Origin of the sequence: Halostagnicola kamekurae (assembly GCF_900116205.1) — an archaeon.
Taxonomy (GTDB): domain Archaea; phylum Halobacteriota; class Halobacteria; order Halobacteriales; family Natrialbaceae; genus Halostagnicola; species Halostagnicola kamekurae.
The window spans coordinates 1-57,671 of sequence record NZ_FOZS01000006.1 but is presented as its reverse complement, the minus strand read 5'-3'; the positions used below and the strand labels follow the sequence as shown (position 1 = coordinate 57,671).

At 50.3% G+C, this 57,671-nt stretch carries 44 protein-coding genes and 7 pseudogenes (1 of these 51 running past the window's edge); 19 read left to right on the top strand and 32 right to left on the bottom strand.

From position 1 onward, the window contains the following. The 3 genes from BM348_RS21555 to BM348_RS19035 form a co-directional block, all read right to left on the bottom strand. Positions 1-640, bottom strand: partial view of a CRISPR-associated endonuclease Cas1 gene (locus tag BM348_RS21555; RefSeq protein ID WP_175507262.1) — the 5' end (the start) only. It extends 2,843 nt beyond the left edge of the window; only the first 640 of its 3,483 coding nucleotides appear in the window; it begins with the start codon at positions 638-640; its stop codon lies beyond the left edge, outside the window. Next, a complete protein-coding gene (locus BM348_RS19040; protein WP_175507261.1) occupies positions 637-1,833 on the bottom strand; it encodes a DNA repair exonuclease in 1,197 nt (398 codons plus the stop codon). The genes BM348_RS21555 and BM348_RS19040 overlap by 4 nt, the downstream gene beginning before the upstream one ends. 344 nt (positions 1,834-2,177) lie before the next feature. Continuing rightward, on the bottom strand, positions 2,178-2,453 hold the full coding sequence (locus BM348_RS19035) for a hypothetical protein (protein WP_092907481.1): 276 nt from the start codon (positions 2,451-2,453) through the stop codon (positions 2,178-2,180). A 132-nt stretch (positions 2,454-2,585) separates the two neighbouring features. Here BM348_RS19035 and BM348_RS20870 point away from each other — a divergent pair. The 3 genes and pseudogenes from BM348_RS20870 to BM348_RS19020 all read left to right on the top strand — a co-directional run. After that, positions 2,586-2,690, top strand: a pseudogene (locus BM348_RS20870) (IS5/IS1182 family transposase); the annotation flags it as partial. Between the two features lie 473 nt (positions 2,691-3,163). After that, positions 3,164-4,078 carry a hypothetical protein gene (locus BM348_RS19030; RefSeq protein ID WP_092907479.1) on the top strand — a complete coding sequence of 305 codons (915 nt, stop codon included), beginning with the start codon at positions 3,164-3,166 and terminating at the stop codon, positions 4,076-4,078. Positions 4,079-4,945: 867 nt separating this feature from the next. Continuing rightward, positions 4,946-5,167, top strand: coding sequence for a hypothetical protein (locus tag BM348_RS19020; RefSeq protein WP_092907475.1), 222 nt, complete (start codon positions 4,946-4,948; stop codon positions 5,165-5,167). 28 nt (positions 5,168-5,195) lie between these two features. On the opposite strand, the gene BM348_RS19015 is transcribed toward BM348_RS19020, so the two are convergent. Next, on the bottom strand, positions 5,196-5,747 hold the full coding sequence (locus BM348_RS19015; RefSeq protein ID WP_092907473.1) for a hypothetical protein: 552 nt from the start codon (positions 5,745-5,747) through the stop codon (positions 5,196-5,198). Between the two features lie 499 nt (positions 5,748-6,246). Between BM348_RS19015 and BM348_RS19010 the strand changes: the two genes are divergently transcribed. Both BM348_RS19010 and BM348_RS22325 read left to right on the top strand, forming a co-directional pair. Further along, positions 6,247-7,080, top strand: a complete 834-nt coding sequence (locus tag BM348_RS19010; RefSeq protein WP_342714193.1) for a tyrosine-type recombinase/integrase — start codon at positions 6,247-6,249, stop codon at positions 7,078-7,080. A 35-nt stretch (positions 7,081-7,115) separates the two neighbouring features. Beyond that, positions 7,116-7,259 carry a hypothetical protein gene (locus BM348_RS22325; RefSeq protein WP_342714192.1) on the top strand — a complete coding sequence of 48 codons (144 nt, stop codon included), beginning with the start codon at positions 7,116-7,118 and terminating at the stop codon, positions 7,257-7,259. Positions 7,260-7,349: 90 nt separating this feature from the next. Here the strand turns inward: BM348_RS22325 and BM348_RS20865 are convergent, their stop codons facing one another. Then, entirely contained in the window at positions 7,350-11,093 is a 3,744-nt protein-coding gene (locus BM348_RS20865) for a hypothetical protein (protein ID WP_139231249.1), read from the bottom strand. Positions 11,094-11,379: 286 nt separating this feature from the next. After that, positions 11,380-15,513, bottom strand: coding sequence for a hypothetical protein (locus tag BM348_RS18995; RefSeq protein ID WP_139231248.1), 4,134 nt, complete (start codon positions 15,511-15,513; stop codon positions 11,380-11,382). Positions 15,514-16,384: 871 nt separating this feature from the next. On the opposite strand from BM348_RS18995, the gene BM348_RS18990 reads away from it, so the two are divergent. Together BM348_RS18990 and BM348_RS18985 are read left to right on the top strand one after the other, a co-directional pair. Then, a complete protein-coding gene (locus BM348_RS18990; protein WP_092907465.1) occupies positions 16,385-16,762 on the top strand; it encodes a hypothetical protein in 378 nt (125 codons plus the stop codon). Next, positions 16,755-17,276, top strand: coding sequence for a tyrosine-type recombinase/integrase (locus BM348_RS18985; protein WP_092907463.1), 522 nt, complete (start codon positions 16,755-16,757; stop codon positions 17,274-17,276). The genes BM348_RS18990 and BM348_RS18985 overlap by 8 nt, the downstream gene beginning before the upstream one ends. A gap of 62 nt (positions 17,277-17,338) precedes the next feature. Here the strand turns inward: BM348_RS18985 and BM348_RS18980 are convergent, their stop codons facing one another. After that, entirely contained in the window at positions 17,339-18,793 is a 1,455-nt protein-coding gene (locus BM348_RS18980; protein ID WP_092907461.1) for a homing endonuclease associated repeat-containing protein, read from the bottom strand. A 433-nt stretch (positions 18,794-19,226) separates the two neighbouring features. On the opposite strand from BM348_RS18980, the pseudogene BM348_RS22505 reads away from it, so the two are divergent. Beyond that, positions 19,227-20,090: pseudogene (locus BM348_RS22505) on the top strand (AAA family ATPase); the annotation flags it as partial. A 150-nt stretch (positions 20,091-20,240) separates the two neighbouring features. Here the strand turns inward: BM348_RS22505 and BM348_RS18970 are convergent. The 10 genes and pseudogenes from BM348_RS18970 to BM348_RS18930 all read right to left on the bottom strand — a co-directional run bounded on the left by BM348_RS18970 (position 20,241) and on the right by BM348_RS18930 (position 28,558). Then, complete coding sequence (locus BM348_RS18970) at positions 20,241-20,618, bottom strand: hypothetical protein (protein ID WP_092907459.1); 378 nt, start codon at positions 20,616-20,618, stop codon at positions 20,241-20,243. 42 nt (positions 20,619-20,660) lie between these two features. After that, positions 20,661-21,125, bottom strand: coding sequence for a hypothetical protein (locus BM348_RS18965; RefSeq protein WP_092907457.1), 465 nt, complete (start codon positions 21,123-21,125; stop codon positions 20,661-20,663). Beyond that, positions 21,122-22,837 carry an AAA family ATPase gene (locus tag BM348_RS18960; RefSeq protein ID WP_092907455.1) on the bottom strand — a complete coding sequence of 572 codons (1,716 nt, stop codon included), beginning with the start codon at positions 22,835-22,837 and terminating at the stop codon, positions 21,122-21,124. Before BM348_RS18960 ends, BM348_RS18965 begins: the two co-directional genes overlap by 4 nt. Continuing rightward, positions 22,824-23,351, bottom strand: a complete 528-nt coding sequence (locus tag BM348_RS18955) for a hypothetical protein (RefSeq protein WP_139231247.1) — start codon at positions 23,349-23,351, stop codon at positions 22,824-22,826. The genes BM348_RS18960 and BM348_RS18955 overlap by 14 nt, the downstream gene beginning before the upstream one ends. Positions 23,352-23,414: 63 nt before the next feature. Then, positions 23,415-23,717 carry a hypothetical protein gene (locus BM348_RS18950; RefSeq protein WP_092907451.1) on the bottom strand — a complete coding sequence of 101 codons (303 nt, stop codon included), beginning with the start codon at positions 23,715-23,717 and terminating at the stop codon, positions 23,415-23,417. Between the two features lie 91 nt (positions 23,718-23,808). Next, positions 23,809-25,955, bottom strand: a pseudogene (locus tag BM348_RS22055) (DUF1156 domain-containing protein); the annotation flags it as partial. Between the two features lie 29 nt (positions 25,956-25,984). Continuing rightward, positions 25,985-26,331 (bottom strand): annotated as a pseudogene (locus BM348_RS22500) (hypothetical protein); the annotation flags it as partial. Continuing rightward, a pseudogene (locus BM348_RS21715) lies at positions 26,320-26,508 on the bottom strand (TFIIB-type zinc ribbon-containing protein); the annotation flags it as partial. The pseudogenes BM348_RS21715 and BM348_RS22500, both read right to left, overlap by 12 nt. A gap of 202 nt (positions 26,509-26,710) precedes the next feature. Next, positions 26,711-27,607 carry a TIGR02391 family protein gene (locus BM348_RS18935; protein WP_092907449.1) on the bottom strand — a complete coding sequence of 299 codons (897 nt, stop codon included), beginning with the start codon at positions 27,605-27,607 and terminating at the stop codon, positions 26,711-26,713. 69 nt (positions 27,608-27,676) lie between these two features. Further along, positions 27,677-28,558 (bottom strand): DUF4238 domain-containing protein, encoded by an 882-nt coding sequence (locus BM348_RS18930; RefSeq protein ID WP_092907447.1) that lies wholly within the window; start codon positions 28,556-28,558, stop codon positions 27,677-27,679. A gap of 119 nt (positions 28,559-28,677) precedes the next feature. Here BM348_RS18930 and BM348_RS18925 point away from each other — a divergent pair, with 119 nt between their 5' ends. Then, entirely contained in the window at positions 28,678-28,980 is a 303-nt protein-coding gene (locus BM348_RS18925) for a hypothetical protein (RefSeq protein WP_245779543.1), read from the top strand. A gap of 204 nt (positions 28,981-29,184) precedes the next feature. On the opposite strand, the gene BM348_RS18920 is transcribed toward BM348_RS18925, so the two are convergent. The 3 genes from BM348_RS18920 to BM348_RS21710 form a co-directional block, all read right to left on the bottom strand. After that, positions 29,185-30,504 carry an McrC family protein gene (locus BM348_RS18920; protein ID WP_092907445.1) on the bottom strand — a complete coding sequence of 440 codons (1,320 nt, stop codon included), beginning with the start codon at positions 30,502-30,504 and terminating at the stop codon, positions 29,185-29,187. After that, positions 30,501-34,085 (bottom strand): McrB family protein, encoded by a 3,585-nt coding sequence (locus BM348_RS18915; RefSeq protein WP_175507260.1) that lies wholly within the window; start codon positions 34,083-34,085, stop codon positions 30,501-30,503. Before BM348_RS18915 ends, BM348_RS18920 begins: the two co-directional genes overlap by 4 nt. Before the next feature lie 273 nt (positions 34,086-34,358). Beyond that, positions 34,359-35,423, bottom strand: a complete 1,065-nt coding sequence (locus tag BM348_RS21710) for an HNH endonuclease (protein ID WP_217642044.1) — start codon at positions 35,421-35,423, stop codon at positions 34,359-34,361. Positions 35,424-35,540: 117 nt separating this feature from the next. Between BM348_RS21710 and BM348_RS18905 the strand changes: the two genes are divergently transcribed. Then, positions 35,541-36,596: an HNH endonuclease gene (locus BM348_RS18905; RefSeq protein WP_092907441.1), complete on the top strand. Its 1,056-nt coding sequence runs from the start codon at positions 35,541-35,543 to the stop codon at positions 36,594-36,596. Here the strand turns inward: BM348_RS18905 and BM348_RS18900 are convergent. Then, positions 36,593-36,955, bottom strand: a complete 363-nt coding sequence (locus tag BM348_RS18900; RefSeq protein ID WP_092907439.1) for a nucleotide pyrophosphohydrolase — start codon at positions 36,953-36,955, stop codon at positions 36,593-36,595. The genes BM348_RS18905 and BM348_RS18900 overlap by 4 nt on opposite strands. A gap of 369 nt (positions 36,956-37,324) precedes the next feature. Here BM348_RS18900 and BM348_RS18895 point away from each other — a divergent pair, with 369 nt between their 5' ends. Beyond that, on the top strand, positions 37,325-37,585 hold the full coding sequence (locus BM348_RS18895; RefSeq protein ID WP_092907437.1) for a hypothetical protein: 261 nt from the start codon (positions 37,325-37,327) through the stop codon (positions 37,583-37,585). A gap of 81 nt (positions 37,586-37,666) precedes the next feature. On the opposite strand, the gene BM348_RS18890 is transcribed toward BM348_RS18895, so the two are convergent. Then, positions 37,667-37,909 carry a HalOD1 output domain-containing protein gene (locus BM348_RS18890; RefSeq protein ID WP_092907435.1) on the bottom strand — a complete coding sequence of 81 codons (243 nt, stop codon included), beginning with the start codon at positions 37,907-37,909 and terminating at the stop codon, positions 37,667-37,669. 37 nt (positions 37,910-37,946) lie between these two features. On the opposite strand from BM348_RS18890, the pseudogene BM348_RS18885 reads away from it, so the two are divergent. Beyond that, positions 37,947-38,300: pseudogene (locus BM348_RS18885) on the top strand (ADP-ribosylglycohydrolase family protein); the annotation flags it as partial. A gap of 772 nt (positions 38,301-39,072) precedes the next feature. Here BM348_RS18885 and BM348_RS18875 read toward each other — a convergent pair. From BM348_RS18875 to BM348_RS18865, 3 genes are all read right to left on the bottom strand, one after another. After that, the gene (locus BM348_RS18875; RefSeq protein ID WP_092907431.1) at positions 39,073-40,260 is read right to left on the bottom strand and encodes an orc1/cdc6 family replication initiation protein; all 1,188 of its coding nucleotides are present in this window, start codon (positions 40,258-40,260) and stop codon (positions 39,073-39,075) included. A gap of 451 nt (positions 40,261-40,711) precedes the next feature. Continuing rightward, positions 40,712-41,020 (bottom strand): hypothetical protein, encoded by a 309-nt coding sequence (locus BM348_RS18870; protein WP_092907429.1) that lies wholly within the window; start codon positions 41,018-41,020, stop codon positions 40,712-40,714. After that, positions 41,010-41,219 (bottom strand): hypothetical protein, encoded by a 210-nt coding sequence (locus BM348_RS18865; protein ID WP_092907427.1) that lies wholly within the window; start codon positions 41,217-41,219, stop codon positions 41,010-41,012. Before BM348_RS18865 ends, BM348_RS18870 begins: the two co-directional genes overlap by 11 nt. 114 nt (positions 41,220-41,333) lie before the next feature. Here BM348_RS18865 and BM348_RS18860 point away from each other — a divergent pair, with 114 nt between their 5' ends. Then, positions 41,334-41,720 (top strand): hypothetical protein, encoded by a 387-nt coding sequence (locus BM348_RS18860; protein ID WP_092907424.1) that lies wholly within the window; start codon positions 41,334-41,336, stop codon positions 41,718-41,720. Beyond that, positions 41,720-42,073, top strand: a complete 354-nt coding sequence (locus tag BM348_RS21705) for an SWIM zinc finger family protein (protein WP_217642046.1) — start codon at positions 41,720-41,722, stop codon at positions 42,071-42,073. The genes BM348_RS18860 and BM348_RS21705 overlap by 1 nt, the downstream gene beginning before the upstream one ends. Before the next feature lie 449 nt (positions 42,074-42,522). On the opposite strand, the gene BM348_RS18845 is transcribed toward BM348_RS21705, so the two are convergent. Then, positions 42,523-44,544, bottom strand: coding sequence for an AAA family ATPase (locus BM348_RS18845; protein ID WP_092907421.1), 2,022 nt, complete (start codon positions 44,542-44,544; stop codon positions 42,523-42,525). A 95-nt stretch (positions 44,545-44,639) separates the two neighbouring features. Continuing rightward, positions 44,640-45,128: a hypothetical protein gene (locus tag BM348_RS20860; RefSeq protein WP_139231246.1), complete on the bottom strand. Its 489-nt coding sequence runs from the start codon at positions 45,126-45,128 to the stop codon at positions 44,640-44,642. Positions 45,129-45,375: 247 nt separating this feature from the next. On the opposite strand from BM348_RS20860, the gene BM348_RS18840 reads away from it, so the two are divergent. After that, positions 45,376-46,563, top strand: a complete 1,188-nt coding sequence (locus BM348_RS18840; RefSeq protein WP_092907419.1) for a hypothetical protein — start codon at positions 45,376-45,378, stop codon at positions 46,561-46,563. 160 nt (positions 46,564-46,723) lie between these two features. Beyond that, entirely contained in the window at positions 46,724-47,929 is a 1,206-nt protein-coding gene (locus BM348_RS20855; RefSeq protein WP_139231245.1) for a hypothetical protein, read from the top strand. Between the two features lie 2,216 nt (positions 47,930-50,145). Here BM348_RS20855 and BM348_RS18825 read toward each other — a convergent pair. Then, positions 50,146-51,042, bottom strand: coding sequence for a hypothetical protein (locus BM348_RS18825; protein ID WP_092907413.1), 897 nt, complete (start codon positions 51,040-51,042; stop codon positions 50,146-50,148). 195 nt (positions 51,043-51,237) lie between these two features. After that, positions 51,238-51,912 (bottom strand): hypothetical protein, encoded by a 675-nt coding sequence (locus BM348_RS21550; protein ID WP_175507259.1) that lies wholly within the window; start codon positions 51,910-51,912, stop codon positions 51,238-51,240. 524 nt (positions 51,913-52,436) lie between these two features. Between BM348_RS21550 and BM348_RS18810 the strand changes: the two genes are divergently transcribed. Further along, positions 52,437-52,682 carry a PhiH1 repressor gene (locus tag BM348_RS18810; RefSeq protein WP_092907491.1) on the top strand — a complete coding sequence of 82 codons (246 nt, stop codon included), beginning with the start codon at positions 52,437-52,439 and terminating at the stop codon, positions 52,680-52,682. 708 nt (positions 52,683-53,390) lie between these two features. Here BM348_RS18810 and BM348_RS20850 read toward each other — a convergent pair. Genes BM348_RS20850 through BM348_RS18790 form a run of 3 tightly spaced genes read right to left on the bottom strand, consistent with a single transcriptional unit; the run spans position 53,391 to position 55,837 of the window. Continuing rightward, the gene (locus tag BM348_RS20850) at positions 53,391-53,948 is read right to left on the bottom strand and encodes a hypothetical protein (protein ID WP_139231244.1); all 558 of its coding nucleotides are present in this window, start codon (positions 53,946-53,948) and stop codon (positions 53,391-53,393) included. After that, on the bottom strand, positions 53,932-54,921 hold the full coding sequence (locus BM348_RS18800) for a CBASS oligonucleotide cyclase (protein ID WP_139231243.1): 990 nt from the start codon (positions 54,919-54,921) through the stop codon (positions 53,932-53,934). Before BM348_RS18800 ends, BM348_RS20850 begins: the two co-directional genes overlap by 17 nt. Further along, on the bottom strand, positions 54,911-55,837 hold the full coding sequence (locus BM348_RS18790) for a hypothetical protein (protein ID WP_092907403.1): 927 nt from the start codon (positions 55,835-55,837) through the stop codon (positions 54,911-54,913). Before BM348_RS18790 ends, BM348_RS18800 begins: the two co-directional genes overlap by 11 nt. A 346-nt stretch (positions 55,838-56,183) precedes the next feature. Here BM348_RS18790 and BM348_RS18785 point away from each other — a divergent pair, with 346 nt between their 5' ends. Together BM348_RS18785 and BM348_RS18780 are read left to right on the top strand one after the other, a co-directional pair. Beyond that, positions 56,184-57,095, top strand: coding sequence for an HFX_2341 family transcriptional regulator domain-containing protein (locus BM348_RS18785; protein WP_139231242.1), 912 nt, complete (start codon positions 56,184-56,186; stop codon positions 57,093-57,095). A 236-nt stretch (positions 57,096-57,331) separates the two neighbouring features. Continuing rightward, a pseudogene (locus tag BM348_RS18780) lies at positions 57,332-57,671 on the top strand (DDE-type integrase/transposase/recombinase); the annotation flags it as partial.

Sequence of the window (57,671 nt, the reverse complement as noted above, 5' to 3'; positions counted from 1 at the left end):
CTGCGAGTTCGGACTCGTACCCCTCGATATCATAGTCGAACTGCTCCTCGATAGTCTCACGGTGGTTCGCCACTGCTTGTTCGTTTTCGCTGACGAGACGGTTCGCTATGCGGCGTGCTCCCTTCATTCGGCTCCGGTAGCGGTCAATTTGATCAAGTCCGAGTAAATCGTCGATAAGTTCCGCACGAGCATCATCGTCGAACAGTCGGTCGACCTCACCCTGTTGGACGTACACCGAGCGGGAGAAACTGTCCTCGTCCATACCGACAACGTCGATGACCTCCGATCGAACGTGCCGAATCCCAGATTTTGGCTCCTCGAATGCAGGGGATGTAATCACCGCGCTGTTTTGCCCAGTTGTATCGATTGTCCACGTGACCGTGTACTGGACGTTCTCGACTTCGAAAGTGAGCTCGATTTCTCCTCCCTCTGCCCCCCGACGGACGATATCGTCAAGGTTGAAGTTATTCGACCCAACATTACGGATTTTCGAAAGGAAGAGGCCACCGAAGATCGACATCAGCAACGTTGTCTTGCCCGCTCCATTATCACCACGAACGAGGACCGTCCCGTCCGGGAGTTCGATTGTCTCGTCGCTGTAACTCCGGATATTCTGTAACCGCAGTTGTGTGATTTTCATTCGTTCCCCTCCATCGTCACGGTCGCGTCGATCTTCTCATCCAGCGCTTCACGCTCGTCAAAGGCTATCTTCTGCCGATCTCGAATAGCAGGTTCGAGATCCGTCGCGGCCCCATTGACGTTGTCGCTGATACCTTCTTCCTCACGAACACGACTGTCGACGTCAAGAGCCACCTCTGAGAAGTCCTCGTCTGCAAGCCGCTCTTCGATAGCACCGTCGAGCCCCTGAAGCGACATCGCCTCGATCGAGTCGACATTGATATCGACGCGTCCTCGGTTGTCGTCAACACTCACGACAGCAGCTCCGGCGTCACGGGCCATTTGAAGCACTTCATTTGCAGTGACGGCGCCACGATCCCCAGTCAGTTCGATTTTCGCAACGGCCTCATCAAGATCACGCCGGTCAAACACATCACGAACGTATTCCGCACCGTCATCCTCGCCGAACGCGATATGGAATACCGACCATGGGCGCGTCTCGAGTTCAAGCTGGCGGCGAGTGAGACTCCCGTCCTCGATCTCGAGTAACTGAACGAGTCCCGTCTCTTCCTGATCTTTCGCACCGCGCTCGGTCGCACTCGCGTACCAGATATCTGTCCCATCAACGCGTGCGCTCTTCGGCTGGTGGAGGTCGCCGAGTGCGAGGCCGTCGAGGTTAACGTTGACACGTTCAAGGACATCGTTGGCGGGATAATTAGCGACGACCCCTTCTGCAGGGGGGTCGAGCAGTTCATGCATACAGAGAATCGAATATTCGGCCCCTTCAGGCGGTGCTTCGAGTTCGAAATCAGCTGTGTCCCAGACGCTCGGACGGACCGCATCGATTCCATAGATTGCTACATCACCAACGACCATTGCCTCTCTATTTAGTCGAGTTACAGCGTTCGTACGTCGGAGGAGGTCAAGCCACTGGTCGTCGTTTTTCCGTTCGTGGTTTCCCACGATACCGTAGAATGGGATGTCATGCTTCTCGAGCGGCTCAAGCAGCTCAGCACATTCCATGACTGTCGGAAGCGATGGTACTGGGTCATCGAATAGATCACCTGTATGGATGACAGCCTCGACATCGCGATCAACAGCGAGTTTGATTGCTCGTCCGAATACATGTGCAAAGTCATCACGTCGGACATCAGAGCCGTATTGGCGTTTCCCGAGATGGGTATCACTGATGTGTAGAAGTCTAGTCTGTGGCACGGTAAACGCACAGATTGCTTCGGTTATATAAATGTGAAATAACCTGAGAGTGCGATAGCTAAGATAAGATAGAAATCCTATACAGGATTGTTCTGGTCTTCATATCGTATACAATCGAATTCTTCTTGGTTTTTGTCACGGTTTGGACATCTGCTCATAGTATTAGAGTCAGCATTATATTCATTCTTATTTGTTGGCAGCCTACTCCACTACTACGAAAAATGAGCGATGATACGGGCTTTTTTAAAGTGATGGAAGACAAACCGATACATCACCGTAAACATTGATCCTGTTGCTAATGCACTGGAGAAGACAGAAGAATCTCTGTAGTCAGCACGCAGTTACTATTCCTGCATCAACCCCCGCAGGTTTTGCTGAGTGTTTCTGTCCTTGTTGACCTCGAAGTCGGTGCCTTCTGCGATACTTCTCATTGAATCCATCAAGCCTCGATATACTGGTGAAAGTTCCGCTATTGCGAGGTTGTCGTCGCTTGATTGTTTCTCAAATACAAGGCCACTGTCGTCCTCAAACTGCATTATCAGGTAGTGGCCACCGTTACCGTCACTGAATTCTTTGAACGACCTCAGACTCTCCTTGAACTCTTCCGCATCGCTTCCCATAGTTAAGTGATGAAAGCTCAACCAACTTATAATATAACGATGGACCTACAATTATATATTTTTCAGGATAAACTGCTGTCTATGCACTCTCTCTAACAGAGACGAACTCGCTATATCGACTCACCGCAGATACATCGGTTCGGCGAGACGTTGCGGGCCAGAACGTGGTTTGGTCAGTTCCGAGAGCTCGTCCTAAAGGCTGCCGTCAGAAACATCGAGCAAACTGTGAAGCTCTGAGACCACTGATCCCACGCGTCTAAACAAGCCCCTTTGACCTGCTTCCGCGTTCAGTTTCACCTCGCGCGGTCATTGACCGGGCTTCCGCTCTAAGCCGTTCTGACCGCAGGTTTCCGCTGTAAAAGATATAACTGCAATATAGTCAATTATATGATAAGGACCATCTATCTGGGCGTGTTTGGCCAGTCGTATGGGAAAAGCAGGTAACCCGTTCGATGCAGCGGCTAGTACTACAAACGAATGTGATGCGTGCGGCTCTGCCATTGATGTAAATGACTCGCCTTGAGGTCAACGAGTACGACGATACCGGAGCGCGACTGTCGCAAGTGGTGTTTTGTAATGACGACTGTCTATTGTCGTTCTATTAACTCTCACTCACACGACGCTACACCCCTGTTTTTCGCGTGCAGGAGCGAGAATACCACATTATCCCCGGTACGTTTTTCTGTTATTATAAAATATGTGGTCAATAAATGGGTGTTCGCCAGAACCTACGAGAGGGGGTTGTCGTTACTCGTGACAACCTCAGAGCTACAAAGAAGGAGTTGATAGACGGAGCCGACGGTAGAGAGATTCTTCTCCTGTTCGGCATCATCCCTGGCATCCTGCTTGCAGTCGAACTCGCCATCTTGAGTAATTACTGGATCCTCGCAAGCGTCAAGCGGTCCGTCTTCTGGCTGGAAATAATCGGTCAGCCGCTGTTCTCGCTGGATACGCTGGTAGATTCGTATATCTCTAGTATTGCTCACTCTGACTGGGAAACCCACCTGAAACCAAATCTAACGAATTACCTTCTCTGTCTAACTGCGCTCTACCCGATGGCAATTCTGAGTAACCGCAAATCGGAGGTCTCCAAAATCGTTCTCATCCTCTTGTTTGCCACTCCGCTTGTCACTACGGTTGCTAGTTTCCAGTATCCGATGGGGGCACGGTCAATCGGATTTTCAGGAGTCCTTTCTGCATTCTTCGGAGTTCTGCCCGTCGTGATGTTCGCAGCCATAGATTCGCACATCGACAAGAACCTTAACCCATTCTGGTCGGGAATGGTGATGTTCGCCGTTTACGCTTCCATCTACGTGTATTTCGGGAACGTGATTTTGACCGGCGTAACGATACTATTCGTACTTCTGTTTTTCATTGGAATGGTCATCCGAATCGGGTTGGACGGCTTGATGGAGGCGCTGCAGGTAGTCTTCGGAATTGGGTATCTCCCATTCCTCTGGGCATTGGTAATCGCATACGCTGGAGCGGTCGGAATGTACTATAATCTCCCGCTGGGAACTAACATCGTCGCCCACCTCGCAGGGTACATATTCGGCTTCATTGTGGGATTCCTGTGGCTTGGGGAATCGTTCTCGGTTGACTGGATATCCTACGACTGGGCGTAGCCCCACTTGCGACGTTGGATTGTCGACATACCTAAGAAATAGTCTGATAATTGATATTCATGGTACGATTCAGCAACAGAGGTGCCAGTGATGTACAGTGAGTTCAATCAAAACTTGGGGAGAGGTCTCTACTCTAGTTGGGATAAGCACTCTCGTTACGCAAGCGTTGGGCCTCGTTCCAATTGACGGTCTCTACATCTGCACGTTCTTCGCACTCGGTTTCGGAATGTACGTGTTCGGGATTGTAGAGGAATACAGCCCGAGTGAGGAGGATGTCTGATACGCTTGATTACATCAGTCAGGACGACCCGCCCACATTCTACAGTTTGAGGCAGGTTCGCCAGCCTATGTGAACAGAGTCCTCGCACGAGTTCAAAATCAAGAACGAGCCGCACGAGCGGGTGAGAATCGGTGATGTGTCAGAGTAGCCGGAACTGTGAAAATCTCATCGCAGGCGACGACTACGAGATACTCATGGACCAAAACGAGAAGGGCGTCGCACAAGGCCCTATCTACGTCTGTCTGGACTGTGCGCAAGCAGGTGATTCGTCGTAGGCGCTCTTGCGATAGGTTACGCTAAGGGAGATAGATTTAATTCTACAAGACCGTACAGTCCAGTATTGTGAATGGATTCTACAACTTCCTTCGCACCCGCTCTGGTGACGTGCTACTGCTGATAATCTTCGCAGTATTCATTGGAACCGTAGTGCGTGTCGGTCTCGCCCCTCAACCCGAAGACCCGTTCTTCCCGGTGTGGTTGGATGTTACCCAGTATGGGTGGAAAGCCCTGCTGATAGCCGTACCCGGTGTAGGCGGAGCAGCCTACGTAGTCCTTCGATTGCTCCCTGATTCAGGTGGATTCTAAGTATGAACCTTCGTGATTTTGCAGACGACCTCTTGTTCTATCTCATCTACATTCCCTTCGCGATCGCTGCTATTGTCTATATCATTACTGGGGGTGCAGTAGGTGCAGAAGTGATGTTGGAAGCAGCAGTCCTCCCGTGGTGGCTTCCCTTCGTGGAGTCTCCCCCTCTCCTTGTATTGTTGTTTATCGCGTTGGGGAAACTCGGACTTGAAGAGTACATCTGAGAATCCGTTACAACAACTAAGCGAGTTTTTATAGCCCGAGAAAGGTGATTGCTGCTCCGACTGTACCTACCGCGATTAGAGCCTTGAAAATGAATGAGGAGATGAGGCCAGACAGTATATCCGAGATGAAGCCTCTATTCTCCGAAATAGTAGACGCTAACCCACCAACGACAACGACGGGTATCTTTCCAATTGCTCCCAAGACCGAGCCAACTGCTGGCCCGATGTCTTCCGCCACTACGTGTTCTACACCCTTATCACGTGTACGAAGCCATAGCCCGATAATCGCGAGGACAGCGATTAGACGGAGACCGGGATAGTTTGCGAACAACGATTGCGCCACTGAGGGCATCACCCAGTTCCAGAGTGCTTCTATGAGAGAGACTACGATGCTCAGGTAGTAGAGGAGGTCTTCGATGGGGGTCCCGGTGTACCAGTAGATTCCTGCTGCAATAATCCCGGCAAGTGTGAGGATTGGGTGGGATGCAATTACTGGATGTGGTGAAATCTCTTCCCAGATGTTCCGTACTCGCTCTAGTTTCTCCTCAGATAATACTCGTCCGAGGATTGCCCAATCCATTGACTGATGCCTGACAGTCAAGCAAAATAATACTATCTCTCCGTTTGGATCCTTCGTGGAGACCTCCGAAGTGACGCAATACCCTTATGAGTCGCTCGGACTCAGACCATCGAATAATTCCAACCTCTTCTCTTCGATTTGATATTGTTCTGAGGCACGCACAACGCGACCCACGAGTTAATCCGGGGGCTATCCACACCCCTCTGTTCGATAAGCGCCTTTATCGTGGATTACCCCAATGTTGGCACTGTGGAACCGACCGACAGAGTGAGGACGACCGCGCAGGCGTCACGCAGCGTGATGGACTCAACGAGTCTATCCCGTAAGTCCTTAAAAACGGCTGTACGCCGTGTATTGGATACCCGGCGTTTTTATTTCAGATGGGGACTGCAGGCTCACAGGGTCTCAGACACCCTCAGGACTCCTCTCATTCAGTCTGACGAACGGAGGGAAATCCCGGAGTTCAGATCGACCCGTTATCGGTTCGCGACTCACGACTATGAGTCTCGAACCAATCGATCCGGAGATAGCCCTCGAGCTGTACCTCACGGACAAGGAAGCCGAACTCGCAGAGAGTTCGATTCAGTCGCACAGGTACCGCCTCAAGCATTTCCTGCGCTGGTGCGAGATGGAAGACATCGACAACTTCAACGACCTCACCGGTCGCATGATCCAGCAATACCGCCTCTGGCGGCGCGACGACGTTGACCTCTCCGTCGCCAGCGAGAAGACCCAGATGGACACGCTGCGTGTGTTCATCCGCTGGGCAGAGTCGATTGACGCCGTCGAGCAGGACCTCTCGACGAAGGTCCGTTCGCCATCGATGACGCCAAAACAAAACACCCGTGACGAGATGCTGGAGACCGAAGAAGCTGAAGCGGTTCTCTCGTACCTTGCCAAGTACGACTACGCATCCCGTGAACACGTTACCGTCGCGCTGATGTGGCATACGATGATGCGTGTCAGCAGTGTCAACGCCCTCGACGTCGACGGCTACAATCCCAGCGAGCAGTACATCGAGATCCCCCACCGCCCAGAGACGGACACGCCGATCAAGAACAAGAAAGACGGTAAGCGTTTGGTCGCGTTGTCGGATGACATCTGCATGCTGCTCGACGACTGGATCGAAGAGAAGCGACCGAACGTGACTGACGACTTCGGCCGTGAACCGCTCGTCGCGACGAGGAAGGGGCGTGCGAACAAGACTACGCTTCGAAAGTACTCTATCAGGCGACCCGACCGTGTTTCCGTGGAGCGGAGTGTCCTGAAGATCTGGATCCAGAGGAGTGCGAGGCTGCTGTCAACGACCAGGAGGCGTTCAGGTGTCCTGTAAATGTCAACCCTCATGCTATCCGGCGGGGTAGCATCATGCACTCGCTCAACAGCGATCTCCCGGACAACATCGTCAGTGATCGCGCAAACGTGAGTCCTGCGGTCATCGAACAACACTACGACCGGCGTACTGAGAAAGAGAAGATGGAACAGCGGCGTGAGTATCTCGATCGGCTCTGAACAGGTCTTACCACGAAAATAGTCTTATTTTCTTGATTGAGCTAACGGTACTTATTGTCCTAAATATATCTATACTATTCAGAGTATTTGTTAATCAATCTTAGGACTCTGATCAGCCATCCCGATGATTTCTTCACTAACTTCAGCACTTGCGATACGATATTCTAACCGTTCCAAAATTGATTCGCCCCATCTAAGCACTTCTCTAGAAGTATCGGCTCGGCCTTCCTCTACCTGAAGTGAATTCTCCATACGTATTTTCTTTTCTTTAAAATGAGTTACTGAAGAACCTGTCCAGCTTTCAGTGAAATATGTGCTTTCAAGTCGATTCTGGACAGGTTCGATGTGCCCATATTCAGCTAATAACTCTCGTGCAAGAGTAGTATCATCCCGACTCTCTGGTAACTTAGCCTCTATAGAGCTGGCGACAACAGGAGCTCTCTCCTCAGGATCATCCCCAATCCAGTTTTCAACCTCTTCCCAATTGAGCCTCCCAAATAGTGACCCACCCAACGAAAAATTCCCACTCAAGAATTCTGCTGTCCACCAAGCCGAGATACCTTCTGAACTGATTTTTGTTGAGATTATTGACCAGGCACCACTAGGATCCGCTTCAATTATCTTTCCAAGTGTTTCTCTCGAGTACCCAGCCAATCTAATAAGATTTCGTTCCGACTCAGATGCGTCGATCACCGCATCCAATATATTTGGGCTGGACCCCGGTTCTTCGTCTACTACCGCTTCAACGATTTCATTCCATTCGTAGGTACGGCTACTATTTACAGTCTCATCCAAAGTGAGAACATTATCATGCGTGACTGCGGATGTTAGAAATGGTGTATCTAAGCTTGGGCCCTCATCTGGATAAATATAGTACCAATGCAATAGGCGAAGAGATGAAAGCGCAGACTGTGAATCTGCATCTAGCAATCGGTTACAAATCTCTTGAACGGTGTCTTCTGATAGACTTTCATATGGCTGAGTGAGGTTAGCGAATTCTTGGAGTTCTTGGACAGCAATCGTTCCATCATCGATTTGCTGGAACAAGTCTTGAACCTTCTCGTCAGTTGGATCTATGATTCTGATTAGAGAGACGTAGTATTTTCGTAGGTTCTCTTCTTCTTCGAATCGTTCAGTGACTTCTTCGAACCGTTCTCTCTCTTCCTTTTTTAGCTCACCTATATATGCGAGTATGAATGGGGGGAGTGTCTCAGGCGCTCTGCTGTTTAATTTTTCAATGAATTCATCCAAGAATTCGAATCCCTCATCTGACTTCGCAAGCCACTTTCCAAACTCATGGCCATTACTAGAATCATTTTGGAATAATATATCGTACTCCTCTCTCAATCGACTTTTATCCTCTACTGCATCTTTAGCTAATTTCTCTATCCACTCATCATCTTCGTCGTATTGACGGGAAATCTCCACAAACGACACAAATCTTGTATGGAATGATTTACTAATCAACCATTTTTTGAATTCTTCCCATTGTTCCTGCTCGTCAGGGTCTAACCCGCCAATATCAAATTCACAGATTGTGATAGTCGACTGAATTACGTTATCTATCTGAACATAATCTATCTCAGAAAGATGAACATATGTTGCTTGGACTAAACAACTGAGTTCCGTACCAGTAGATACCAATCCACGTGCTGCACCGGTTAGAGTTTCAACAATGGCGTTTGCTCTCTCAGGATCATCAGGTATACGGCTAACCAAGAGGTTCCATACGAGTTCAAAATAGGAAACCCAATCATCTCTAGATTCGGGTACCCACAAGTCCGGAAGCTGTCGAGCACCTTGTCTCTCTGGATGACCCGATTTAGTGTAGTGCTGTATTTTGAGCGCTTCACTGGCAGCACCCAGTGCCAATTCAAACTCGGCCTCATCTCCTTTAAGTCCGTCTTCAATGTGATGAAGCCGTTCAATAGGATGACGTTCAGTCGGAGCAACCGGGCCATAAGCTGGTGAGAAGAGGCCCTTGTATACACCAGTAGCGTTATTTGCAAACGATTCGTTCTCCGCCAATGCCAATCTTCGCAAATATTTCGCCACCTCATCAAAGGTAGTATCCCAAACAGCGATCCCCCTTAGCGCTCGCACCATACCACGTCTTCCTTGGGTGAATTCCTTGAGGTCTGGATGAGAACGAGTTCTGAAAAACCTACGAAGCACCTTAGTCGCATCTTCAGCAGAGGCCCTTGACAAACTCTTGAATACACGCCCACCAGCCTCCGTCTCCAGAATCGAGGTGTCGCCGAACCATCCGCTTCGACTCAGAACATCACTCACCCAGTCTTGGCCAGACTCAAAGGCGTTGAAATAAGGGATTCTTGTTTCCGCACGCTGAAGTAGCTCTGTAGGGAGTTGTAGCAGTTCATCGTCAAGGTCATGTCGTTCAATGCGGGTCTTAATAAGCAATAATGCGAGAGGTAAAGGTTGGAGACTTAATGCTTTCTCCCCCCGAAGCAAGCCACGTTGCTTCGCATAACCGACAATATCCTCTATCTCTGAAGTATCTCCAATCGTGTTCAGACCGAATACGTCATATATCTCTAGGAACTCAGGATGGAGATTTCCATCTGCGTCTCGCCATCCAACCCTATCGAAAATAGCGAATGCAGACAGGGTCTTTCGCAAATCACGGAACGACGGATGATCATCACTACTAGTGCCCACAAGAAGTCGCTTTGTCAATTGTCCTGGAGGAAGCTCAATTTCGGAATTCCAACCGCCAAACTCAATGTTGGTCAGAATACGAACAGCAAGTTCAGGAAAACCGCCGGAAAACTCCTTAATCTTGGCAGTGGCAGTTCGGTTTAGGTCTGGACGTTCACTCTCTACCAAGGCTTCTATACTGCTATCAGCGAGGGGACTCAATTCTGCCTGGAAGTCAGCTGTGACTTGATTAAGATCGTCTGAGACGGTGATGACGTTGATCCGGTTACCCAGTGTTTCAAATCGATCAACAAGTGCACGGTGGTATTCCGCTGAACAATTATCTACGACAAGAATCGCTTTAGTAGTGGAATCTGTCTCGAGATGACGCACTAAGCGACTATCCTCTAAATTGGAGGCAGCTGCGTGGATAACTAGACTACTGAACGGTTCCTTATCTAATGTTTCAAAAATGAACCGTGATTTTCCGACTCCAGAAAGCCCTGTGATACGTATTATAGAGCAGTTGTCTCCCCTCACTTCACTCCGAACTTCCTTGGCGAATTTTCGACGGTCATCATTAACTATATAATTATGTGTTGACGATATTGACCTTCTGTTTCGACACGTCTCAAAGTCAACTCCCACGTCAAGTGTCTCATCAAACCGAAATGCGAGGCCGGGATATTGTTGTGCAAGAGAGATCAACCTACTAGCATCGAATATTTCGATGTTTACTGATTCATAACCATAATTCGCGAATACTGTTTCTAACGCTTCCCTCCGATTCAGTATTTTCTGATCTGTTAGATCCTCGAAAATCACCAAATAATATGCACCACCATCACCAAGGAGTCGCTCAATCATCGGCTTCAAAGCCGTCTCATCGTTATTTTGCACCTCTTGCTTGCAGGCTTTGGGTGTGAGATCGCTTCGCTTTAATTGGTACCCTACTTCGCCAGCAGGAATAAGGGGGGTACTCGAGTCTGAGCTATTTTGTGCCTTTGCATCAAGTCCTCCGTCCGGTATGTTGACTCTGACAGGAACATGCGTACTTTGAATCCCGATATTTTTGGCTGAGGCTTCCGCTCGGAGTAAGCTGCGAAAGAACTTAGCAGTCTGCTCCGCGTTGAACTGACGAATTTCTACGTCACCAAAATCAAAAGGGGATGGCATAATACCAGGGACTTATCATTGAGGGATATTAAACCTCGGATAGGAGAAACAGTGCTGCCAGATCAGCATTCCAACGGGTTGCTCAAAGCATTACAGCACACTATTTCCTTAAATATTTGACTCTTTCGACCTATAGACAATCCTGCTTTGTTGGTGTAGTGAGCTGAAGGAATACTTGGGTATTCTGCCAGAATTCTAGGATCGTTAAGCAGTTCTGTCGACATTCCGTTAATCCTATTCAATCAGTTTTCGTTAATTTTCTAACACGGGAGAAAGCGATACGGGGTTAGCGTTGTGTCCATCTCTTCAAGCCCTCTATCCACTCGTCAACATGCTCAGAATCGGAGTCTGCTTTTAACAAACCTACCAGATTGTCTCGGAGTTCTTCCTGTTCTGCCTCAGTTAAGTGGTCTATCGCTGTAGAGACAGTTATCTTCGCATAATCTCCAAACTCATCAAACGGTGCTTGTGACAGGTATTCCATTGTGAGTATGATAGTATCAAATACAGCCTCCGAACCTTCCCGCTCAGATAACTTAGAGATAACATTCTCCGAAACCTTTCGTGTGTGTCTCTCGCTTTGGAAGTCAAGTATGTATATTAGTATACGTGAATATAAATATGCAATACTGTAGGAAAAGTCGTCAATATCCTGCTGTAGGACGAAGGAACAAACTATCTCGTACACCCATTCGAACAACTCAGAGTCTGGCGCCCGACCTGATATGAGAATATGAGCACAGCCACCAACCACAGCGTATTGGGGAGAATCAGTCTCTATCTCCAACTGCTCAAGGATGTAACGGACAAAGTTGGTCTGTAGATCAACCTGGAAGCATTCCGGAGCAACCACAAACGGTTCGGTGAGTGCTACGTTAGGCCGCACTTCCAATACATCTGAATTTGCAGGTTTGGCAGCATGGTCGAAATACCACTGCACCCACGTCTCAATAAACTCCTCATCGTCAGTGGCAATAAGACTCTGAACCGCACGACAGAGAATCCAAGCATAGCTCCGCAGTTCTATCAGCTCTGCACAATATTCGCTTTTGGCTTGGTCTTTCACTAATTCCACGAGCCGCTTAGTCCATGCCCCCGGCTTGGTCAGACGTCGTTTCTCAAAAATAGTGTCCCCAACGAACCGCGCCCAGCCATCATGAGTTGCCTTTTCTGATAGAGGGGCTGGTATCTCCTGTGAGTGTGCCGAGCTTCCTACTTTGTCAAACTCCTCAGCTAGTTGCTGTTCTGCCATGGCAATCCACTCATGAGCCCAATTAGGAGAATGAAAGTCGGCAAGCTGTCCAAGTATGGCCGCCCAGAGAGGTAGCGACATTATGCTCTCGTCTTCGTCAGCAGATCCAGTTGGGCTATCGCCTCGGTCATTCAATCGCGATCTAAACCGTTTAAGCCGGGCTTCCGTATCCTCAATCCATTGAAGTCGATCGGTTGGATCCCGTGGTGGATTAGTGATGATGGCACGTGCGAAAACCTGAACTACGACACGGTCTGGACTTGTCTGGAATTGACGAGACTCACCGACGATCAACTCCTCGGAAGGCATGTCTAACCCTGTGAGCCCCTCGGGCTGCTCGTTAGCATCGGTGATGTCCTTGATAATGAAGTCAAGCCACTCGTTGTAGTTGTCCGGGCCTTCATCTACCTCAACATGGGGGGCTAGAACCTGTGAATAGAATTCGATCAGGAATACATCGTTAACGTCGCTACTGTTTTGAATACTCGCTGCTCTTTGTCTTACCATCTTCACAAATGGTTTAACATCAGTGGGGTCGAAAGTACGAACTAACAGCGAGAGTACCCCGCAATAGTATCGGATGATCAGTAAGTTCGCCAAATCTGGGCGAGCATGTTCTGTATCGACGATTTCACGAAACAGATTTGTACCGAGTGAGAGGAACGCCTCAGCACTACGGTCATTATGATGGTATGCTGCGATAGTGACGCCTGCTAAGCCAGTAATAAACAAGGGAAGATACTGATCGGCTAATTCTGGAGATTCATCATCTAAAGCCTTGAACGCCGCATGAAGTGATTTATGAGCTTGATTGTTCTCAGTGAGAACAGCCAGCTGAATTGGGACTTGATATATACCGACAGTGGTCAGGATCTGAGGGAATCTTGCGATCCCGGATTGCTCGAATAAGTCCTCAATACAGGATAAAATTGATTCAGTATTTGGTGTATTGCTTGTATTTAGTTCAGTTGCCTGCAACTCTGATAGGTTGGTGGTTAAACCTACTGCATTTTGGTCACTTGAATCATAGATTCGCTCTGTAAATCTCTTTCCTCGGTCTGAGAGGACCCATCCGCCGCTCAGCCTGGTGAACCATTCCAGTTCAAAGATAGTTAGAGCATAGATTCGAGGGGAAACGACCAATGTTCCATCCGCTCGCTTGTGTATGTAAGCAGAGATAGAACTTTCAAGATACATCTTAACTCGATTTTCACTAATATCCAGAAGATTAGCTAATTCTTTTTCATCGTCTACACCCCGAATAGCAGCAAGCATAACAAGAATATCAACTGGCTCCTCTCCCTGATTCTCCCGAAGTTCTTGAAGCGCGCCATCCAATCGAGAACGGATGAACTCTCGCCCTCGGACTCCACTAATCGATTCTATCCCCTTCTCAAGAGTCTCCAATGTCGCTTCAACAGCGATTGTGGGGTTACCATCTGCTGTAACAGCAATTCGTTCTATAGAATCATCGTCGAGTGAACTAAGAGTCCGCGGGATTCGTTCTAATGTGTTATCATCGATATTTGAAAGCTGAATTTCCGCTTTGGGTTCAAGTCGTGATTTTGCCGAATCATTTCTGATGTCACGCGTTTTTTCCCAAGCAGCCCTGATGCTATCTACCTGTTCTTGGCTGCATTCAATGATGATTGCATCATAGAACTCAAACACTTTCTCTCCAAACAAAATTTGGAAATCGTGAGGCGAGATTGATCTCTCGCGACCAACACTGTAGACCAAAGCAAGACGTTCGGATTCTGACTGCATCGAACGCAGTTTTGATCGGAGAATCTCTGGGGTTGTGCTGTTAATTACGCCAACGTCGTATCCATCACGCGCGTACTGCTCTAGTAATCCCTGAGCAAACGTTGTTGTACCCCCGCCTATCTCCCCATAGACTAGCAACGCTCCTTGGTCGGGGGCTTTGTTGGCAAAATCTCTAGTCAACTTCTCCTCCCGTAGAGGCCTTGAAAATAGCTCGTCAACACGTTCTTTGGCTTCTGTCCCGGAAATCCCCGCTGTCGATTTGAGTTCCTCTGTGATATGTTCCTTCTGTCGTCGAGTTAGTTCCCCAGGTGGGAGGACTGCGCTATTAAATTCCTCTGAAACCAGCTCGGTGAGGGGAATAGTCTCTGTAGCAAGCTGATCCACTAATTCTACAAGTGAGTTGATGTCGTCCTCAGGACTAATATCGGCTTTTTTGATGGCTGATCGGAGCTCATTTTGGTTTTCGACAATTGCATCCAAACGATGGGCAGTCACCGGATCTGCTAATTCTCCAAGCGACTCGAAGGTTCGAGGGGGGAGATCGGTTTTGCGTTCTAGGTGCTCTTGATGATGCGGGAATAGTTCATGTCCAAGCACTCGACCAAGATTTCGTTCAAATTCGTTTGCATCATTGAGCGTACGACTGAGGAGGATCGGAATGACGGCAAACAGTGCTACGGTGCTCATACCGCTCGCCAAGGCACCACCACCAACAACGCCACTTAGTGTTGCTGTCACTGAAGCAGGGAGTTGAGCGCTAGCGGATCTTGCGAACGCGCTGAGATCAGACTGTTCAGCAAAATTGCTGATTTTCGCCGTGACAGACTCACCAGTGATAACATTCTCAACAGCCGTATTGCTTGCTTTAACTGGACAATATGGCAGATACGAGTGGTAGTCATCGATGGGTGCATTAGCGAAGGAGAACTCGTATTCAAGATCATCAATAAAGCTCATGACTTTACTCTCCGGCAGAGAGTCATCTACCAGTTGCAGCTTAGCGATAGCCTCGCTTCGAGTATAAACGAGTGAGAGCAGTTGTATTGACTCGAGATCGAAGTTGATCTCGTGTGACTGACCGACGATCCATTCCAACTCATATGGCCGGAATACATAGCAGATGCCAGCCTCATGATTTTTAAGAGTAGCAATCCGCTCTGCTGCATCTATCTCAGGATCACCCAAGATTTGATACGCATTATCAACGATGACTGGACGGTCTGTATTGAGGTGTTTCAGGCCCTCTACCGTATTTATGTATTTCACATCCTCAACAGATTTGCAGATATTTGTTTTTCCGGTGCAGGGACCTCCAAGCAAGATGCTTTGAGTATCAGCAATATGCCTCGGAATGTGTTGCGTTTTGGCTGGTGAAATCTCAATACACGAGTCCAGTGACACGATCTAATCCTGTTCCAGATTATAAATAAGGATTTTGGGTTCTCTACGCCTGGGTTCGAATTGCCATAGGGTTCAATCAGCGTAGTACGTTCGTTTTTCACTCGTCATCCCATGTGTCGGCGGGCGCAGCCCATGGCTAGTCAGTCGACCCTCCGTTTTTGGGACAACCGTCACCAGAAATTCTGTCGTAACGGTTCGGACCGTACACTGACTGCCTCAGAATATGATCGGCGGAGTTGGTGTTAACAGTAGTCGCTCCCAGCGCCGCAAACGGCACGACATTGAGGCCGATCTCGTCACTGATCACTTCATTGCACTCAATCAGCAACGACGTGCACTCGGTCGCTGTCGACTCTAACTAGATGATGAGCGCGTGAAGGTCTCCTCATACACGAAAGGGGAATATGAGATGGGACGAGCGAGAGTCCCTCACTCAAGTTAGAGTCGAAGGGGGAAGTAGTGCGTCGGAGTCATCAAATAGGAGAATCTCAGGAGAGGCAGCAAGTTATTTTCGTACTTTCTAGCACCTGTAATTTCAGCTTCACAGAGGTGGTTCTTAGTCTTATTCTTGGCTAATCATTAATCTCGCTGTCTCTTTGCCCTATTTTCCACTTGGTGGTGAGGGTTTACGAGGTATTCATCCACCTCTATGGGGGCTAATTTATGACGTGGCATTCTGCCGATCGAAAATCTATATAAATCCTTTAAGTGAAGTCAAGAGGAGCAGTTATTTGTCTGTTTTAGCCACCAAAAAGCGTTTTACTAAACCCTCTAAAGCTCACTCGCAGCGAAGTCGGGTAGTAGAGTTCCCCAATCTACGGCGAAATGCGCCATTTGAGACGAAGATCGCAGAACCCGTATAGAGCGATCTATGTCAAAATCGAAATCACAAAACGACGGTAGTATCGAACTGGAAAACTACGTCCGCAGCCTCAGCGAGACGGAAGGTGTTCACAGCATCGCAGTGGCGAAAGAGTCTCTGCTCGAAGAGGGTGCACTCATCATCAAGGTTCACGCTGATCTCTCAGACGTGGGTTCAGTGGATGACCAAAAGCGCCTTCAGTTTGCAGGGGACCAGACGCAGGCAGTCGTGTACCTCGAGTCCTGGGGAATGGGAAGCCCATTTGAGGTTCCCATCTTCCTAGAAGGGCAAGTCGCAGTGGAAGACGGCGTCAAGTTCCTCAAGCAGTATGCTCGAGACCCAAAAGAAGCGAACTTGTACGACCTAGTGCTCAGTGAGGATGAGTAAGGACCCCACACCGCTGTCGCCACCGAAGTACAACAAACTGCTCAAGGCCGCAGAAGAGAGGTCACATCGACACGGATTCACCGTGTACGCTCTCGGCTACACTGGACTGCGCAGTAGTGAGTTCAGTCGCTTGAGCTGTGAATGGCTCGATAGCGAAAAGCAAATGCTCCAAGTCCCGAAGGATGCAGTTAAGGGCATAAGGTCTCGAGTGAGATCGATTCCGCTGTCCGAAGACGGGGTCGAACGGTTCGAGGACTTCTTCACAACACGAAGGGAGGTTGCGATCTCCCCCTCAACGGTGACGAAACGAGTCAAATCAGTCAGTGAAGACAGTCTCTCCGAGAACGTCACCCCTCAAACGCTTCGGTCGACGTTCACAACGCGCCTGCTTCAGACCGAGGTTCCACAATCCGAGATTCGCCAGCTCCTTGGGTACACCCCATCAAAGTGGGATCTAGTACCCGCGGACGGTTACGGAGTCGCTGAAAAGAAGATCCGCAACGGGCTATATTAGCCCACCTCACTACTGGAGTTTTCAGAGTGACCGAGCGAACGTGATCCCTGTGGTCATCCACATCAAGTATACTGATCTAGTTTTTGTTGGCCTTCGATATTTCCGGAGGAAACTTCAGGGATAGATATGCCTAAAATATTGCATTGTTTCTCCACCGATTTTGATTCCACTGACTTATGGCATTTTTGACAGATCGAAATAAGGTTGGTTATATGATTTGCTGTTTTATGTGAACTGAACTCCCCAAATGGGACGATATGATGAACATGTAGGCTGCGGCGGTACTTATCAATATGTTCCTCAACTCCAATACCACATCTCTGGCATTGATTCCCGTCTCTCTGTAGCACTTGCTCCCTCCGCATTCCCCACTCTGGGCCGTAATAATGACCGTCCGAACGGGTGCCATCATCGTACTTTTCTAAGCCAGCAACCTCCTTAGCCTCGTTCCAAGTTTCAAATCGTCTCTTGATCACCCTACCACTAGGTTTGATACCAAGAGAAGCGTATTCACGCATAGTCGGAGACACACCTAGTTGCTCAGCTGCCTGTTTGAGGCCATCAATACAATCCTCTCTTGAGTAAGTAATCTCATGAGAAGAAGGGATAGTTTCGTATCCTAAACTCTGCTTTGCGTCATTCCAAGAACCAAAGACAGTTTTGATTTCGTGAACAGTTGGGCGTATATCCAGGTCCTCATACTCCCGAGTGGTCGGTGAATGTCCAAGTCTTTCGTGGGCCTCTTTTAACGCCTCAAGACAATCTTGTTTAGAACAGGTAACGCTACCGCGAGAATTCAATCCAATCTCAGCCTTAGCATTGACCCACCCCCCGAACTTCTGCTGAAAAACAGTTATAGACGGTTCCAAATCTAAATCCCGGTACTCTTGCTGAGTAGGAGAATGACCGAGTTCATCGGCAGCTTTCTGTAAGGAGTCTAAACAATATTGTTTGGTGTAATTATAGGTCTCAAGCCCTGCTTCTCTCTTTGCTTCGTTCCATCCGCCAAAATATTTCATTATCGTACCCGAGTTTGGATGAATATCTAAGTTGTCGTACTCATGTATATACGGAGAATTACCAAGTTGCTCAGCAGCCTCTAGAAGAGCTTCAAGACACTCTTGTTTCGTGTACTCTCGCTCTGTTCCTGGAGAAAGAACTTCAAGTTCTGCCATCTTCTTCGCTGCGGCCCACCCTCCAAACCGACGTCCAATTGTAGTCGAACCCGGTAGAATATCGAGACTATCGTAATCGGCGCGTGACGGAGATTTTCCAAGTTTCTCAGCAGCTTCTTGAAGAGCATCAATACAGTCTTGGTCACTATAGGTCGATGCTCGCTGGTGAACTTCAAGTCCAACCTCTTCTTTGGCCGAATTCCAAGATCCGCATACATGATGGATCTCATTTGCGCAGGGCCTCAGTTCCAACTCGTCATATTCGCTTTTTGATGGGGACTTTCCTAATTGCTCGGCTGCTTTCCGGAGAGCCTCGTAGCACTCTTCCTGTGAATACCCCATCTATTCTATAATGATATAGTATCTCTACTATCAAATCTTTGCTCGATGAAGAGCGCATGAAGTCGGCTCGTCAACAAAAGGAGTTAGATTACGGACTTCTGTCATCCCTTTTTCTAGTATTAGTAGCGCACTATTCAAGCGAGGGCATAAGAGGCGGCATATGAGCGACGGAACTATCAGCTCCAATTAGAGCTATAGCCCATATAGGTAGCTCAGGCTTGGGATTAACAGCGGAACCGAAGGGATTCCAGATAAATTAGACGCGACCTCTGGCTAGAATTTGAGTTCGATTATCTACGGTGGACAATTGAATTACAGTCGAATCTCGGTCAGGACTTGCGATAGCAACATGTGTTTCGAGAGGTTTCTTCCTTGCTAGCCAGAACAATCGTCTCAAATAGACTTTTAATGTCGCAACTACTTGAGGGGCATAATGAGTGACTCCTCCGACGACGATTATACCCTAGAGCAGGCGAAAGAAGATATAGACATTCTGCGACGCGTCGAGGACGAAACCGTTGAAGCGATCGAGAACGCTAACGAGGAAGCAGTCATCGAATTCTTGATCGAGGACGAAGGATTGGACATCACCCACGATGGCGAACGTGGGCTGGGGAAAGTTCGTCGTGCCGTCCTCGAATCGACCGTTGCATCGGACGAACTCAAGCGCCTAGTTAGCCTTCGCGGTGACGAGACACCGGAAGACGTTCTCGTTCCTCGCGACGTCAAACGGAACGCCCAAGTTGCGCTCGAAGCCGGGAAGCCAGTCGTTCTGTATGGCCCAACTGGAACCGGGAAGACGACCTTTGCAAAGCAACTCGCGCGTGAGACGTGTGTTGGCTATACGCTTAACACCGCTACCCCGTCTTGGACGCCTTCTGACATCATCGGCGGCATCAGTCCTGACTATTCTGGTGACTCGCTGAGCTACCGTACGAAGCTCGGCTGTGTGTCCGAGGCCGTCTAACGTGCTCGCCAGTTAGACGTTGAGTACGGAGTAATTCTGGACGAAATTACGCAGGCAGATATTTCCAAGATTTTCGGCCCGCTCTACACTGCCATCGAGAACCCTTACCAGACGATTTTCGGGACTGACGAGGGCGAGACGGTCGAGCTCGACGAGTACGAGGAGGACAAGCGCCGGCAGTTGTTCAAAGACTGGCTCAACACCCACGTCAGCGGCCACACCGGCCTGGACGAGAGCGAACTCCTCCGGCTCTTCGAGCGCGACTACCAGGGAACCAACCACGGTAACGAGTCAGCCTCGCAGGGAGCGATCATGCGCTTCGGACCAATCACTGGGATACCCCTTTCCCATGTACGACTTGGGTTAATGCCACCACCTGAAAATAGCTATCTTCTTCGATGTATAAGGGCGTATACTCCATGCTGCATAGGAATTGCCAGACACACTCTTCCAATAAGCGACATCAGGAAATTACTCGGTTTAGAAAGGCGCAACGAGCCAGTCCCCCTCTTTTTTGGTCGAGCTGTGGGCCGAAGACCCCTGTAGCGGGTAGAGTTCGTCGTTGTACCGAAGGTCGTAGGTTTTTCCGCGTCGGTGGAACGAACCTTCTACGACGAACTGTACAGTCGGACTCTGGTACTCAAGGTCGTTCGCACGACGGTCCATCGCACGTGCAAGCTCAATTGCCTGATCGCCGTCCGCGAACACATCGCCGAGTCTGACAACACTGACTTTGTCGGGCACGTTGTCCTCGAGACACTCGATGAATTGTTCAACCGGAATCTGGTGATCGAATGTATCGTACTTCCCTTCGATGACGATATTGTATTGCCCAGGAATCTGACCTGAGCCTGCCATTCTTACTTGGAAGTAACCCTCCCGCGTTAAGTAATTGTACTGTCAGTCCTCGTCTTTCGATTCGGACTCTGAGGACAGTCGTGTACCAAGTGGGCGCTGTTTGTCCCGTTGAACATCCTCCTCTTGGACCATTTGGTTCATACTCTTGTCACCAAACTCAGAGACTACCTGACGAACTCGATTTCGGGTGGTTACGAATGAATCATCCAGGTATAGCTTCGTTCGTTCAAAGCCGCTCATATATCGCTCTCCCTTCTCGGTCTCCCTGACGTCACGCGACTGACCCTCTTCGTCAGATTCGAGCATCCCCATATCGAGATAGCGCTGTACCGTTTTCGACAGGCCCTCATCGAACGGTCCACGTTCCTTGACGACGTGTTCGACGTCGGTTTCTTCAGCCTCACGCCGATACCGGTCCAGTAGTTTGTGATATTTCCCTCTGCCCTCAATCTCACCACCAGCTTCGTGCAGCAGTAGAAGTTCCAGATGGTGGTCGTCGTCACTCATAGATATTCCTCCAGGGTCGAGTCTTCGGTTCGAATCCGTTCTAGGGATACGATTTCAGACTCATCATCTCTAAAGTTTGACTGGATACGATCAAGCGGTGATGTCATAATCACCTGAACGTCTGCTTCTCGTAGATAGCGTGCTGCGGCGTCTTGGATGTCTGATTCCAAGTTCGTCAATGGCTCGTCGAGGACCAGTACCTCCCAGTCATGGGCATCCTCGCTCTCTTGAGCGAACTTCGCCAAAGTGAGACCAAAAGCCAGGTTTGCCAGTCGGCGTTCACCGCTACTCAGCCGGTCGTACGACCGGGCCCCCTCTGAACCAGTACCCGGGAATTCCAGTTCTCCTTCTGGCGTGATACCAACGTCCGTCCCCAAATCAGGAGCAATGCTCTTGTAAACCGCTGACAGACGGTCAGTGAATTCTTCCCTGATCTCGTCAAACGCCTCCTGCTCAAGCCGCTCTGCTTCTTCGTCTGCCAGTTCGGCGGACTCGTCTAGTGCGGATAGTAGGTCTCGTCGCCGAGCCAACTTTGCTTCGAATTCTTCTTTCTTGGATTTGGCCTGTTCCAGCTCATTTCGGTGATTCTCCAGCTTACGAGTCGTTCTCTCTTGGAGTTGGTCTAAGTCGTGATCAGCCTGTTTGAGCGCAGTTCTGATGAATTGATTCAGTCCTTCTAGCTCTGGTTCAGATTCCTGCAATTCCGTGATTTCCGCCTTCACCGACGCCAGCTCTTCTTCTAGCTCACTGATCTCATCTTTCAGCTCGTCCACCTGCGTATCTGCTTCATCAACCTTCTCACGAAGCCGTTCACGAAGCTCTGAGAGATCCCGTGGTCGACCGCACTGCGGGCAGTTACTCGGTAATCGATTGCGTGCTACTCGCTCCTCGACCAAGCGACCACAGACAGGGCAGGTGAACTCCTCGATCGCGTCGATGATCAGGTCGTTCACCTCCTGCGTATATCGAGAGGCATCACCGAGCTCTCTGCGCTTTTGTTTGAGAGTATCCTCCAGTGCGCGCCGTTTATCGTATAACTCATCGAGACGCTCAGTAACATCGTCCTTCTTCTGAAGCCGAGCGCTGATACTCTCGATCTCGCCGGAATTGATGAGTCTCTGTAGCTCTTCGATGTCCTCAATCCTGTTCTCGGTTTGCGAGATTGGAAGAGAGTCCAACTCCCTCTCAAGTTGATTGACGCCCGGTCGGTCTTCCCCTCGGCGACGGATCTCTTTCAGATGCTCTATTTCGGCTTTGGCTCTTCGGTGTCGTTCGATTTCAGACTGGTGTTCACTGCTCAGTACGCTTCGTATTCTATTCAGCAACTCATCTCCATCCAGTCTGCTGATCGGTTGGTCTGCTGGGTTCGAGGGTATGAATTGCAAACGGACGGTGTCTTCGGGCCCGATGAATTGTTTGACCCCTTGGGTTGCATCAAGCGCCCCGTCCTCGTGCTCATACCGATGGCGTCGTTCGCGCAGTACCGCGTCTGAGTTATCAAAGTAGGCGGTCACCTCACTACGCTGGCCCGGTGTGACCCCGAACGTTCCCGAACGACCATACAACGCGTAGAGTAGTGCGTTGAAAGTAAGTGTTTTTCCAGACCTATTTCCACCGTACAACAACAAATCTCGACCACTAACGGCTCTCTCGTTGATAACCGGACTTTCCTCGATCGCGAAGTTCTCGATTTTGAGTCTACTGATTTTCATAGTTTTCTTCGTATGGGATTGAGAGCTCCTTCGCCAGCCGGTTCAACTCACGATGAGACCGAACACTCAGCCCTCTGAGGAAGATGATCGAAAGAAGGAGTCCGACCACAATTCCCCGCCATCCGATCGCGAAGTGTCCAGTGATCGGTGCAGCGGCCGCGTTAATGATACCTGCGAGAATGGAGACGTGGTGGCTATACGCCTTCTCATCATAGTCGTCGATCGCGTCCTGTGTTTCTTTCGAGGCAGAATGCCAGAAGTCACGTTCTCCGGTTATCTGGGCGATGGTTTCCGTGGACTGCTTCAGGTTGCCTCCGGCCCAGTAACCGTTCAGCCTGTGGTTCAAAACGACGACCGCGAACATGACGACAAGTGCGGGCACGCCAGCTGCGACCAGAGCTACACGGTCTGAGGTGATCAGTGGGACGTCCCAGTAAAGGAGTACAAACAGAGAATGGAGGTAGAGAGAAACTGCACCCCACCCACCATTCTTCACCTGTGACGGAATTCCCATTCTCCAGACAGACCAATGCACAAGATGATAATAAATATTCTGCATGTTAACATATTCAGCCGTCTATACAGCCGCTCGCCATTTCACGCTCGCAACGGCGGCTCCGATCAACACGGCGAACCCGACACTGATCACAACTTCCTCAAATCCCGATGCAGTGAGGAACTCGTTCAACGGGAACGGTGTGAGCTTCGCGATATAGTAATCGATTGCGACCGACAGAGCCGCGTCTACCGACTGCTTCATGGCGAATGCATTGAGAAACTCCCAGCCAGTCAAGATTCCACTCCCGAAGACGTACATCGGGAACGTATTCAAGAGAACCACCCCAACGAAGTATTTCACCATCCCCGTGTTGTAGCCCATACCCCGTGAAATGTACGGATTATCTAAGTTTTTGTGGTGGTGACGAGGCAATGCCTGCTGTATCCGGCGAAACCGAAGAAGTGAGAACGCGTTAGTAGCTCGTGATGTCGCGGTCCCCGAGCACGCGCGTGTACGTGTCGTCACCGGTCACGTCGGCGAGGCGGCCGGCGAGCTCACGTAGATCGTCGTCGACGCCCCACTTGTCGACGTAATTCTGGACCGACTGGCCCTTCTCGTAGCGGTAGCGGAGGAACTGGAGTTTGTCGAGGTTCGACAGGTGTCACCGTCGCCGTTGACGCGCTTCTGGATGTACGCCTGACGCTTCTCGTTATCCCAGGTGCCGAGTTCGAAGCCGTCGTCCTGGTTGTAGAGGCTCATCTCCTTGAGGTACCCCGGGGCGGCGTTGGTCCCGCGGCAGAGCTTGTTCACGTCGTCGTAGGAGACGTTCGACGTGTCGAGCAGGTCGATGAAGACGTCCTCGACGCCAATGTCGCTGGCCTCCTGGATGATGCCGTAGATCTCTTGGACGACCTCCTTCGCGGACATGATCTCGCCGTCGCGCTGGACCTTCCCGTGGTGTTTCGAGTATTCCCGGAAACAAGCACCCATCTCCATGACACCGATGTCACCGCGGGAGAGTTCACGGTTCTCTTCGAGTTGTTTCCGGGTGCGACGGGCTGTCCGGTAGATGTCGCGGCGGAATGAGCTCCACGAGGCCGGCTCGGTGTCGTCGATGGGGCGGGCGACGACGACAATGTCAAACGTCACTGCTTCCCCCTCGATGAATTTGTTAATATCCGCAGTGATGGGATACGTCGACGTCAATTCGAAGCCGACGTTACAAAGTGATCCGAGGAGATCGCCCCACGACTCGGAGTCACTATGATGATAGGAGAATGTAAGTGTTCCGTCATTCTTGAGTGCGCGTTTCACAACTGAGAATGCCTGTTCGAGTTCAGACTCGAAGTCCTCTGCTGTCTTTTCCAGATATGGATTAGTGACGATAAACTCTGCTCGCGGCGTCTTATCTTGGTCAAACCCGGGATACTCATCTCCGAGAAGAACCTTCTGCCAGACGTAGAAGTAATCGGCCACTTCAGAATAAGTGATATTGTCGTAATAAGGGGGGTTAGTGATGACTCCATCAAACTCGTCCTCATAATCGAGTTTTCGCATGTCCCCTTGGTAGATTTCAGCAGATTCTCCGGTTGACTGTGCAAACTCTGCTGTTTCCTTAGAGTCGCCATCTTCCACGTAACGTTCAGTTGGGGAATTAGCGTATTCGACCCCCGATTTCACCATGCCAAACATCGCACTAAACGTCCCGCTACCCGATTTAGCGTCCCATACGTTATTTTCAACTGGGTATGTTGGTGGTGTGAAGGAATTGTTCCTGAAGAAGTCTCCAATTTTATTATAAGTCGTGTTATAGGACACCATCTTGTTCGTGTAGCGAAGGGACTCGGAAGCCGCTAAAAGAAGATATTCAGAGAGATTTTGATTGTCTACAGAATCGATCGAGCGCAGGAGTTTAGCAAGCGACAATAACTGGCGTTCTGTAAACATATCTTGCCAGCTCTCGTAGCCGTGCTGGAACACGTCGTTACCGCTGACTGACGAAGCCGCAGTTATGGTCCCCTCTGGAATCTTCTCATCGGGAACATACTCATGGAGTTCTTCACTTTCTTCCCACTCTCGTGTGGCTTCATTGTGAAGTTCAATATCGTAGCTCTCTGCCGACTTATAACCCTTGTAGGCGCTCTTATCTACCCCTAGGTCTTCGCAATGTTCACAGTAATACTCCAGAGCATAGAGACGCAAATCAGGAGCACCCTGCTCCTGAATCGCATCTGTAATTGCGTACTTCTGTCCGCAGTCCGGACAGTTGTACTTCCCACCACGCGAGACATTCTCTTCCTTCGGCACGAAGCCGTGCCTGCAGTCATTACAGACACTCTCTGACTGCCAGTCGTCCACAAGCGTTACTTCACCACAGTCTGGACAGAGGACGTTGTGCTTGTCGTCGTTCTCATACCGGCCAGCCGCAACACGGTAGTCTTTGAACAGCGGAACCGTATGTCCACACGAAACGCAGTCCAATTCCTTTACCCAGAAGTCGTACATTACGTCCGCTTCGTGGTCGCCGTTCGGACAGGGTGTCTTGTAGTATTGCTTGATTTCGTCAGCGACGTCCCCTTTCACCTGCTCGAAAGTCGTTCGCGAGCAGCTGATCGACGTGGGTGACCGAACGATGGGCTGATGCCGTCTCACGGCGGGTTTGATACGCTATTCAGCTGATCGACGGTGTCGTTCCTCGTACGCTGCCCGCCACATTGTGTGGACGGTACGCGTCACGAGTGAGACCTCGGTCACGTCGATACAGGACGGTTCGGCGTTCGTTGTCGCGGCCTCGGGCGGCGGGTGGAAATAGATCTCGGGGGAGTGTGTTCAGGTGGCGATCGAAGCGTCAGTTGCCGTCGTCGCTATCGACGTCATGGAACGAATACATCCCCAGTTCGCCCCACTGAATATCGAGCCGAGCGCTCTCAGCGTTGCCGAGCCCATCGCTGCGGCTGATCTGCAGTTCCGTGGGGGCGACGACGTCGTCGTACGCACGCCACTCCGGCCCGTGATCGATGCGCTGTTCGTCGATGACCAGCCGACAGTCTTCGCAGACCGTTTCGACCGCATTCGTGGTAACCCGACCGTCGCACTCGGGACACTGGTTCACACCCGATTCCGTTCGGACGTCTTCGTCGAAGCCAGTTTCGTAGATGTCTCTGGTTGTCATCGTTCTCACCGTGTTTCGGGAACCCGCCAGTACAGCGAGCCCCTCACTCGTTGAGGGGTCAATAAACGCAATCGGGTACGGACGTAGATTAAGCCAGCTTGTAGCTTAGACGAACACGGAGGGGGACTTTTCCCGAAATCAAATTTCAAAGAGGGGTCCAATACCTCTTGTTTTAGAGAACAGTTCTGATAGTGAGATCTAGCTATGGACCGTCACGATCAGCAACTTCACTCTCGAGGACATTAAGAAGTAGATCCACATAGTGCAGGACTTGCATTGCACGCTGATGATCAATCGACTCCTCGTCTCTATGACTCGGCGGATTACGTAGGGCACCGAAACCTCCCGCGTACAAATACATCCAGCCTCTCTTCTCCGCCGCGACATCCGCAAACGTTAGTGGTCCACCGTCCCCACTAAACGCGTCCTGAGCCATCCCCATGCCCGTATTGTCCTGTGAAAAGCCGCCTTCCTCACGGATCCGTTCTTCAAGCACTCGGAAGGCCGTCCGGACACAACTCTGGTAGTGGCCATCAACGTACTCAGGGACAGCATCACTGCGTAGATCTGGGTGTTCCAAGTGAAGGATTGGCTCTTCATCTGTATCCTGGAACAGTTCATCGACCATGTCGAGGAAGGCCATCGCTCCTCTCCTATCCTGCTGCACATGATCTACAGATCTTCGATAGTGCCGTATCTCTCCACGGTGTCCATTTGCGTAAACCTCCAACCGGTGATCATCCACAGTGAACGTGGCCTCCTCAATATCCTCGATGTATCTTCCAAGTCGGCTGTTGAAGCCAGTCCCTGAATCCAAAGGAATCGTAATCGACCGTGTTTGATTATCCTGCTCACGAATATACCGCTGAAGCAACTCCGCTACATCCTGCAAATCGGACCATTCCGAGAAAACGAAGGTTCCACCGAAAGACTGAGTCGGCGTCCCGTCACCGGGATACCGCTCGTGAGTGCTGATGTCAAAACTCTTCTCGTCACTATCCAGCTTCAGGATCGTCTCAATCTGGAAACTGTACTCCTCATCCTCTAAGTCCGCCTCATTCGAATACTGGTCTGAAGTAAATTCGCGAGAAATCCGCATTCTTAGTTCAACAGTAAGACGAGAGGCTAATAGGTGTTCCCTCAGAAGTCAAGTCCGACTGGCAAAGCGTTACCCGACGAAGCTGTCTGAGTAATCCAGTTCGGCGTATTCTGGATTTTCCTCGATAACCTCTCTAGCGAACTGGAAATCATCCATGGGACAAAAGACTTGGCGGTGTGAGTGTTCAACCTGCAGTTTGTTCTGGAAATCGACGTGCTCCTTCTCTGTCAACTCTTCACGCTTCGACTTCACGAAATACTGCCCCGGATCATACAGCGCCAGGACAAGATCAGTACTCAGTGGGACGTGAACCTTGGATCCTGATTGCTTAATCCCTCTCTCCGGATCCGGTTCCGGGTTAATTGGGTTGAAGATCGCTATCGGATGATCTGAGGTCCACAGTGGGTATTCCGTCTTATTCACGAACAGAAACCAGTTCATCCGATACAAAAGGTCTGCAAAGCCTTCGAGAGCGTTCGCAGTTAACTGTGCCTGCCACTGCTTAGCCCCTTCCTCCGTCGTACCTGCTTCCACGGCCATCCGTGCCTCTTCATCTTCGACGTCATCCTCGTCGACAGTCTCCAGCGTGTGCTTCGATGCCTGCTTCACGATCTCCCGGAACTTCCTAGTCCGGATATGCTGGTGGGAAAGGAAGAGGGAGATAACGTACCTCTCCTCAGGCGTTAGAGTGGTGACGTCAGCATTATCCACCAGTTTATCATAAGCCTGTGAGAATATCCCTTCAAAATCCGCGAACTTGTTCTCGATAAACTGCTCGTCAGAGAGGTCATAAAAATACTCTCCCTGCGCAATATCCATCGTGTTAGAGCCAAACACCCTATCCTCCAGCAGATCATAGCAATACAGGTAGTACGGCTCCTCAGTGTTCTCAGAGAACGTGTTCAAGTAAAACCGGGGAACGAAGTGTTGCCTCTTTATCTCACGACTCATATCTTAGGTGACTACGGCTTACAAGCGAATCCGTATAAACGCACCCTCACCCCGACCACGGAGATATCTTGAACAGGAGAACAACGCATTAAATATGGCGTTCCTGGGTATTACGTACGATGCTGGAACAGTTCTCCCTGAAAGAACTCTACCAGTACACCTTCGCAACCAACGAACGAATCGCTAAGAAAGAATCAGGCCTGGGCCCCGACGAACAACCCACCGAGTTCACTGCTTTCTATCACAGAGACCAAGGCGGAGTCGAGAAGGATATTCTGGTACAGGAGGTGAACGAAATCATCGAGGATCAAAATGGGCCCCACTCCTTGAAGACGGATTCGAGCAAGTTGCATACCTTCTCGAAGGCTCGAATACCATTCCTGTTGGCGAAACCAAGGACGGGGAAATCTTCGAGTTTGTAGAAGGCGGTTCGGATGGGCCTGAACCGACGGACAAAGTTCAGATCCAACTCCGCCAAGAATAGTCTACACCTCTCCGGTCTCTAAGAATGATACCCATGAGTTTCCCAGGCATCCTCCGGATCCACTTCACCGTTATCTAACGCATCCCGAATCACGGTAATAGCGCGGTCCGTGTAACGGTCCTGGAAGCGTTCTATAACAGGTTTAAAATAGCAAGTTGTCCATCAGGGATTCCAAGCTGGTTTCAATTGTAGCGATGTACTCCTCGTAGCTACTCGCCTCGCTTTCCATCTCTGATTCTCTGCCATTTGTAACGTCTGCCCGACCGATTAGCAAGGGACCATAGCTCGCCTGTCCCTGAGTATACTCGTACGTACGTTCAGCAGGGCCTTCATCCGGGTAAAGTAGAATACCTGGCGTCTCGTGGTGGGCTTGGTAAGTAGCTATTTGATACAGATCGTCCCGGGAGACTGAGGAGCTGGTTTTCCACTTTGCGTCGCCGACTGCCAACACTATATCAGGATCATCCTGATCTCGGAAGACCAGATCTGGTTCGAGCTTCCGTTTCTCTGAGTCGTCAGTCGTTCGGGCGAGTTCACCAAGATCGTTTTCAGTTACTTTGACGCCACTATCTGCGAGTACTTCTTGCGTTGCAGTCACGAGCACCGATTCGAATACAGTTGGCATGTCGAAGACGAGAGATGGGAACGGCTTATCAGGCCGCTCAAGCCCTCTAACAACTTCTTCACTGAGGATCAATTCTGCTAACGGAAGGATTCGTTTGTAATGGCTCTGCAAATGGGAGAGTTCAATACTGTCGAGTAGAGTCTGCGATACTGGGACTTCTGAGACTTGCTGTCGTAGCAATTCTCGATAATGCAGCAACTCCGATTGCAACGGAGAGGGCTCGAGCCATCTGCACATTTTGGCAGTCGCTGCAAGAACAACTTGATTCAGCGGAGTATCGTAGGTGAGTTCCGAATACCGGCACTCGAACCGTGTTGGCTGTGGTCCCTGTCGTTGTAGCTGAGTATGGACCTGGAGTTGGCCTCGGAGGTGTTTTTCATCGCTCTCAACCGTGTGATACTCTTGTTGCAGTCCCCGTTTGACGATACGCTGCAGTTCACTCACGAACAGTTGTGCTAACACGCGCTCGAGGTCAGAGCCCGTTTCAAAGCCTGCGTCTTCGGTATCGTAGATTAGCTCCTCATCGATCTCTCCAGTGTAGGCCAGCAGGTACAGCAACTCACAATCGATTTTTGACTGGATAGAGAGAGTCGTGCCGCTCGGCAGGCCGATGATCCCCACGTAGTTTTGCACTGTGATGCGGGCAGTCGTATCGTTACTCGAGACGTTGATCTCGTCCCACTCCGAGCGGAGATACTCGATATCTTGCCGCTCGAGTTCACACGACTTGGGGTCTCCCTCGGTGAGCGAGATCTTTCTGCCAGAGCTATCTAGTTGTGAGTGGGAAGGGCTCTGACTCTGCTGCGTGTCCACCGGACTTCCGACCCGTTCGCTCATTGTTCGTTGAATTCGTGACTGTCAACGAACTGCCCAAGTGTTGTCTCGAGATCATCTACTTCCAGATCCGCGATCTTGTGTTCGTTCAACTCGAAGAGGTTGGAGTCAATTACAGTTTCACTGGATGTTTCCACGTTGATTTCGAAGACCTCGCGTCGGAGCCGGTCGAAATCACCGAAGTAATATTCTTCGAGTAAGGGGAGAATATCGAACTGCCAGGCCGCCACGAGATCGTCCGTTGACTTGATATCGAGGAGGTAAGAGTGGCCGATTTGTTTCCCCTTGTTCAGATCCCTGGACGAGAGGATGTTCTCATTGATGGCTTTCAGGGCCCGAATCGAGAGAGCCAGCAGCGGATAGTGGTCTTCTGCTGCGTCAACTCCTTCTCGACCAGACGTAATGACGTCGTTCGCCAGTGATCCGATCGCCGTTTCGCTATCGAACTCGTATTCGTCAACGAAAACGCTGTAGTCCGGGGGACAGCCGACGAAAGCAAACCGGCGGCGGAGCGCTGCATCCACTTGCGCGATCGATTGATCCGCGGTATTCATCGTCCCGATGATATACAGATTCGGTGGGAGGTCAATAGGGTCGCCAGTATGGGCCCATCGAACGGTAACTGATTCATCTTGATCAAGGCGCTTGTCCATCTCGAGTTGCGTAATTGCCTCGCCAAAGATCTGTGAGAGGTTTCCGCGATTGATCTCGTCGATCAGGAGCACATATCTGGGTGCGGAATCGCGATCAGCGGCCTCGAGATAGCCATTCCGTGCTTGTTTGACGACCTCTTTGAACGTTCCATCTTCATACTCGTATTCGACCAAGTTTTCGTCAGTCGCATTTGCGGTTAACCCCTCCATGAAGTCTTCATACGAGTATGAGGGATGGAATGTAACCGTCTGGAAGCGCTGGTCGGATGGGCGATTGTTCTGCTGGTGAATCCACCAGCGAGCGAATCGGGTTGCAGTGTATGTTTTCCCCGTTCCTGGTGGCCCATACAGGACAAGCTGCCCGTTTCGCTCCAGTTGGTTTGCTAATTTCTTGGCATCGTCTGGTTCGTCCTCGGATAGAGGGAGCATCCCTGGAAACGATTCTGGCGGAGATACTTCCGATAGATGCGGCGCAAGCCGCTGGATCACTGATGAAGTGAACGACTCAACCCCATTCAGAGTTGCAGTCAGATTAGCATAGGAGCCGGACTGGAGCGGGATATCACGCCCCATCGACTCTTCAGCAAGTTCAGAAACATCGCTCCATTGCAGTAGTCCTGCTATTAGCGGCTCAAACTCACTGATGATCTCATCATCTTCGAGAGCGAATACAGGCGTTTCAAGATCCAATTCTTCGACATCACTGGTGACATACATCTCATCGAAGCGGATCAGATATGGGTACTTGAGAGCCTCATCCTCGTCGTACCACCAGCGGTCGGATTTGGTATCTTTCTTGTCAACGATCCCTACCCCGAATATCCCATAGTCAGAGACGGTGACTCCGTCGCCTACTTTGTCTTCCTCCTCTTTGAGGTGGAAGAGGACGAGATCTCCTGGCGAAGTCTCACGCCATTGCTCTCTGAACCGACCGTCGTCCCTGTTGGCGTCCCACAGGTGCATGGCTCCGCGCCGTAGGATTGTCAGCCAGTCACTAGCAGTTACACTAAACCGCCAGACTGAGACGTTCGAATTCTTCTGATGGTGGTCCAGTGCGGGATGCGTCTCGAACGATTTCACTCCAGCTTCCTCGAGGAGATACTCACCAGCGGCTTGTGAGAGATTGAAGAGATATCCCTGATTGATTCCTTCATCGTAAAGCGGATAGTATGTTTCAGTCTGGATGTCGTCGTGAATCAGGTAACTGAACACATCGGCAAGGCGGAGTGGATCATTGAATCGCGTGAGCGAAACCTCTGCATGGCAGTACTCTTCTCCATCGACCGTCTCTATCTGCGGGGATTCGGTAACCTCAGAATAGCCGATAATGTCACCGCTGACGTGGTTGAAAACGATATCCCCTGTCCCTAACTTGCCGATGTCGTGGTTCGGGTTCTCATCTGCGGGAGCACGTAGATACTCCTCCTCAATCTCAGCGGGGTTATTCTTTTGATTCACCCAATAGTATGGCGCCTCCTCCGTCGTTACAGGGCATTCAGTTGTTTCCTCTTCTAAATCGTATTCTCCTTTGTAGTGAGCGTTGAACACGAAATCAGCGACCTCGAGGTCGGTAGCCCAGTCGGGCAGCTCGTGGGTGCAGATATCCTCGGCGGTCTCCCTAAGTCCGAATCCTGAGACTGCTTCTTCGACATCTTCGACAAAATTCTGGTACTCTTCTGGGCTAGCAGTGCTGGAATCTGGCGCTTCATAGCCCAACACAGACATCGCTGTCTCTGATCTCTCGTTCAGAATTGAATATGTGTCTGGCTCAACTGCTGCCAGAAGTTCAGTGGCTTTTGCCCAACCAAATCCGTTCACCTCTGTGACTTGGCCTGGCGCGTCGTTCTCTATTGCCGTTTCGATAGTCTCAGCGATTTCTGATGCGCTGTTTGAATCGAATATCTGATCCAAATCGCTCTGATACATTCGCCGTTGTTGGGAGAAGAAGTGAGATGGATCAAGCAAGTGCTCTAACTCCTCTCTCGTACGCTCTTCTAGGAACTCATCTGCTATTTCTCGTTTCGTCTTTGTCAGTTCCCAGTACGTATGGAGATCCGTGGACTGTTCTTCAGAGACGCGTTTGAGAATTGCTTCAAACTTGTCTTCAGGCAGTAAAGTGATTGGATCCAGATGAGGTCGAGATTGATCTATAAGCGGTTGTGGTGACGATATTCCGAGATCCCTCAGGAGTTCCGTGACAGAGTCAGCAGAAACCGGTTGCCAATCGATTAGATTGACCTTCTTGTATCGACTTCCGTCTCGTAGTTCGCCTTCAATATTCCCAACACGCCCGACTCCGAGGATACAGCCCTCGTCATCAAGAACGGCTGCTCGGCCATCGTTCTCAGCATCTTGAACCTCCGACCAGTGCTCAACAGCAGTTTGCTTAAACTCGAAGAAGTGGTCATCTGTTAGCCCCGCCGCATCATGCGCCTCATAAAATAGGAAATGATGTGATGCGCCCGGTTGAAGATCTTCACCGTTATACTCCTCAAGTCGGTCTAAAAATGTACGCTCCCCGCCAAGGTCCGCGAGGACTTCCTCATCGATTCTGGTTGCGTTCGTACTCTGGGAAGGGAACCAGTCATCGAAATTAAAATCCTCATACGCTTCTCTGATAATCGATTCAAATTCCTCTTGACGCAGTTCGATTTCAGTAATCGGCGTTTCAGAAAACCAGAGATACTCGTAATCGTCGCTGCCCCAGATAGTCTCGGAAAGTTCGGCTCGGAGATCGCGTGGAGCTTCGCCACCAAGCGTATAATCAATTTGCTGGACGTACTGTACGATTGCTGGCTTGCCAGTTCGCATCAAAAAGGAATCGCCAGGGCTGATTTGCCGGAACAGATCGAAATCTTTCTCCTTGGCACCCCAAGCAGTGACCGTTTCTTTCTCGAGGAGGTTTAATAGACGGTCGCTATCGAAATCCATCTGTCCGTCCTCGGAATGGGCCCTGACTGCCGATTGCAGCTCCTCCCGCCGCTGCTCTGAAAAGCAATTCCCTAAACTTTGAGACACGTGCCGATGGAAGGGGTCCTTGTAGCCCCGGGCCATGAAAATAGCCATGTGTAATCTGGCATACGAATAGCCCGTTCATATATTTGGCTCTATATGTCTATGTTAGTTGACTTGCTTCCTATCAAGAGCCCCCGTTGTCCGGTTCGTGAAATGGAACCGCTACTTGGATCAGGAGGTGTCGTAATCTCAGACCTTCGAAATCGTGTCGTTGTGATGATCCAGAAATGCCGCCGAAAGGTCGTGATCGTCGCGAACGGTTAGGGTTGCCCCATCAACGGACTCGTCGTAGGTGTGCGAGATGGTCAGCGTGTCTGGATCGACCTCGAGCATGCCATAGTCGAAGTCTGAGTGATGGTTGGGGCACAGAATCACAATGTTCTCCTCTGCGTCGGGACCTGGATCCGATCCACCAAGCGGTTTGATGTGGTGGGCTTCTGCGTACCTGCTTTCTGGCGCCCGCTGTCGACTCTGATCACAGACCTGACACTTGTAGTCGTACCGCTCTTTCAGGTTCTTCGCCAATGTCGTGTTTCGAACGATACGGCTCACGGTCGTCTCAGTTCGGTCTGGTGGTCGCAGATCCGAGGCCATTTCTTCGCGATCAACAGTCCCCGATCCGGAACCCGGACTCGAAGACGAGGCCTCCGAGGTACTAGCCAACGCAGCTTCGGGAGACGGTTCCGTTTCTTTGGCCCCACTGAAGCTTGCCTCTACGTGGGAGGGGGTCCGCGCTTCAAAGTAGTTCCCCAGGGAGTCGAATCGGCTTCTGATCGCTTGATGAGCCTGATCGTTGAGCGGCATGAACCGCTGCGGATAGTTCGCCTTGTGACCGGCAAACGTCGCGTGGATCTCTTCAGAGTCGATATCGACACGCACTGGCGACTCGAGAAAGATGATATAGTTCCACGGATCACCGGGATCGTTGCCACCAGTCTCGCCAGGTTCGTAATCGGGCCACAGTCTCTCGGCGAGGTCTGGATCCTCAACAGTGCCCGTAACCTTAGTAACATACTCATATTTGTAGTCGCCGACGTAGAAGAGGAGGTAATTCCCTTCCTCGAGTCGCTCCCACAGATGACTGTTCCCCTCCGTCACACCCCATACAGACACCTTTTCGTCCTCCTGAGTCGCCGATGGCCGATGCTCGGACTCAATTTCAACCCCATCAACAACGGTATTCTGGAGGTGTTGGTATGCTCGAGACTTCCCACCCTGCTTGCTACAAGGCGTCAAGAAAATTTCCGTGGACATTGTTTGAAGTAGTAACTAGTTCGGCGGTTAGAGAGTAATAATTACTTCGACATTTTCCTAGCAGTGAGACGGACGTATTGGATCGGTATTATAACACACGAGTGAGGAGAATCGAGTATGCCCGAACCAGAGAATATCTTTTTCGCACCCTGTAGTCGGGAGCAGAAAGAGGGAACCTACAGACATTTCCAGGATACTGTCCTAGATGGTGTCGATCCATCTGCCTACCCTGAAATCCCGGAGTTTGACGACGACGAGATCGCCGTCTGGGGTGTAGTCAGTGGGAATCAATCTGCCTGGGAGCAGATGGAGGCCGGCGACATCCTCCTGTTCTATACGAAACGGAAATCATACACGCACGCTGCGACAGTCCTGGAGACACAAGAAAACGACACACTCGCACAGAAGCTCTGGACGCCATACGATGAAGGACGTCGTGTCGAAGACATCACCGAGGGGTGGCCGTATATTATCTACCTCACCAACGTGAGACGGGTAGATATCCATTCTGAAGCATTCCACGACGATATCGGATGGAGTACGTTCTATCCCCAGAGCTTCACTCGAGTGATTGAGGATCGAGAGGAGCGACTGGTATCGAAATACGGGAGCCTGACCGAAGCGCTTCGACAGCACACTCGGAACGACCTCGGTGAGGCACCCGAAGCAATCACAGAAGAGACGGAAGAACTGCTGATAGAGACCGAGCGTGAACCCCCGGAGTTGACGGAGTCTGAGACAGCGTATACCGAAACGCAGCGCCGGGTTCGGTCGTCTGCATTCCGTGAGGCTGTTCTCGAGGCCTACGACGAGAGTTGCGGTGTCTGCGGTGCACAGCGGTATTCGCCGGCTGGCAATCCCGAGGTCGAAGCTGCTCATATCTATCCGAAGAGTGAGGGCGGGAGCGACGATGTCCGAAACGGACTCGCACTCTGTAAGTTCCACCACTGGGCGTTTGACAACGGCTGGATCTCGATCACTGACGAGCACGAGATTCTCGTCCGAGAGGAATTGGGTGAAGAAACATACGATGAACTCTCCGACTTTGATGGGACGACGCTGTCACTGCCGGAGAAATCAGATCACCATCCCCACCAGATTTTCCTTTGTGAACATCGCCGACTGCACGGGTTTGAAGACGGGAATCTGGAGGAGCCGATAGACGCGAGTTAACGCTGCCACTGACTTAGATCGCGAGCGATCTTGTCTGCTGTCTCAGAGTCGAACCGGGCTTCGTTCTGATCAAGCTTGTCTGCGATTGCCTCTTCGACATCGATATCCAGTTCGTTGGCCATGCTCAGGCAGTAGATCATCACATCGGCCAGTTCTTCACGCGATCGCTCCCGGAGGTCATCATCCTCGAGGATTTGCTCTACCGGAACGTTGTCCTGCCATTGGTAGAGTTCTGCCAACTCACTTGCTTCGACCGAGATTGCCATCGTGAGGTTTTTCGGCGTATGGAACTCCTCCCAGCCGCGGTCTGCGATGAACGCGAGATAGCGGTCCTGTAATTCACCGAGGTTGTTGGTCATGTGCTCGTTATTGAATCAGCCCCTAATGAAAAGCGGGTATTACGTCAAACGCTCTTGTGTAGCACATTGTGATGCGGAGCCGTCCTTCGATTCTGCGGCGAGTACGATAGATCGCGAACTTACATCTCAGTGGCTCTCCCGAACAGACCTTGACTCGAGCCGACGACCGGGATCTGTATCAACAATCTCCCACAGAAGAGCGAGCACCCATAAACGAGAGAACCAGGTGGAGGAGAGTTTCTTACTCAGAATTCAAGCCTCTAGGTGTTCAGAGAATCTCCTCAAATGGATCTCCCCACGTCAATTTGAGTCTCTATCGGGGAATCTTCTTATGTGGGTTGACCGTGAAGTTGCTAGTACAGCGTTGAGATGACCGACCTCACTGATCCACGCCCACCGCTTCCAGAGTGGATTACGGACGTGTACAAGATTTTGTCTACCCACAGTCGCAACACAGCAGTGGAAAGCGGGCAGTCAATTTCGCGAGAACACGCACTCGAGGTCCTTCGTGATTCTGAACAGGTGGACCTCGAAGCCGGAGATGCAACCCATGCACTATCCCGACTGATCGACCGCGGCTACCTCTACGAAGTTACCGGCGAACTCCGTATAACGGAGCCTGAAAACTAAGCAGGCGACCGCCGTCGATTCTACCGAACGAATCTATATCTTCTCGGATCCATTCGTATTGTGAGCAATCCTCTTGTCTTCCTACGACGGACTCGAGGCTACCTGCACCTCAGACTGCGTAACAAGGATCTGGAACTCAGCAACCGAGAATCGAACTTCAAGATCAGCGTCTGCTGACTCAATGAGTCGTTCCAGCGCTTCAATATCGACCCACTGATGGAGTTGATACTCGCCTTGGCTGAGTCCCTCCTCCTCGAGCGCATCGACGAACGGTTCAAGTTGACTGTCACAGTATTGACGAATCCTGTCCACGATTCGAATCATGGTGTTGTTCCGCAGCGGCCGGTCGCGGGTCCAGATCGACACGCCGCTGCAGGAGGCGCTCGATTACGTCGCAGAAGATGCACCGGCCGAACTCATGACCGCCATCGAACCCCTCGCCGACGGGGGCTCGCCAAGAGCACTCGAAACATCCGGATATGTTGTCCATTCGCTGCAAACGGCCCTCTACGACGGACTACTCGCTGGAAGTACTGAGAAAGCGATTGTGACTGCGGTTAATCGTGATGGTGATACTGATACGATCGGTGCTATTGCAGGTGCGGTTGCTGGTGCGCGGTTCGGTGCGTCACAACTCCCTGACTGCTGGCTCTCTGTCATCGATGAAACAGACGAACTCGAAAGGCTTGCAGAAGCCCTTGTTGAGGTGGCGTGATTGATGTACGTACTTGCGTTCGACCGGGATTGGACGGTTAACGTGAATCCACATCCGAATTGAGAGGCAGTACCGTTGGTGTGGGTTCGGTACTGGGCGCATGAGCCGACGACGAGATCTGGGCGATCGGGAATCAAGATCTCGGGATTCCGGGTATCGTCGAAGCCGTTCGGCGATACCACGCTGATGTCGATGTCCTCGGTGAGCAAGATGAGAACGCCAGTATGAATCGTGGCCGTCACGGGAGCGCCGGCTTGTGCTCCTTGCGAACTCTTTCCTGACGAGGGTACCCGTCTGCTTGCAGAACAGGAAGGAGAGTTAGATAGTGGTGATAGTGAGATCATCGAACGGCGGTCCGAGGAGTCGCTCGAGAGTAGCGAGTGACGTCTGTTCATGAGTTAGCGATGGTCTTACGACAGAGAGGAGTACCCACCCACCCCACTGGTTCCGCTGTTAGGAACGAACAACAGCAGACTCCCTTTCGATTGAAAGGGGTCTTTGTTTTTAGTGAAGAACGGCATGCGGATACTGTTTTCGTTCCATTATCTTATATTTATCCTAGCAATCTAGAAATGAGGCGGGTGTAATAGCGGCCGTGCTGTTGAACGTCTTATTGCTAACAGCGGAAGTGGTGGGGTGGGTACCCTCCAATTCGTGCAGGTCAAATCACCCTCTCTAACAGCGGAAGTGGTGGGGTGGAACTATCCGCTCTCCTAATTCATATCGAATGTGAACAGTCACTCCTAACAGCGGAAGCAGTGGGGTTGGGGTGTTACGCGATAGTCCCGATCAGTTCCTTGAGGCCAGCTTTCACACTCGAAGTAGACTGATTCAACTTGTGCTTCTTGAACTTCCCGCCACCTTTCCCACGATTGATCTCCGTCGAATTGATGATCCCGAGCGTCTCGAGTTCGGCTAGATACTCCCGCACTGCCCGATCGGACACCGGGTCCGTCCCCTCCCGGTCACAGAGTTGTTCGTAGGGGCCGCGGATGTCCCGCGTTCGAGCCGGCGTCTCATCTTGTTCCTCGAGAAGCGTCAGCGCCCACAACACGAGCTGGCCGTGGAGCGAATAGTTGCTAATTCCTTCGATCACCTGATCAGTCTGGAGACGTTCACGAGCCTCTCGAACGTGTTCTTCGGAGACCTGTTCGGCGTTCCGTTCGCGAGCGATATCGCCCGTCTCGAGTAACAGATCTAATGCCTGCCGGGCGTCCCCGGAGTCTTTCGCGCCATAGGCCGCACACATTTCGATCACGCCGTCGTCGAGCACGTCATCGTTGAATGCAACTGACACACGTTGTCGGAGGACCTTCATTAGTTCCGTCGCGTCGTAGGCGCTAAAGGAAACCTCCTTCTCGCAGAGACTTGAGCGCACTTTCGAACTGAGTTGATTCCGGAAACTGAGGTCGTTCGAAATCCCGATTACACCCAACCGCGCGGTCGTGATATCGCCGTTTGACCGAGCCCGCGGGAGTTTATAGAGGAGACTGTTGTCTTCGATATGGTCGACCTCGTCGAGTACGACCAAGATCGTTCCGCCGAGCTTGTCAAGTTCGTTGAAGAGAAATTGATAGACAGAGGCTTGTGGATAGCCGGTATTCGATATCTGGTTGGCTGGATCTCGGAGTTCGTTCACCAGAGCGACCGCAGTTTGGTAGCTCGAGTTCAACCCATCACAGTTGATTTCGACGGTGTGGAGGTCTACCCGGTCGACATCGGCGGCGCTGTCCTCGAGTTGATCTAAGAGGAATCGAGTTGCAGCGGTCTTTCCAACACCGCTTTTCCCATAGAGAAAGATGTTCGACGGTGTTTCGGCTTCGATTACCGGTTGCAGGGCTGCGTGATACTGCTGGAGTTCTTGGTCGCGACCGACAAGTGTGTCAGGCGTCCACTCCTCGAGCAACGCGGCCCGCTCTTTGAAGATTCGACCGGTAGGCTCGAAACTGAAGTCGCTCATTGGGTAAGGTATTGGATGACAGAACCTTAACCTTTGGTTCCGCTGCTTCCGCTGAGGGTGATTATTTATATATGTCTAACCCCACTACTTCCGCTGTAATCTGTGGGTTTCTTTACGTCGTTCCGTACGGGTAGTTGATCCAGCAGTGGCTAACCCGGGCTGCCTGCGCAGGTCAGCACGCCCCAGTTTACGGTGATCTATCTTCAATAGCGAGAGAATCCCGTCGTTCACGATGTCCTCAGAAATTATAATGAGTGACGAAAGTTATGGGCATAGAGTAAAATAGTTGAACCGCTCTTGTGGCGGAGATTGTTGATACAGCTTCCCATCGTCGGCTCGAGTCAATATCTGCCCGGCAGAGTCACTGAGATGTAAGTTCGCGATTTATGTACTCGCTGCAGAATCGCAGGGCTGCTCCGTATCAACAATGTGCTACGCAAGAGCGAATACCTTATTTTTGGGTGTGTTCGGGAGTGTCGAGTCCCGAGATATCGTCGGGGTTGCAGATCTCGTAGTTGAGGATCTCAACGACATCGTCGTTGCGCTGGTGCACGCGATCATGAAGGACCTCGTCACCATCGAGTTGGATGCGTTCGACGTCGAACACCTGCCCGTCGTCATCGGTTTCGACCGGGCCGAACGTCCGCCACGCCGTTTGTTTCGTCGTGCCGTCCGCGAAGTGCTTTTGCGTAATCGTCCACCGGTCGTCCCACCGCTCGCTGGCGAACTCCTTCAATCGCTCGAGGTCGTCAGCAGTCATCGGGATCGTCACCCTCCTCGTTATCCTCGTTTTCGCGATCGGTGTTCGAGGCGGCCGGCGTGTCCGGCCAGTCGTCCCGAGCAAATTCGCCGGAATGTTCGTCATTCACATGTTCTGCGACCTCGGCCGTGCCGCCGGCAGTGAATTTGCAATCGTCTGGAGACGGGCACGGGTAGGTCTGGGCTGTTGTATCGCTCATATTTCCTCCATGAGTTGCTCGGTCTTTTCACGTTCGGCCGCAGCCTTCCGGACCGCCTCGATGCCGTCGGTGTTCAGATCAACCAACATCTCATCTTCGCCGCGCTCTTTCGTGATGATCTTCTGGCGCTCGAGTTCCGAGGCGGCTTTCGAGATGGCCGAACGGCGTCTCCACGAGCACGCGGTTGCGGAGTCGGTCACCGGGTCCGAAGCCGAGTCCGACGGGATCTTGGTGGCCGACGGTGGCCAGACGATGTGTCGGACGCCCGGCGTGAACTACGAGCCAGATAGCAGGACAGACGTCGAGGACGTCGTGGCCGACTACGGCTACGACGCCATCGACGCTGGTGTCCACCCGAAACAGGTTGCGGCTGCGTTTCGAGCGGCCGCGGACGAACTCGAGGTATACGCACACGAACGCGAGCAGACCCGTGACGGACCGACGCGGTCCGAGCCCGCGGACTTCGGCGGCGGCGAGTCAACTGGGGTGCAGGAACTATAATGGCGGTTGCGAAGACTACCGGCCTCGAGATCCTTGATGATCGCGACGGCCGCGCGCTCACGACCCCTATGACTGTGATCGAGGACACCGGGATCGTTCGCGACGCCGACGGCATGTTCGAAGTCACGAGCGCAAGCGGGCGCGAGTACATCGTCGATATCGACGCCCCGGCAGACGCTCGATGCAGCTGTGACGATCAAAAACACCGACGCCCAGACGGCGGTTGCAAGCACATTCGTCGGGTTCTGTTCGCCATCGGGGCGAAACCAATCCCGTCGTGGGTCGATCCCAACGCCGTCGACGACCAGTTAGGCGCGTTCGTTTCCTCCGGAAACCCGGTGTGGTCCGAATGAGCGAGTACGCGCTCGATCTGGCGGTGGATCCGATCGGTCGCCGCCGAGATACACGAGGAGACAGACGACGTCAGCTGGTCACATCTTGGACCCCCTGATTTCCGACGGATCTAGGCGACTGCGCTTGCGTCCGCCGATGTCGATCCGTTACTGGTTTGTGGCCGGGGCGGATGGAACGATCTTGAGACGTTTCTTGAGCACTACCGTGGGAGTTACAGCCTCGAAACACAGCAACGGGAGCGGAATAAAGCGGAGTGGTTGTAAGCTGATATCGATTCTCTATCTCCAATCGACTTCACCAGGAAAGGCAATTGAATGGCCTATTCTCTCTTACAAAGAAGACTGTTAGAGAGGTACGTGGGGGAATCAACCCGATTTGTTGTGCAAGTCGATTAAGCGTACTTTCTGGGTATGTATTCGATTGTTCAGCCGTAAATGTAGTAATGTGGCTATTTTGACAATGACTCATTTATCTCCTTAATCAATTTCTCGAATCTTTCTACTGAGCGCTCGTCAAGATTTTCCTCAGTATAGTCCCCTTCAACAAGCTTAGTAACGAAACTATTGGCAATAGTATCCTTTGAGAGATGACTTTTATCAATCTCCCCTCGTCCTTTAAGTTCATTTAGACGTCCTTCAATCGTAGAGACTATGTCGAACTTATCCGCCTCAGGGGGTTCTCCTAACTGATCAAAAGTTGCCGGAGTATGATCTGACACTTCCCGATATAACAACTCAGGTGGAAGCAGATCCTCAATGGTGATTGCGTCAGCTTCCAATTCTCGATCAATAGCATCGCTAACAAAGACGACTTTGTCTGAACTGATACCAGAGTCAATTAGGTTCTCATATTGGTTACTACCACCATTGTCATCATCAAGAAGGATAACAAACTCGAATCCTTCAGCATCAACAAGCTTAGCGAAGTAGACTGCCTTTGAGCCACTGACATCAATGATATTTGTTCCGGGCTTCAGCGACAGTTTTCTGTCCCCGGCAAAGAAGTCTGAAAAGCCCTCCAAATAGTACTTATCACTGACTCCTTCCACGAGTACCGTTGCTGAACCAGTAAATAAAGATTCAGCCATTGTTGCACCTAAACTCGTTCGAACCGGTGCTAGTGCATCCCTGTCCACAGGATCAGGCGCCTCTAACAATGAATATACTTGTGTCCCGTTGGAACTCTCTCGCTTGAGGAGTCGGATGTTATCTATTTCATTAGATTCGAGGAGAAATGGAGAGTGAGTGCTGTAGACTAGTTGTGTTTCTTCACCAAAACTATCTAATGATTCCCGAAGACGTTTGAGGCCATACGGGTGAAGATGTACTCCTGGGTCATCCAAAAGAAGGATATTCTTATCAACTTTTGAATTCTCGCCTGCTAATATACTGAGATAGAAAGACAAAAACCAACGAAATCCAGTGCTCCGATCACTAGGAACAGTGTGCTCGCCTGTCTCGTCGTATATCTGTAACCCTACTTGAGAACTTGTTAATTCAATTTGAACCTCTATTTCCCCTTGGACCCAATGTCTGTTCAGATCATTATTCAACCTTTCCTCAACTTCTTGTCGACGTCGATGAGTTTCTCCTGGATCTATATGTTCTAATTCATCTGGAGTGAGTTTAGCATACTCTAGTAAATCTACGTATGGGCCAGTATAGCTCTCATCTTGAATTGAATCCAACCCGACTGAATCTGGAAACAATCCAAAATCCGTTAAATAGGTGAATAGGGATAATTCTTTTAAAGGATTGTTCCTTAATCTCAGTAGGTTCTTTTGAACACTAGTTAGGGATTTTAGTCGTATAGTAGATTCTTCAATTTCAACCATTTTCTGATCATCTTCGATAAACTGGCTATGTTGCTCCATAGATCTAAAGGCCTCCTCAGATAATTCATCAATAGACTCAAAATCATCTAAGGAAGCTCTACTAAATCGGTTATTTGATTGAAGTATATCCTGGATCTGTTTACTTATATTCGAATATAAATCATGTTGAGAAAGATGCCCCAATTCCCTCAATTCTTCAGATAAGTCACCAATTTTATCATTCATGTCCCGGAATTGGCTCCTCATCTGCTGTTCTATTGAAATTTCAGAGCCATCATACTTAATTGCATAATCTCCGTTAAAATATTTTATTAGAGTAGCTGTAGTAGACATAGAGTCTGGGTGAGAAATCTTCGAAAAAGCAGGAGCAAACGGTGCCTCCTCCACACTTAGATCTTCAAAGGTGACTGTTACAACCGGGGTTGGGGAATCTTTGTTAGAGTCTGGGACATAGTTGCTTAACTCGCGCTCCTTATAGTCTCTCTGGACGTTGAACGAAGATAATGCATCAAGAATATTTGTCTTCCCTGCCTCATTTGGTCCGACAATTTTTGTTACGTTCTCCTCCAGTGATACTGTACCTGAATCGATGATTGATCTATAATTCTGAATGCGAAACGATTTGACCCTCACCATAGTCTAATACTGCTTACTAAGACATAGAAATAAGCCTAGGTAGTTAGATTCTCTGTTAGGTATGTCCCTAAGGGAGCCCTCATCAAAGCGCATTCCTATATCTGTGGGCAGAACCCCACGGGGGTGGGCACCGGTTCTATGCAGAAAGAAGCACTTTTTGCTGGAAAATACCCCTCTCTGAATAGTGTTACCACTAGCAAGATAGTTTCAGCGGAAGTGCTGTCACGCAACGGATGCAAAGAACTTGGTATTAGTCTAGTTGATCGATTGGAGCCCAAAGTCGATTTCCTTCTTGTACGAATTTTGGCTATCCGATAGCGATCCTCGGGCATGTCAACCGCAGTCCAAAGATTGTACTCTTCACGGATCTTTTTTCGCCGGATGTCATCCACAACGTCGAACTCTAAGCGGAGTGCGTCTCCATCACGATCTTGATCGGAGTCTTCAGCTTGGAAGTATACATCTGTGACGTAGGTGTCTATTCCTGATTGGAGTGGAAGACCAGCGTCGGCGAGTACGCTAAGAAGCGTCTCTTCGTGATTGATTCCGATCTTCCAGCTGACACGTATTGCGAGGTCTATCACGTTCAACTCTCGGAGGAAGATGACTAGCTGTCGTCAATTCAAATAAGGGTTCAAAGAATTCGATCGAGTCGGTCGGATTGCAAGTCATGAACGAGTGACTAACTATCGGATCTGCCACTAACTGATGAATCTCGTGGATAACCATCGCTTCGGGTCTCTCTCGAGGAGTCTTTCTACCTGACTGCTCGAGGGATGGACCTGCTAATTACAAACTTTCTTGATAAGAGGGTCTATTAGTTTTAGATAGATGGGGGACTCTACCGCAGAAGCCGACGTGTTCGCGCCTCTGGTAGAGTGGCTCGATGACCAGGGATACGAGTTTTTCATCCACGTCCCAGGCTCTCACCGATCGATCGACGGGTACGCTCGACTCTATGAACGGTATCCATCGCACTCTATCACGATCGGGCCGTACAAACCGGACGTCGTCGGGTTCACCCCTGCAAACCGGGTTTTTGCGATCGAAGTCAAAGGAACGGAGAATCTTCGAAAGGGGCTCGGACAGGCGCTCAGTTACCAGCGGGGCGTCGATCACGCCTACCTTGCCGCGGACAATTCCGTGCTGACGCGTGTCCAAGACATCGCCGTCAGCAAGGGAATCGGCACGCTTGGCGTAAATCCCCGGACGAGTTCGATCTCACAGGAGTTTCCATCGTCGGCCGAAATGAAGGACCTCCTCTACAACACGCGCCATCAACTCGAGAACATGCTCGTTACCGCCAATGAGCGCTCACGGCGACTCCCGAACTACGCAGATCCGCTCAATCAGTTGATGCCTGTCGTCGCGATTGCTAGTCACGATCAAACGACAGAGGAGGCGATTGGTGACCTCTGTGAGGATGAATCGTACCCGTATCGAAGCGCGTATAAACGGATGATCCGACTCGCGGAGTACCTTGGGATGATCCGCCTCAAGTCTGGCGAGTACCAACTAACGGAACAAGGAATGATGGGGGAGACCGTACTCCGGGGATACGATGTCGAGACGATCTCTGATCTGAAGGTACTGAAGGGCAGTGGGCAACTCTGGAAGAAACATCCTCCCATCGCAACGTACCTTCGCAATCGGTTCGCGTCCAATCCTGATTTCCGGACGCTTTTCGAGGTATTACTGCGTCACGGCGACGGTGGCATCTCGATTCAAGAACTGTGTGGGACCTTGATAGACAACTACCCAAGCACGTTCCTAAACCTCGTGTACACCGATCACGAGGACGACGAGGGGCCCACACTCATCGAACAAGGCCGTGGTCACGAGATCTACAACGACCCCGAGTACCTGAAGCGGATCGTCCACAGCCAGTTCATCTCGAATACCGCCAGCCAGTTCAAGAGCCTTGGCGTCCTTGAATCGGATTCGCCCGTCATTGAGCCAAAATCGGCGTTGAACCCGACGACTAACTACTGGTATCCTCGTGGGTTTCAATTGAAGTGATCTTGTTGAAACTCCATGGAAGATATTTCATTACTTGAAGAACCTTCTTAACGGCCTGTCCTACTTTCTGGTCCTACGCACTCATGGGCCACTGTTGGTCGAGATAGATATCATATAATAGGAAGATTGATCGGTTCAGAATGAAGTCATAGTGTAACAGATGGGACTTTCCGAAGAAGAGGTATTTCAGAAGGTCACTGAAGAATTAGAGACTCGAGGATACGAATTCTTTGTGCACTGTGATTATGATAGTATTCTCTCAAAATACAAATCGCATACAGAATCCATATCCGGGAGATATCCCGATATTCTTGGGTTAGCTCCCGACCGCTCAGTCATCGCGATCGAAGTAAAAGGAAGTAGAGATCTCCGAACTGGAAAAGGACAGGCGTACGACTACAAAGCAGGAGCAAACTATTCGTATCTCGCGGCTGGTGCGGATGCAGTTGAAGGATATCGTAAAACCGTTCGTGACGATGGCTTAGGCGTTATCACGGTCTCCGCTGATGGTGTTCGGGATTGGAAAGAGCCGTCTGCAATAACTAACAAATCACAACTTTCGGAGATACGAGACCGTCTCGCAGCTCGGATTCGAGGCGTCGAACCAATCTCGAAAATAACTGGATTAGATCTCGCCCACCCGGTTCACTTTCTCGCGCCGGCGATATTCTTGGAGAACATCGATAGCTATCAAAAAACGATGGGGTATAATGAATTTGCTACTGAGTTTGAACGAGAGTATTTTCTCAACGGGGATGCATCGAAAGCGGCGATCGACGGTGCCACAGTACTCGGACTTATCGATTCTGGATCGACGGTTACACTAACGGACAGGGGGCGAATCGGACTCGTAATTTTGAACAACTACAGCGTCGGTATGTTACCGGAGTTGATACGCTTGAAAGAAGAGACATCGAATAGTGGTACTCTGTACGACATCGCCCCTTTGCTCGCGGTGTGGCTACTTGATCAGTATCGAAAACACCCCGACTTTGAAGCGTTATATCGAACGATACGATCGTTCGATCCAGAGGAGCCAATACTGCTTACCGAACTCGTAGAACTCTTGATTCGAGACTATCCGAACACCTTTCTTCAGATGTTTTGTACTGATTCGACTGAGTCCCGTGACCAAGCACGAAAACTACTCTTGAAGGGAAACGTAGAACAAATCTACGAAGACGTTGACCTATTTCGTCAAATAATACGTCAAAATCTCGTCCAAAATTTCTCACGTCAACTCCAACATGTCGGACTCCTCTCTAAGCGGACATCGTCGACGACAGTACGTCTCGACGAGTATCACCCCGAAGAGTATCCTTGGCTCCGCCGATCAACAGTACGAAACGCTCGCCTATTCGACTAGTGAGTAGACGGAGAATCGAACAAATAGTTCCACCACTGTACGGGTGTCGACTCACTACTAGAGCGAATCGGCTCTTTTGAAGCTCTTTTTCAGATATATTTTAGCTTGAAACACACGCACACTACAGATGCGTGCTTACCGCTGGACATTCTACCAGTTCCAATATCTGTTCGCGCTGCCGTGCAAGATACAGGGCGCGAATCTAGCAAGGCTCCCCGCGATGAAATTGCTGTTATCTACAAGATACATAGAATACGCCATTAATTATAAGAATAATATATATTAAGGGAGTGTAATGAATGTCTGGACCCAATATTAGTATCAAAGAACTATATCCTACGAGTGTAAACGCGATTATCAATGCCTTCTTCCAAGTTTTATACTGGAGATATTTGCTGGTAAATAGCGGAAGTAACGTGTATACAGCTACGAATAAAATCCCGAACTGATGAAAAGCCAACTCAGGGTTCGCAATCAGGTTTGTATATTCATACGACACGATTACCCCTAAAACGGAATATATTATGTACGAAGAGAACACGAACCGCTGGCTCACAGTACGCTGCTGTTTTCTTCTCAGTATAATCGGAAGTAGAGTCAAGAGCAGGAAAAGAACACCATAGACCATCAACTGAGTGATCAGTATGTCCCGCAACCGAATCTGAGTGCCAGTGGGAAGCAGTCTAAGTAACAAAAAATAAGACGGAGGATCACAGGCGTATCCCAGTTCTTCATTGTTACAAGTAATTAGACTGAAATCTACACCTCTCACATATAGCAGCCCCATTGCCGAAATAAGGTAGTACCGAGGTCTGGGTGGCCACACACTCTTAAAATGACTCTCTCCTCCAAGCCATCCTCTAAGTAACCCGTACCAGAACCAAAATAGTGCCAGACTCGCCACTGTTTGAGAGCTAAAATATGCAAACGTACCCCAAAGAGCCAATACGCGATATAAACCGATCTCAGACTCTGGCGTGGATGGAATCAAATTCTCCACACCAAGAAATCCCAAACTCCCTGAAAATAGCGCGAATGATATGAGACCTACCGTTGCAAATTCCTGTGTACTATACTCATCTATACGGGTTAATCTTTGAATTGTATGTTCAAATCCGCGGATAGATTTCGCATCCTTGCCACGAAAAAGAGCAAAAAATATTATTCCAAATAATACTAGTTCGGGAATAACTGAGTACCGACCAATTGAGCCCAGTAGTACAGCACCCAGAGTCGTCATTCCCGCAAATAGTACACTTGAGCTCGGCGTTATCGACACCTCACTCCGAATTTTTGAAATCGAAAAATACCCAATTGATAGCGTGAAAAATAAGGCAACAGGAAGGACACTCGGATGGGATAATGGAATATCCGATGGGGAATTGAGGCCATAATACAATATAATAAAAAACCCTATTACCGTGCCGAAGATAGAGATAGGGATCCTTGCGACCCGCTTGCTGCCCGCAAATATCCTCGATATGAAATAGTAGAGGACAGAAATTACAAAAATATGCCCTATGATGGAGTTAACTATATTTGGTAGGAAATTAGTTTCCGTCAATACAGAAATAGGTAAGGTTGATTGACGGAAGATTGCCGTCAAGAACCCCTGTGCTACATCATTTGCTAATCTATACACTAATTCTATAGCTGCAGAAACAACAAGCCACAGCCTTGCTGTGACCCGCTTACGTAGTGACCTGACGTAACTAATTAACAACTCACTCACACGGGATCACTAAATTTAGATTCGATATCTCACATATTGCCTGCTGAAGTATCATGTTGGTTGCGGTAACGACAGAGACTATCCTTCTGCTCTGCTGACTATATGCTCTGTATTCAGCAGGTCGTTTCTGATATTTATCCGAAAGGTGGGTAGCTGCTCTGGTAACGCCTCCGCCTGTACTTACCGATCACTCTCAAATCTGTTAGCCGATGATGACCTCAACAGAGCCAGATGAATCGTCATGCACCACATCAGAGTTCTCTGGTCACGAAACGTGAGCAGTATCTGGCATCGTATCGACCGTGGACAGTTGTTGTCTTTGGAAGCAGCTTTCAAGTGAGTCTCTGCGTATGACCGCCGATGACCACTCGAGGAGAGACTAACAGCTACCGAACCCATGCTACCATCCCCGATCAGTTCGTAACTGGATCACTCTTGAAGAGGGGATCCTCTCTCGAGGCGGGTTCGATCGCCGTAGACAGGCCTACCCGTGGACACCACCTGTCTTTGGGTCTCCATCATCAGCGGTACGTGGCCCACTTTCACCAGGAATTGCAGTATCAGCGGGCAACACGAGGCGGCGTTCGATGTACTCGAGGCCGTTCTTTCGCTCCGTTCGTTTGCGAACAGCCAGCCGATTCTTCGAGAGATCCAGCACGGCATCAATCACCCTCGAGACCAGTTTCTTTGCGTACGTCTCGCTGATGCCGCTTTCCTGCCGTCGGATCCAGTGTTTCAGGTCGCTTGCTTTGACGTATTCGTCGACGTCTTTGCAGCCGGTATTCCAGGGATTATCACCGACGGTGTCGTCGACTCGAGCCTTCCAGAGTTTCGCTGCTAACCGCGTCGGAAGCGCGTTTGCAGCCGAGTGGCGCATCTCTTCATCCATTCGTGCCAACTGCTGGATCGGCAGGAGGTCGCCATAGGCGAGCGACACGTTCCCGCTGGGATCGAGCGGATCTGCGCTTTTGGGCACGCGGTAGTACGCGTTCCCGTCGTCTTTCATCAGTCGCTCGAGTCGGCCGTCGGCGACGTCGACGGTGTGGACATCGACCGTTTCCTCGAGTAGGTGTGCGCCCTTCTCGAGTTCGCGAGACTGGAGTTCTGACACGCGCTCTTTGTTTGCGGTGGCCTTCTTCAGTGCGGCTTCGGCCATGTTCTCGAGGCGGGTGGGTTCGGATTCGAAATCTGCAACACGCTCCTTGAGTGTGGCCGTCCGCTTTTCGAGCCGATTGCACTCTTGTTCGAGATCCGCGAGACGGTCGTCTTTGCGCTCGAGTTCGGCCTCGAGCGTGTCGATTCGGTTCTCGAGGGCCTCGAAGCGATCGCTGAAGTGGTCTGGGAGCTGTTCGGTCGTCGAATTGTTTGTGGACGTGGACATCGCTGTGGATGGGTGCGTAGGTGGACTGGTTAGCGAGCGCTACCGGGTGACAGCGGCCTTAGGTGGCGGCGACATTGCGGGACGGAGGAGACTGACCCAAAACGGGCAGCTAGCCCGCAGCGTCAGACCCAGCGGGAGGGTGGGTATCGTCCTCGAGACGCGAGTCGAGGACCGATCGCGTTAGAGTTGTGTCCGTCATTGGTTCTCACCGCGCTGCTCGAGCAGTTCGTCGCCGGTGTGACGGCGCTGTTCGGTCGCGAGCGATCTCGAGTAGTCGATGGAATTGAGCGTGAGCGCAAGCTCCGAGATCGGCTCTCGGCCGGTTTCGCGCCATTCTCCGTTGCGGATTTCGTGGGTGATACGCCAAGCTTCACCGCCGGTGTCCGGCACGATGGTGATCCGACGCCGGCGGTCGTCGATCGTCGTATACTCGAGCGTGAGTTCGAGAGGGTGTTCGGCTGTGGTGTCGTGTCCGCCGTCGGTTGCGATCCGCGGGTCGTCGTCGGCGTCGACGAGCAGGAGGCCCGCTCGAGCGTCGGTAACCTCGAGGTCGTAGACGCGGACGTCGTCGCCTTGTGTGAGCTCGAGTGCGTCGATGACGGCGTGGCCGACTGCGATGCGGGCTCCGGTAAAGCGCCTGCAGAGGGTGTACTCAGCGAGCGGGTCGGTGGTCTCGAGGCGAGGGACGAGCGCGACACCGTCGTCGTGGGTAATAGCATGGGCCGTGTCGGTCGGCCAGTCGCGGTCGCCGAGGGCGGCCGTCGAGATCGTCACCGTTCGATCAGTGCTGACGGTGTAGGTCCCGAGGTAGCCACTTCCCGTGGGGACGACATATTTCGAGGGCGTCTGGTTGGGGTGATCGCGGTCCATCAGCGTTCACCTCCCGTCAGCTCGAGGATGACCGCATCTTCGCCGGCGATGATGAACTCGTCGTGTTCGATGGCGCGGCCTTTAGGTCTCTCTGCGAAAAACCGTGTAAACGGACGAGTAGGGGGTGTACGATCTCTCGTCCGTTCACTCGCGGTGTGACGCGGGTGCGTTTTCTGCGTGTCGTCCGGGATGTCGCGCTGATTGTGGTGGACAGCCGATACTCCTAGCTCGTGAGCCCTACAGTTATGGGCTCGGAGGCTATCTTGTCGCATGGGTCGTTCAATTCCCGTAGAGGGAAGACCCGCCCCGACGTGCTGGTATCACGTCGGACCTTTCCGGCCCGAAAGGGCAGGTTACTACTCCTGTTATCACGTGGTCTACTAATAATTTACTGTGGAACTCACAGCAAAAGTATTGATAATAGGTGTATTTTTATATGAATACGTCTTCTATAACCACTCATCGATACTACTATGAGTTCCACAGTGCCACCAAGGAGCGTGGTCAGACAGCGAGCTGAGTGGATGCGTCCAGTCGACGAAAAAATACTCGAAACCATGCGGGACGAAGGGAATATGACTCCCAGTGCGCTCGAGCAACTGGATGTAACCGTCGCAAACTACGCAAGCAACCGCCTCTCGAAGATGGCTAACTATGGGCTCGTTGAGCGTGTCGCTCAGGGGCTTTACAGGATTACGGAAGAAGGAGCGGCATTCCTTGACGAAGAACTCGATGCAAACGAACTCGAGTCTGCCGAAGATTCTGAATAGGATCTCTGTTTGAGGTACGTACTCAGGAAGCAATTACCCTGTTAGTGAACACAGACTCTATATTTCGTACTGTCTTGTGATGATCTGACCAGCATTCCATGTGAAAGATTGGGTGTGCAATCACTATGGAGTCTCTACAGCGCGTTCCAATTATGCACACGGTGTGCTCAATCCTTCTCGCCACCATCTGCTCATCCTCAAACTCCTCATCTAGACAGTACCTGGGTACTCTAACTGCTGTGGATATACTGACTATGAGACTATGTCCGCGAAGCCTGTCTTCGAGGACATTTTCACTCGTGACTGGAGGCCAATTCCCTATTGATGGCTCGGTCTTTCATTTTCTGTAGGGATAAAACTGAGAATCGAGGACATGATATAGCGAACTTAGGAAAGAAATCGATCATCTAACCAAATCCCCGACGACTGGAAATTAAATGAGCTACTATTCTGAGTCCCAGGCCAGTTGTGTTTCTTGAATCAATTCGATAGAGAGAATGTCGTCATATGTGTTCAAGATTGCCTGCCGCTTCCGCTTTGCCGTTTTTTCACTACTTAAACGCTCAGTCTCGCTATATCGACCTCCTGAGCGAGTATAGGCAACTGTCCACCACTCCTTCGGTAACTCCGATGAATCGTTCTCTGAATTTACGGACATACGTATCGAATCAACTTCCTCACACCTAGCTTTTTCGGTGAGATATTCACTTAGGTATCTTGCCCGGTAACGATCGCACGTTCCGTATCTGAAACGGTTATTTCTCCAAGAGCGGAGGGTGATTTCCTATACTTGATATAGTGATACCAGAAGCTACTGACGTCAGGAGACTCTTTGTTGAGTTCTCGACGTCGCTCATTGATTTCTCGGATTTTATCCTCAATCTCTACATCTGAGACTTCCTCATTAGGAAAATCAAGTTGAAGTAGAAGTCGAGTTTCATCACACAAGTCCTTGTATTCGTTCGCTGCCGCTCGCAACTCTCGTTGTTTATCAGTAAGTTGAAAGGAGCTGCGGAGAGCAGTTAGAACGGAAATCAGGACCGCAAAACCAATCATACTCGTATTTGGAATCCCATCCCAAATTAGTCCATAGGTGAGAATTCCACCAAGAGTCGCAGTTATAAGAGAGACACCTTGGCTCACATGGCGGTGAAAGTTAGCTGCTTTAAACAATTGATTGTAAGTATACCAAAGACTCACGATCTCCTCAATAGCTTTGTCTTCTAGCAGAGATCGTCGATTCTTAGATTTATTCGATGTCACCATCGACGACCTCCTCATAGTGTTCTTGGGAATGTGTTTCGTTGTTCTCTTTTCTTTCTCTAGCTCTTCGAAGTTTCTCTCTCGCTTTCTTCGCGTTAGAGATCGCTTCTTCACGATCCTCATTTCGAAGGCCGTCGTCGATTTTTTGGTCCGTTGCAGGATCGTAGGTCCCGCTCGATAGTCGCTCAGGAAGTTGCTCAAAGAAGTCGTCTACGAGCCTATCTATCGGCTCATCTTGGTAAGAACGAGTTCGCATGAAATCATACACCATGACTTCCATATGATACGATGAAATCTGCGTTCCAGTTTGCACATTGTACTTTTTTGCGAGTCGTGCGAGCTTTGCGACGTTTCCATTCCGATTTTCGTTGACTGCTTCGAACTGTTGTTTATACCGGCGTGGATTTGTTTGGACCCATCCAGCACCTTCACGATACGTGTTCGGAATAACGTAATCATCACCTCGCTCAAATGCCGGAGCAACCTCAACTGTGAAATCGTTGAACTGGATCGCCACTACATTCCGATCAACGGAAATACTTGCACCCTTGAACCGAGGGTCGTTCTGAAGAATCCGCTTCACCCGCCGTAGACTGTTTCGAGGACCGTGTTCGGGATCTTGAACCCAATCTCCGTGTTCCTCCTCGTCCAACACGAACATGACATCAGTGTCTGAATCCTCGTCAAGAGGGCCAACTAAGGTGCCTCGAGTAAACGAACCGAAGATATGTTGCTCTTTGATTCCGAGTTCATCTTCGAGAGCATCACGCACTTCTTCCCGACGATCAGCGACTTTCTTGCCTTCTCGCTCAGAAACCTTTGACTGGTCTGCCTCTTCTTCACATACATCTTCTGCTGCTCGCTCCGCTTCATTTCGGCTTTCGGGCAGTTCTTGTTGTTCTTCAGGAAGGCCACCCTCCTTGCTGTCCTCTTTACCAGCTGCCGCATCGTCTTGTGATGTTATTTTAGTTCCCATGAATTGAACCCTCTGCGGTGTTTGTGACAAAACTCTCTAGACGCGACTGACCCCCTTCAAGCTCTTTTTCAATTTCTCGAGACCAATCTCGATAGTTGCGCTGTACCTGCTGCATACTCAGTGAGTCGTTCCGAAGACCCGATTTCCGCCGCCACCGCTCTCCAGCAGCAGCAGTAACTTCGGGAGGCATACGTCGAAGATACGATGATGCTTGGACTCCGATAAGTAGCATCGCTCTTGGCTGTGCTTCACCGACGATCTGCCGAACATCCTGAATTAAGTCCTCGCCATGATTACCATACAAGAAATATTGCGCACAATAGTAACCGATTCGATCAAAATCTAGACCCTCAAAGCATCGATAACACTCTTTCCGCTCTCGAGGAAGCACACCTTTGACTAACGGTATGATCTCTGTGGAGAGGTTTTTGATAGCTCTGGAGATTTCCTTCAGATCTCGGAGATATCGAGTTATTATTTCGCGTCGCTCTTTCTTGCTATCTGTTCGATAGACTGGACGATCACAAGGAATGTGAAAATCTGGCTTGAAATCAATGATTAGCTGAATTTCTTTCTGTGGATACCATTCCTCGAGTACCTCGTCATGAACAGTTGTCGTTACAGCGACAAGCATGTTTCCGAAAACGGACTCCGCTGTTTCCCCCTTTGCGGCTAACCGGCGTGCGTCCTCAATACTAATCATCACGACGCCCTCAAGGAGCATCGAGAACTCAAAATGAGATTGCGTCGCTTGGACGCGGGGAATTTCAAGACCTGGCCGTTCCGGTAGTTCAGTACCTTGAACTAACCCTGTTTGATACATCTGTTCTTTTCCTGACCGCGATTCGCCGCCATCCGTATTGTTTTGCTTGTCGGATTTGGCTTCCTTCGCGGTTATCTCATGGACATTTTCCATTGTTTGATATCTGATATCCTATTTCGCCTTATTACCAGAAACTAAGCCCACCACAACAAGCGGTTGGAAGGGGGTTTGCTTCTGTGCAGGAGTCGTGTGTTCCGGGCCAATGGAACACATTACTTTGCCCCATCATTGGTGTGATATCTATCCTTTCTCGGACTTGGATATATCTACAACCTAAACACCCAAAAGACCATCTAGCGGATTAGACTAGCCTATTTTCCGTAATCATGGGAACCGCTATTCGTATCTAGTAAATACCGTTAGTAGTGGAATTTATGTTGTGTGATGACTGATTCTTCACAAAAGCATTTATTGAATATCAATTGATACCTAGTAGGTGATGGGTGACGAAGTACACTATATTCCAGTGGGGTTTGATTTTGAGAGGTTGGTGCAACCCCTCCATTACGATGATTTCGATCCAGATAGGATAGTTCTCTTATATTCAGAACAAGAATCCAATCGGAAAAAGGAAGCAGAGTTAGCTGAGAATATTGCTAGTCAACTTAAAAGCGCAGTTGAAAGCGTGCTTGGTACTACAGTAGAAACTGAAATAATATCTGATATATTTAATTACAAAAGTTTGTATGAATATGCGTATAAGACGCTCACTTCCGAACTCGACGAAGGAAACACGGTCTTCGTCAATATCTCTTCGATGCCGAGAACGGTAGCATTTGCATATGCTACGGCGGCTAATACCCATGTCGTAGAACGGCCGCAAATGAGAGGTAAAATCCACACATATTATTCATCGCCTGAAGATTATCTGATGATAAATGCTATAGAGGAATTAGAGTCTGTAGCTGACTTTTTGAAAGAAAAAGATTTTAGTCAAAATATCAAGCCAGGTGCAGAAGAGCATTTAGAGAGCATTTCAAGCTTATTAGATGACTTAGAGAAGGGGACTACAAGTGGAACAAGACAACTTCCGAATGAAAAGTACCATGTGGAGTTCATAGCTCCTCCTGTAACCGGGATCACCGAATCAGAGGAGGAGGCACTTCAGGTGCTACAGTATATGGAGGAAGCAGAGTCGATATCAGAACTGGCGCGTCAGCATGCAGAATGGAGGGGGATAGAGTGCGACAATTCTCATAAGAATAAGGTGAGATATTGGATAGAGAACCTCATAGAAAAAGGATTAGTTGTGAAAAAGGAGGAAGGGAAGAGACATCGAATCAAGTTCTCTCGTATTGGGGAGATGTGGGCTGCAACTAACGACCAACGATCTAACTCGGAATTCCTATAGAATTATAAGCGATACTTGAGCAATCCTCTGTAATGATGAACCTACGTGAGAGACACCATTTCCTTCAGCTTCTTTATGATAACAGAGTTTACTCTCTTATAGTGTTCTCACTTGGTATCGGTATTGGATGGAACGCACGATTGTATCTCGAAAATCCTGTTTTCAACTTTTTCTCTCTTTTAAGGTCGTGTTTAGTTAAGGCTGAAGAATGAGAGGAGGTAATTTTCAGCTGGTCTATGGCGAAAATCGCTCGCCTCAGTGGTTGTAGCGACTGGATCGAATTAGACTTTGTGGAGCGAGAGCGGACACCGCGTCGGCTGATGAAGCTCGGTATTCGACTCCATCTTGGCGGATTATCGCTTTCGAATACCATCTCAGAACTTGAGAATTTCGGTGTCAACCGGTCACGGAAAGCCGTTCACGACTGGGTGCAGAAGGCAAATCTACAGCCCGCTAGCAACGCAAGTCCGGATCACGTTGCGCTCGACGAGACGGTGATCCGAATCAATGGCCAGCAGTTCTGGCTGTACGCCGCTGTCGATCCCGAGACGAACGAATTTCTGCATTTACGGCTGT

Excerpts from the sequence above, each read along its gene's own strand:
- BM348_RS19035 (WP_092907481.1), bottom strand. The coding sequence starts at position 2,453 with ATGGGAAGCGATGCGGAAGAGTTCAAGGAGAGTCTGAGGTCGTTCAAA.
- BM348_RS19030 (WP_092907479.1), top strand. The coding sequence starts at position 3,164 with ATGGGTGTTCGCCAGAACCTACGAGAGGGGGTTGTCGTTACTCGTGAC.
- BM348_RS19020 (WP_092907475.1), top strand. The coding sequence starts at position 4,946 with ATGAACCTTCGTGATTTTGCAGACGACCTCTTGTTCTATCTCATCTAC.
- BM348_RS19015 (WP_092907473.1), bottom strand. The coding sequence starts at position 5,747 with ATGGATTGGGCAATCCTCGGACGAGTATTATCTGAGGAGAAACTAGAG.
- BM348_RS19010 (WP_342714193.1), top strand. The coding sequence starts at position 6,247 with ATGAGTCTCGAACCAATCGATCCGGAGATAGCCCTCGAGCTGTACCTC.
- BM348_RS22325 (WP_342714192.1), top strand. The coding sequence starts at position 7,116 with ATGCACTCGCTCAACAGCGATCTCCCGGACAACATCGTCAGTGATCGC.
- BM348_RS20865 (WP_139231249.1), bottom strand. The coding sequence starts at position 11,093 with ATGCCATCCCCTTTTGATTTTGGTGACGTAGAAATTCGTCAGTTCAAC.
- BM348_RS18990 (WP_092907465.1), top strand. The coding sequence starts at position 16,385 with ATGTCAAAATCGAAATCACAAAACGACGGTAGTATCGAACTGGAAAAC.
- BM348_RS18985 (WP_092907463.1), top strand. The coding sequence starts at position 16,755 with ATGAGTAAGGACCCCACACCGCTGTCGCCACCGAAGTACAACAAACTG.
- BM348_RS18980 (WP_092907461.1), bottom strand. The coding sequence starts at position 18,793 with ATGGGGTATTCACAGGAAGAGTGCTACGAGGCTCTCCGGAAAGCAGCC.
- BM348_RS18970 (WP_092907459.1), bottom strand. The coding sequence starts at position 20,618 with ATGGCAGGCTCAGGTCAGATTCCTGGGCAATACAATATCGTCATCGAA.
- BM348_RS18965 (WP_092907457.1), bottom strand. The coding sequence starts at position 21,125 with ATGAGTGACGACGACCACCATCTGGAACTTCTACTGCTGCACGAAGCT.
- BM348_RS18960 (WP_092907455.1), bottom strand. The coding sequence starts at position 22,837 with ATGAAAATCAGTAGACTCAAAATCGAGAACTTCGCGATCGAGGAAAGT.
- BM348_RS18955 (WP_139231247.1), bottom strand. The coding sequence starts at position 23,351 with ATGGGAATTCCGTCACAGGTGAAGAATGGTGGGTGGGGTGCAGTTTCT.
- BM348_RS18950 (WP_092907451.1), bottom strand. The coding sequence starts at position 23,717 with ATGGGCTACAACACGGGGATGGTGAAATACTTCGTTGGGGTGGTTCTC.
- BM348_RS18935 (WP_092907449.1), bottom strand. The coding sequence starts at position 27,607 with ATGCGGATTTCTCGCGAATTTACTTCAGACCAGTATTCGAATGAGGCG.
- BM348_RS18930 (WP_092907447.1), bottom strand. The coding sequence starts at position 28,558 with ATGAGTCGTGAGATAAAGAGGCAACACTTCGTTCCCCGGTTTTACTTG.
- BM348_RS18925 (WP_245779543.1), top strand. The coding sequence starts at position 28,678 with ATGCTGGAACAGTTCTCCCTGAAAGAACTCTACCAGTACACCTTCGCA.
- BM348_RS18920 (WP_092907445.1), bottom strand. The coding sequence starts at position 30,504 with ATGAGCGAACGGGTCGGAAGTCCGGTGGACACGCAGCAGAGTCAGAGC.
- BM348_RS18915 (WP_175507260.1), bottom strand. The coding sequence starts at position 34,085 with ATGGATTTCGATAGCGACCGTCTATTAAACCTCCTCGAGAAAGAAACG.
- BM348_RS21710 (WP_217642044.1), bottom strand. The coding sequence starts at position 35,423 with ATGTCCACGGAAATTTTCTTGACGCCTTGTAGCAAGCAGGGTGGGAAG.
- BM348_RS18905 (WP_092907441.1), top strand. The coding sequence starts at position 35,541 with ATGCCCGAACCAGAGAATATCTTTTTCGCACCCTGTAGTCGGGAGCAG.
- BM348_RS18900 (WP_092907439.1), bottom strand. The coding sequence starts at position 36,955 with ATGACCAACAACCTCGGTGAATTACAGGACCGCTATCTCGCGTTCATC.
- BM348_RS18895 (WP_092907437.1), top strand. The coding sequence starts at position 37,325 with ATGACCGACCTCACTGATCCACGCCCACCGCTTCCAGAGTGGATTACG.
- BM348_RS18890 (WP_092907435.1), bottom strand. The coding sequence starts at position 37,909 with ATGATTCGAATCGTGGACAGGATTCGTCAATACTGTGACAGTCAACTT.
- BM348_RS18875 (WP_092907431.1), bottom strand. The coding sequence starts at position 40,260 with ATGAGCGACTTCAGTTTCGAGCCTACCGGTCGAATCTTCAAAGAGCGG.
- BM348_RS18870 (WP_092907429.1), bottom strand. The coding sequence starts at position 41,020 with ATGACTGCTGACGACCTCGAGCGATTGAAGGAGTTCGCCAGCGAGCGG.
- BM348_RS18865 (WP_092907427.1), bottom strand. The coding sequence starts at position 41,219 with ATGAGCGATACAACAGCCCAGACCTACCCGTGCCCGTCTCCAGACGAT.
- BM348_RS18860 (WP_092907424.1), top strand. The coding sequence starts at position 41,334 with ATGATCTTCTGGCGCTCGAGTTCCGAGGCGGCTTTCGAGATGGCCGAA.
- BM348_RS21705 (WP_217642046.1), top strand. The coding sequence starts at position 41,720 with ATGGCGGTTGCGAAGACTACCGGCCTCGAGATCCTTGATGATCGCGAC.
- BM348_RS18845 (WP_092907421.1), bottom strand. The coding sequence starts at position 44,544 with ATGGTGAGGGTCAAATCGTTTCGCATTCAGAATTATAGATCAATCATC.
- BM348_RS18840 (WP_092907419.1), top strand. The coding sequence starts at position 45,376 with ATGGGGGACTCTACCGCAGAAGCCGACGTGTTCGCGCCTCTGGTAGAG.
- BM348_RS20855 (WP_139231245.1), top strand. The coding sequence starts at position 46,724 with ATGGGACTTTCCGAAGAAGAGGTATTTCAGAAGGTCACTGAAGAATTA.
- BM348_RS18825 (WP_092907413.1), bottom strand. The coding sequence starts at position 51,042 with ATGTCCACGTCCACAAACAATTCGACGACCGAACAGCTCCCAGACCAC.
- BM348_RS21550 (WP_175507259.1), bottom strand. The coding sequence starts at position 51,912 with ATGGACCGCGATCACCCCAACCAGACGCCCTCGAAATATGTCGTCCCC.
- BM348_RS18810 (WP_092907491.1), top strand. The coding sequence starts at position 52,437 with ATGCGTCCAGTCGACGAAAAAATACTCGAAACCATGCGGGACGAAGGG.
- BM348_RS20850 (WP_139231244.1), bottom strand. The coding sequence starts at position 53,948 with ATGGTGACATCGAATAAATCTAAGAATCGACGATCTCTGCTAGAAGAC.
- BM348_RS18800 (WP_139231243.1), bottom strand. The coding sequence starts at position 54,921 with ATGGGAACTAAAATAACATCACAAGACGATGCGGCAGCTGGTAAAGAG.
- BM348_RS18790 (WP_092907403.1), bottom strand. The coding sequence starts at position 55,837 with ATGGAAAATGTCCATGAGATAACCGCGAAGGAAGCCAAATCCGACAAG.
- BM348_RS18785 (WP_139231242.1), top strand. The coding sequence starts at position 56,184 with ATGGGTGACGAAGTACACTATATTCCAGTGGGGTTTGATTTTGAGAGG.